A 57,539-nucleotide genomic window follows, 5' to 3' on the forward strand; every position below is an offset into this window, starting at 1 on the left:
AAGCGGACAAGGCAGGCCGCCAACGGCAGGTAACCGCCGGTCAGGGCCTTGGACAGGCAGAGGAAGTCCGGGCGGATGCCGGCCTGTTCGCAGGCGAACATCGTGCCGGTGCGACCGAAGCCGACGGCGATTTCATCGTGGATCAGGTGTACGCCATAACGATCACAGGCGTCGCGCAGCAGCTTGAGGTACACCGGGTGATACATGCGCATGCCGCCGGCGCCCTGAATCAGCGGCTCCAGAATCACGGCGGCCACGGTGTCGTGGTTGTCGGCCAGCGTCTGCTCCATGGCGGCGAACATGTTGCGCGAGTGTTCTTCCCAGCTCATGCCCTCGGGGCGCAGGTAGCAATCGGGGCTCGGCACCTTGATGGTGTCCATCAGCAGGGCTTTGTAGGTTTCGGTGAACAGCGGCACGTCGCCCACCGCCATCGCCGCCATGGTCTCGCCGTGGTAGCCGTTGGTAAGGGTGACGAAGCGCTTCTTGTTCGGCTGGCCGCGGTTGAGCCAGTAATGAAAGCTCATTTTCAGCGCGACTTCGATGCACGATGAACCGTTATCGGCATAGAAGCACCGGGTCAGGCCTTCGGGCGTCATCTTCACCAGACGCTCGGACAGCTCGATCACCGGCTGATGGCTGAAACCGGCGAGGATCACGTGCTCCAGCTGATCGACCTGATCCTTGATGCGCTGGTTGATCCGCGGGTTGGCGTGGCCGAACACGTTGACCCACCAGGAGCTGACGGCGTCGAGGTAGCGTTTGCCTTCGAAGTCTTCCAGCCACACGCCTTCACCGCGCTTGATCGGGATCAGCGGCAGCTGTTCGTGGTCTTTCATCTGGGTGCAGGGATGCCATAACACCGCGAGATCGCGTTCCATCCACTGTTTATTCAGGCCCATTTTCTGTCTCCTCGAGGCTACCCGTGACGTAGGCGGGTAAACAATCGCGCAAGCCTATGCAATGAGCGTCACGGGGACAACCCATTGTGTCGATTGAGCTACTTTGTATAGGACGATAGACGTCGCTGGCGGCGTTTTGATGGCTGACGTATTCTTCGCGGCTCTTTGAGTCGTCTGACTCGTAAAACCACTATTTCCTCGTGTATTTCCGGAGTTCTCTGAATGTCTGCTGGTTGGCTGCGCGCCTGTGCGCTGGTGATGTTGGGGCTGTTCAGCGTTTCGGCGCTGGCCAAGGATAAAACAGCGATCGTAGTCGGCGGCGGGCTTTCGGGCCTCACCGCGGCATACGAACTGCAGAACAAAGGCTGGCAGGTGACCCTGCTGGAAGCCAAACCGGCCCTGGGCGGTCGCTCCGGCATGGCCACCAGTGAGTGGATCGGCAACGACAAGACCCAACCGGTTTTGAACAAGTACATCTCGACGTTCAAGCTGAGCACCACGCCGGCCCCTGAATTCGTGCGGACGCCGGGCTACCTGATCGACGGTGAATACTTCAGCGCCGCCGATCTGGCGACCAAGCAGCCGGCCACCGCCGAAGCGCTGAAACGCTACGAAAAAACCCTGGATGACCTGGCGCGTTCGATCGAAGACCCGCAAAACCCGGCCGCCAACAGCACGCTGTTCGCCCTGGACCAGATCAACGTGGCCAACTGGCTGGATCGCCTGAACCTGCCAGCCACTGCGCGGCAGTTGGTGAATCAGCAAATTCGTACCCGCTATGACGAGCCTTCGCGCCTGTCGCTGCTGTATTTCGCACAACAAAGCCGCGTCTACCGTGGCATTGCCGACCGTGACCTGCGCGCCTCGCGTCTGCCCGGCGGCAGCCCGGTGTTGGCCCAGGCCTTCGTCAAGCAACTGAAAACCATCAAGACCAGCTCCCCGGTTTCGTCCATTACCCAGGACAAGGACGGCGTGAGCGTCAAGGTCGGCAGCGTTGGCTATCAGGCGGACTACGTCGTGCTGGCCGTGCCGTTGCGCGCACTGAACAAAATCCAGATGACTCCGGCGCTGGACGCCCAGCACATGGGCGCCATCAAGGGCACCAACTACGGCTGGCGTGACCAGATCATGCTGAAGTTCAAGACGCCAGTGTGGGAAAGCAAGGCGCGCATGTCTGGCGAGATCTACAGCAACGCCGGTCTGGGCATGTTGTGGATCGAGCCGGCCTTGAAGGGCGGCGCCAACGTGGTGATCAACATTTCAGGCGACAACGCGCGGGTGATGCAGGCCTTCGGCGACAAGCAGATGGCCGATCAGGTGCTGATTCGTCTGCACACCTTTTATCCACAGGCACGCGGTTCGTTCACCGGTTATGAAATCCGCCGCTACAGCACCGACCCGTCGATGGGCGGCGCTTACCTGGCCTTCGGTCCGGGGCAGATCAGCAAATACTGGCGCCTGTGGGAGCGTCCGCTGCAACGTGTAGCCTTTGCCGGCGAACACACTGACACCTTGTACCCAGGCACCCTGGAAGGCGCCTTGCGCACCGGTCAGCGTGCAGCCAGTCAGCTGGAAGACCTGGCGGCGGGCAAATCGTTTGAACCGGCGAAAGTTGTGCCGGCAGCGACCGCTGCGGCGGCAGGCGCGGCAGTGGCGAAGAAAGGCAATTTCTTCAGCAACATGTTCGGTGGTTCGTCCGATAAAGCGGCCGACAAGGCAGAACCGGCCAAGGTTGAAGCGAAAGCTGAAGAGTCCAAGCCTGGCTTCTTCTCGCGGATGTTCGGTGGCGGTTCCGACAAGGCTCCTGCCAAGGCGCCAGAGCCCGTGGCGCCTGTTGCTCCGGCACCCGCTCCAGTAGCTGCGCAGGCCCCGGCACCTGCACCGGTTGAGGCACCGAAGCCAGTGGTGCCGGTGCAGGCCGAGCCCGCCAAGAAAGCACCGGCCAAAGCGCCAGTGAAAAAGCCTGCAGCCAAAACCGAGGCCAAAAAGGCTCCGGCCAAGGCAACGGCGAAAAAGGCTGAGCCGGTGAAGAAACCAGCGGCGAGTACTGCTGCGAAAGCCCCGGTGGCGACTGAAACCAAGACGCAGTAAATCTTGGAATCAAAAAAAGCGCGGCAGTGATGCCGCGCTTTTTTTATGTCTTTGCCCCCTTGTGGAGCCGGTTGATTTTTTGGCGCTAAATTAGATCGATGATATGGACTTCGTCGCTTTGGTAGTCGCTGATATAGGCGCGGTTGTGTTGATCAAGAACCATGTCATACGGTTCGAAAGCACCTGGGATGGGAACCCTGCGCACAATCTCATGGGTATGAGTATTAACTTCCACGACCTCTTTTTCGGTTTGATCAACGGCATAAGCGTTCTTTTCGCCGAACACTATTTTCCCTTCGCAAGCCACAAAATCGAAATGCCGGGTGGTCAATGACCGGGTGTCCAACACGGTCAGTTTTCGAGTGTCCAGACCCACGATATACACTTCTCTACCGTCAGGACTGACAGTAACGGCTGACGGATATTTTTCGGTTTTGATGATATTGATGACTTTGAAGGTCTTGCTGCTGATGACCGTGAGCGCGTCCTCATAAGGGCCGGCTGGGGCGTTGGTACTGGAAATGTAAAGGCGCGAGTCGTCCGGGCTGATATCCACACTTATGGACGGTGAGGGCAGGCCTTGTACTCTGCTCACCGCATACAGGCGGGTATCAATAATTGCCAACCACTCCTTATTCTGTCGAACGGTGACGTAAACATGTTTCCCGTCTCGACTCACGACGACTCCGTTAGGGTGTCTACCCACCGTGATGTTACCCACCGCGTATGTTTCGGTATCAATAACCGAAACCGAACTTGAACCATAGTTGGTCACGTAAGCTCTTTTCCCCTCATGGCCAAGGGCAATGTTTCGGGGGTAACGCTCGACGGCGATGGTGTGGATTACCTTTTTGTTCCGGGTGTCGATGACGGACACATTGTCCGACATGTAATTGCAAACAAATACACGTGATCCATCGTTGCTGATGGCCATCCCTCGCGGTCCTTCCCCTACGGGTATCGAATTGGATTGGTTGCGTGTTATCACGGGGGATGAACTCGAATTGTGACTCATGGTAGAACTCCTGTTCAGACGCTTGGACTCACGTCCAAGTTCAAGTTCATCAATGACCTGCAATGAAAGCCACTGTTAAATGTGACAGTTCTGACGAGTGGTATCGGCTCTCAAAGGAATATAAGGAGGGTACGTGAAGGTTTTTTCCTCCGGTTAACACTCTCTTAACCTCTCGGCCCCAAGGTCTTGATCGTATTTCTCGATATTTCAGAGCGAAATTTTCCGCTTTAAATCGATAGATAACTCGATAGTCTTGGGCGCAGTTCTTACAGGATTTGGGCAATGCAGCTACGTAACTCTTCTTCCCGCTACGGTTGGGTCAGCATCTTTGTGCACTGGGGTGTGGCGTTGGCCGTCTTCGGCCTGTTTGCGTTGGGGTTGTGGATGGTCGGTCTCGACTACTACAGCACCTGGCGTAAAGACGCGCCGGATCTGCACAAGAGTATTGGTCTGGTGTTATTTGCCGTGATGTTGCTGCGGGTAGTGTGGCGCTTCATCAGCCCACCGCCGCCGCTCTTGCCAAGCTATAGCCGCATGACTCGTCTTGGCGCCAAGTTCGGCCATTCCTTCCTTTATCTCAGTCTGTTCGCTGTGATGATTGCCGGTTACCTGATTTCCACCGCAGACGGTGTCGGGATTCCGGTGTTTGGCCTGTTTGAAATTCCTGCACTGGTTTCCGGACTACCGGACCAGGCAGACACCGCGGGTGTGATTCATCTGTACCTGGCCTGGCTGCTGGTAATTTTTTCCAGTTTCCATGCGTTGGCAGCATTGAAACACCACTTTATCGATCGTGATGCGACCCTGACGCGAATGCTGGGGCGCAAAGCCTGATGTTCTACCTCGACTCCAAAGGAATAGAAAGCATGTTGAAAAAGACGTTCGCCGCACTGGCAATCGGTTCTGCTCTGCTGTCCGCTAACGTGATGGCGGCCGACTATGTGGTCGACAAAGAAGGCCAGCACGCCTTCGTTGACTTCAAGATCAGCCACTTGGGCTACAGCTACATCATCGGTACCTTCAAGGATGTCGACGGCAAGTTCAGCTTCGACGCTGCCAAGCCTGAAGACAGCAAGATCGAGTTCAATGTGCGCACCGCCAGCGTGTTCACCAACCACGCCGAACGCGACAAGCACATCGCCAGCGGTGACTTCCTGAACGTGGGCAAATTCGCCGACGCCAAGTTTGTCTCCACCAGCGTCAAACCTACCGGCAAAAACGCCGCTGGCAAAGACACGGCCGACGTGACCGGCAACCTGACCCTGCTGGGCGTGACCAAGCCAATCGTGGTCAAGGCTACGTTCCTGGGCGAAGGCAAAGATCCATGGGGCGGCTACCGTGCCGGCTTCGAAGGCACCACCAGCATCAAGCGTTCCGATTTCGGCAAGCAGAAAGACCTGGGTCCAGCGTCCGACGCGGTCGATCTGTACGTGACGTTTGAAGGTGTCAAAGCGAAATAATCTTCGCGCCTGACATAAAAACGCCCCTGATCTCATGGTCCGGGGCGTTTTTTTATACCTTATATTCGGTCTAACCGTCCGCCACATAATCCTGTAGGAGCCAGGCTTGCCGGCGAAGGCGTCATCAGCTACGCCGCAGAAACCGAGTCGCCCCCTTCGCCGGCAAGCCTGGCTCCTACGGGTTTTTGGTGAAGCATAAAAAATGCCCCGGTCTTTCGATCCGGGGCATTTTTCATGGCTTTGAAAAACTCAGCGGTTACGGGTCAGCAATGCTGGTTTTTCGCCGCGCGGACGGCCTGGCAGTTGATCCAGTTGCTCCGGGGTCGGGAAGCGATCGCTTTTCGACTCCTTGTGAATGATCTTCGGTGCCGGGCCCCGCGGGTTCTGCACGGCCGGTTCCGATCGAGACTGGTCGTCACGGGCCGGGCGGCGGTTGCGGGACTCTTCGCGACGGGCCTGGCCGTCACGTGGAGCGCCGTTGCGTGGGCCGCTGCGCTTGGCCGGTGGGGTGCCGGTGGTTGCGCCGCTGCTGTTGCGCGGACCGTTCTGGCGACCTTGTGGCTGACCGGCGCGCGGAGCACCAGCGCCTTGTGCCGGTGCGCCCGGACGACGGCCACGGCCCTGAGCCGGTTTGGCTTGAGGCACGTAGTCGACGCGGTTACCGAAGTTATCGATATCGTCGTCCAGGAACTCGTCCGGAGCACGGTCGGCGGCAGCGCGAGGAGCCGGGCGCTGTTGCTCGCGGGCCGGAGTGCCTTCGCGTGGCTTGTGTTCACGGGCCGGGCGTTCGCCACGGCCGGCAGCAGGTTTTTCCTTGCCGCCCTTGTCCTTGCCTTTGTCTTTACGACCGCCGCCGCCACCGCTGCCGTTCGGGCCGTCGCCGCGTGGGCCACGTGGGGCGCGTGGGTTACGCACATCCGGACGCTCGCGAACTTCCGGTTTCTCGGCTTCCACGGCGCTGGAATCGAAGCCCATCAGGTCGCCATCGGCGATTTTCTGCTTGGTCATGCGCTCGATGCTTTTCAGCAGTTTTTCTTCGTCCGGAGCGACCAGCGAGATCGCCTCGCCCGAACGACCGGCACGGCCGGTACGACCGATACGGTGCACGTAATCTTCGTCGACGTTTGGCAGTTCGAAGTTGACCACATGGGGCAACTGGTCGATGTCGAGGCCGCGTGCGGCGATGTCGGTGGCGACCAGAATGCGCACTTCACCGGCCTTGAAGTCGGCCAGGGCTTTGGTGCGGGCGTTCTGGCTCTTGTTGCCGTGGATCGCGACGGCGGTGAGGCCGTGTTTGTCCAAGTACTCGGCCAAGCGGTTGGCGCCGTGCTTGGTGCGGGTGAATACCAGCACCTGTTCCCAGGCGCCGGCGGTGATCAGGTGCGCCAGCAACGAACGCTTGTGGCTGGCGGCCAGACGGAATACGCGTTGTTCGATCCGCTCGACCGTGGTGTTCGGTGGCGTGACTTCGATGCGTTCCGGGTTGTGCAGCAGCTTGCCGGCGAGGTCGGTGATGTCTTTGGAGAACGTCGCCGAGAACAACAGGTTCTGCCGTTTGGCCGGGAGGCGGGCGAGGACCTTTTTCACGTCATGGACAAAGCCCATGTCGAGCATGCGGTCGGCTTCATCCAGCACGAGGATTTCCACGTGGGACAAATCGACACTGCCTTGGCCGGCGAGGTCGAGCAGGCGACCGGGGCAGGCCACCAGCACGTCGACACCACGGGACATGGCTTGAACCTGCGGGTTCATGCCGACGCCACCGAAGATGCAGGCGCTGACGAACTTCAGGTCACGGGCATAGACCTTGAAGCTTTCGTGCACCTGGGCTGCGAGTTCGCGGGTTGGGGTCAGGACCAGTACGCGTGGTTGGCGCGGACCGTGACGCTGGGATTTGTCCGGGTGACCGTTGGGAAACAACCGCTCCAGAATCGGAAGGGCGAAGCCACCGGTTTTACCAGTACCTGTCTGAGCCGCAACCATCAGGTCGCGACCTTGCAACACGGCGGGAATGGCCCGCTGTTGCACCGGAGTAGGCTCGGTATAGCCCGCTGCCTCGATGGCGCGGACTAAAGCCTCGGAGAGACCGAGGGAAGCAAAGGACATGAGTAATCCTGTTTTAGTTAGGGCTTGGCCCAATGGGAGTCTTGCCTGGCGCGAATGGCGTTTAAGAGGACGCAATCCCGTCCGGTCCTGCTGGGCCTCGAAGGCTCGTCTGGAGCGCTCGCGCGGGCTGAAAAGCTGCGCTGTAGCGGGATCGAGATGCCTTGAACAAGTCCGAGCGTCCGGGCGTGAGCCTGGCGGGAAGGCCGGAGTATAACAGAGCAATCACTGTGCGCCGCTTTCCTGCTGCTCAACGGTTTTTCCGCCGGTTGCGGTTGCGGTTGCGGCCCGGGCTTCGGTGGCCGGGCCGGCACCATAGCGGGCGCTCAGTTCGGCATAGGCCGGTTCGCGCTTGAAGCGCTTGAGCTCGGCGCCGAAACGCTGCACCAACAAATCCATCCCGGCATTGCGGCGCACCGCCAGATACTGGCTCTGCTGGCTGATGACGGTCGGGTTCTCGGTGATCTTGTCGCGGATGTCCAGTTGATCGAGCAAGTGCTGGCCGACTCGGCGATCGGTGATCAGCAGGTCGATCCGCCCGCGTACCAGTTTGCCGAAGTTGGCTTCATGGGTGGGTGCCGGTTCCCGGGTAAACAGCGTCGATTCGCTGAAGTCCTTGCTGTACAGGTAGCCCGGCGAGGTGCCGATGGTCAGGCCTTTCAGGTCGTCCAGGGTGCGAAATGGAAACGGCCGTTCATTGGCGTAGAACATCACGAATTCGACTTGCGAGAGCGGTTCGCTGGGGTAGAGCAGGGTCGCTTCGCGCTCATCGCTGTGGAAAATATCCAGCACACCGTCCGCCTGGCCTTGCTCAAGCATCGACAGGCAGCGCTTCCACGGCAGGAACTGCCATTCCACGTCAATCCCGAGACGTTTGAAGACGATGGCCGTGGTTTCGTAGTCGAGCCCCCGCGACGTGCCGTTTTCTTCATAAACGTAAGGCGCCCAGGGTTCGGTGACAATACGCAGCTTCTCGCCCCGAGCGGTGAAGCTCAGGCAAGTGAACAGAAGCACGGTCAGTAACTGAGCGATCAGGGGCATGGCTTGAGATTACGACGAGAAATCATAAAGAGCCAGAAACCGGATCCAGAAGCTCTATCTCAGGACATGACTGCACAATAAAGGGGCGCCGAAAAGCAAAAGATCGTAGCCTTCGGCAACTCCTACAGGGCAATACGTCCCTCTGTAGGAGCTGCCGAAGGCTGCGATCTTTTGATCTTGCGTTAACGGCTATTAGCGCGGCAACTTCAGGTTATTCCACACCGCCAGGCTCGGTTCAGCCTGGTTCAGCGTGTAGAAATGCAGCCCCGGTGCGCCACCTTGCAACAGGCGTTCGCACATTTCGGTGATGACTTGCTCACCAAAGCCTTGAATGCTCTGGGTGTCGTCGCCGTAGGCTTCCAGTTGCTTGCGGATCCAGCGCGGGATTTCCGCACCACAAGCGTCGGAGAAGCGCGCCAGCTTGCTGTAGTTGGTGATCGGCATGATCCCCGGCACGATCGGGATGTTCACGCCCTTCGCCCGTACACGCTCGACGAAGTAGAAATAGCTGTCGGCGTTGAAGAAGTACTGGGTGATCGCACTGTTGGCGCCGGCGTTGGCCTTGCGCACGAAGTTGTTGAGATCGTCTTCGAAATTGCGCGCTTGCGGGTGCATTTCCGGGTAAGCGGCGACTTCGATGTGGAAATGATCGCCAGTCTCTTCACGAATGAATTCAACCAGGTCATTGGCGTGACGCAACTCGCCGCTGGCCATGCCCATGCCCGAGGGCAGGTCACCGCGAAGCGCAACGATTCGCTGGATGCCGGCTGCCTTGTACTGGCTCAGCAGGCCGCGCAGGTCGTCCTTGCTATCGCCCACGCAAGACAGATGCGGTGCGGCAGGGACTTTGACTTCACTTTCCAGCTGCAACACGGTGTTGAGGGTGCGATCACGAGTCGAACCGCCAGCGCCGTAGGTGCAGGAGAAGAAGTCGGGATTGTAGGTCGCCAGCTGACGGGCAGTGGCGATCAGTTTTTCATGCCCAGCATCGGTCTTCGTCGGGAAGAATTCGAAGCTGTAGCGACGTTCTTGGGACATGGTCATATCCTTGGAAACACGTAAGCCGGACGCTGGCCCCCGTAGGAGCTGCCGCAGGCTGCGATCTTTTAAGATCAAAAGATCGCAGGCTTCGCCAGCTCCTACGCAGAGCGGTCAATCAGCGTATTAGTAGCGGTAAGCGTGCGGCTTGAACGGGCCTTCGACGGTAACGCCGATGTATTCAGCCTGTTGCTTGGTCAGTTGAGTGACCACGCCGCCGAAACCGCGGACCATTTCCAGGGCCACTTCTTCGTCGAGTTTCTTCGGCAGTACTTCAACGGTCAGGCGCTCGGCTTTCTGGGCTGGCGACAGGTCGGCGTACTTCTGGCCGAACAGGAAGATCTGCGCCAGAACCTGGTTGGCGAACGAACCGTCCATGATGCGGCTTGGGTGGCCAGTGGCGTTACCCAGGTTAACCAGACGGCCTTCGGCCAGCAGGATCAGGTAGTCGTCGTTCTGAGCGTCGAAAGCGCCTGGACCGGTGCGGTGAACCTTGTGAACCTGCGGCTTCACTTCTTCCCATGCCCAGTTCTTGCGCATGAAAGCGGTGTCGATTTCGTTGTCGAAGTGACCGATGTTGCAGACAACAGCGCGTTTCTTCAGGGCTTTGAGCATGTTCGCGTCGCAAACATTGACGTTACCGGTGGTGGTCACGATCAGGTCGATCTTGCCCAGCAGCGCTTTGTCGATGCTCGCTTCGGTACCGTTGTTGATACCGTCGATGAACGGCGAAACCAGCTCGAAACCGTCCATGCAGGCTTGCATGGCGCAGATCGGGTCGACTTCGGAGACTTTAACGATCATGCCTTCCTGACGCAGGGACTGGGCCGAGCCCTTGCCCACGTCACCGTAACCGATGACCAGCGCTTGCTTGCCGGACAGCAGGTGGTCGGTGCCGCGCTTGATCGCGTCGTTCAGGCTGTGACGGCAGCCGTACTTGTTGTCGTTCTTGCTCTTGGTCACCGAGTCGTTGACGTTGATGGCCGGGATTTTCAGCTCGCCCTTGGCCAGCATGTCCAGCAGGCGGTGAACGCCGGTGGTGGTTTCTTCGGTGACGCCGTGAACGCGGTCCAGTACTTGTGGGTACTTCTTGTGCAGCAGTTCGGTCAGGTCGCCGCCATCGTCGAGGATCATGTTGGCATCCCAAGGCTGGCCATCCTTGAGGATGGTTTGCTCCAGGCACCACTCGTACTCTTCTTCAGTCTCGCCCTTCCAGGCGAAAACCGGGATGCCGGCAGCGGCGATGGAAGCGGCGGCCTGATCCTGAGTCGAGAAAATGTTGCAGGACGACCAGCGTACTTCGGCACCCAGGGCAACCAGGGTTTCGATCAGCACGGCAGTCTGAATAGTCATGTGGATGCAGCCGAGAATCTTCGCGCCCTTGAGCGGTTGCTCAACGGAGTACTTGCGGCGCAGACCCATCAGGGCTGGCATTTCGGATTCGGCGATGATGGTTTCGCGACGGCCCCAGGCAGCCAGGGACATGTCGGCGACTTTGTAATCGTTAAAATCTGCAGGCGTGATAACAGCGCTCATGAAGAGCCTCCATTCGTAATGTATGCGAATGGGCGCCGTTGTGCGTTTAGTGTCTGGCCGTGGCCAGTCAACGCCCCATCCGAGCCTGACAGGTTGAACCTGCTGCAGCGCCCCTCGGACAGGTGGCGGGAAAACGGTATCAATCGAAGATGACCGTTTTGAAACGGGGGCGATTATAGCGGGCTATGCTGATCTTCCAAAGCGTTTCTGTTGGTCAATGTCCGAACGGTAATCGAGACCATAGCCGATGCTTAATAGAGCTCTAGTCCGGGCTCTGCCATGATGGCCGGCATCAATCGGCAAGACGGTCAGGAGTGAGTATGAATTTCCACACCCGCAAATGGGTAAAACCCGAAGACCTCAACCCCAACGGCACGCTGTTCGGTGGCAGCCTGCTGCGCTGGATCGACGAAGAAGCGGCGATCTACGCCATCGTCCAGTTGGGTAATCAGCGCGTGGTCACCAAGTACATTTCCGAAATCAACTTCGTCAGCGCCTCGCGTCAGGGCGACATCATCGAGCTGGGCATCACTGCCACCGAGTTCGGTCGCACCTCGATCACCCTGACCTGTGAAGTGCGCAACAAGATCACTCGCAAGAGCATTTTGACCGTGGAGAAGATGGTGTTCGTGAATCTGGGCGAAGACGGGCTGCCGGTGCCGCACGGCCGAACCGAGATCAGGTACGTCAAAGACCAGTTCAAGGATGATGCCCCGGTCGAATGACCTGTGGAACTCTTAGCCGGGGACGTTGGCCGTTACCGTATTGCGACGTTGCAGATAGATAAAGAACAGCGCAGTCAGCACGGTCAAACCGCTGACCAGTGCGCCGGTCCACGGCAAGTCCGCCAGGTTGGCACCGCTGGCCACCACCAATCCGCCGATCCACGCGCCGGCGGCGTTGCCGAGATTGAATGCGCTTTGATTCAACGTCGACCCGAGGTTCGGCGCCTCGTGAGCCTGATCGATGATCAGCAATTGCAGGATCGGGCACAGCGCGAAGGCGAAGATACCCCACAGCACCAGCGTGATCGCCGCCGGTATCACCGAATGGCTGGTCTGGCTGAAGGCAGCCAGCACCACGGCGACGGCTAATGTCATCCCCACCAGCGAAGGCAGCAAACGGCTGTCTGCCAATCGGCCGCCAAGCATGCTGCCCGCGGTCAAGCCGACCCCGAACAACAGCAGCATGATGGTCACACCATGGGGGCTGACGCCGGTGATGTCTTGCAGGATCGGCGCAATGTAAGTGAACACGCTGAACAGACTGGTGGACGCCAGCACGCTCATGCCCAGCGCCAGCAGCACATTGACCTTGCCCAGCACTTTGAATTCGCTGGCCAGGTTGGCCTTGTCCATGGGGATTTCTTTCGGTAGCCAGACCCACTGCGCAACCGCCGCAATCACGCCAATCACCGACACCGCCCAGAAGGTCGAGCGCCAGCCGGCATATTGCCCAAGTGCTGTGCCCAGGGGCACGCCCAGCACGTTGGCCAAGGTCAGGCCGGTGAACATCATGGCAATCGCCTGGGCTCGTTTGTTCGGTGCCACCAGACTGGCAGCGACCACTGAGCCGATGCCGAAAAACGCACCATGGCACAAAGCAGTAATCACCCGTGCAGCCATCAAGGTGGCGTAGTTCGGCGCCAGGGCGCAGAGGATGTTGCCGAGAATGAACATCATCGTCATGCCCAACAGCGTGGCTTTGCGCGGCATGTTGGCGGTACCGACTGCGAGGATCGGCGCACCGAACACCACGCCCAGGGCGTAACCGGTGATGAGCAGGCCAGCGTGAGGAATGCTCACGGCGAGGTCGCGGGCGACATCGGGCAGCAAACCCATGATGACGAACTCAGTGGTGCCGATGCCGAAAGCGGCAACGGCCAGTGCAAGCAAGGCGAGTGGCATGCGCAAGGTCTCTGTCAGTAGTTTTGACGCTTTGATCAGGCATACGCAGGCCGACGACCGTTCTCGATGAGAGCGGGCAGGGGCAGGAATTATTGGAATTAGTCTGTGCGCAACTGAGTGCGGCGTGGTCGCTTGCAGTATAAACAGCTGCGGACATATGGCGAATCAAATCTCTACCCTGCCAACGTAGGGGGAGGGTAGGGATATAAAAGGAGTGTGCCGTGCTTGCGACGATTCTGGTGTTGGTGGCGGCGCTGTTGCACGCGGCGTGGAATACCCTGATCAAATTCAGTGCGGAGCGGCTGTTGGTGGTGGCCTGCATGGACAGCGTGGCGTTGCTGTTTGTCGCGCTGATGCTGACATTCGTGGCGCTGCCGCCACTGGATATGTGGCCGTGGATTCTTGCGTCGGCGGCATTCGAGTTGCTCTATCGCTACCTGTTGATCCAGGCCTATCGGGTCGGCGATCTCGGTCTGGTCTATCCGTTGATGCGTGGCCTGTCACCGTTGGTGGTGCTGGCGCTGACGCTGATCTTCGCCGGAGAAGTGCTGACGGCTCAGCAGATCTTCGGGATTTTGCTCATCCCGTTCGGCATGGTGTGCCTGCTCTGGCAGGGCGGTGGCGGGGTGCGCCTGCCGTGGTCGATGCTGCCGGTGGTGGCGCTGATCGGGTTGTGCATCGGTTGCTACACCTTTATCGATGGCCAGGCCTTGCGGCGCTGGTCCCATCCGCTGGACTACCTGGTTTGGGTGACATTGCTCAGTGCCTGGCCGTTCCCATTGCTGGCGCTGGTGCGCAAACGCCCTGCGTTCATGTTGTTCTGGCGCGAACAGTGGCGGTTGGGGTTGGCGGTCGGGTTCTGCGTGTTGTTCAGCTACGCTCTGGTGCTGTGGGCCATGCAGCTCGGTTCAATTGCCGAGGCGGCGGCGCTGCGCGAGATCAGCGTGATTCTGGTGGTGTTGTTCGGTATGCGCTACCTCAAAGAACCTTTTGGCAGGCCACGGCTCTTAGCCTGTGGACTGGTATTGATCGGCATGTTGGTGATGAAGTTTTAGTCGCCGCTGATGGAATTCGATTCTCTACAACTTGAAGAAGGGACTGCGTTATGACGGTTGCTCTGTGGTGCATTTTGATTGCGATCTGCTTGCCGTATCTGTGCGCAGGCGTCGCCAGGTTCAGCGGTAGCAAGTTCGGGCTGAAACAGAATCACGACCCAAGGGCGTTTCTGGATTCGCTCGAAGGCGTGGCCAGGCGTGCGCATTCGGCGCAGTTGAACAGCTTGGAAGTGACCCCGGCGTTTGCGGCGGCGGTGATCGTCGCGCATCTGGCCGGCAATGCCGAACTGGTGACGATCAATGTGCTGTCGGTGCTGTTTATCACCAGTCGGCTGCTGTACATCATTTGCTATCTGGCGGACTGGGCGATTTTGCGGTCGCTGGTGTGGGCCATTGGCATGGGGTTGATTGTGAGTTTCTTTGTTGTGTCTGTTTGACAGAGCGAGATCAAAAGATCGCAGGCTACGCCAGCTCCTACAGGGTTTATCCGCGACGAACGCGGTCAACGTAGGAGCTGGCGAAGGCTCGGGCCGCGTTCGGACGATCTTTTGCTTTTAAAGTTTGTCAGCCACCTGCGGTACTTGAGGCAACGCCGCCCCTTTAGGCCAGAGCATCCAGATCTGTCCCTGCTGTTTCATGTCGCCGGCCAACTGCCCGGCGGCCTCGCCCGTGCCCCAGAACAGGTCCGCGCGGACCTTGCCGGCAATCGCGCCGCCGGTATCTTGAGCCGCTACCGGGCGTACCAGTGCGCTGCCGTCCGGTCGTGTGGTCGATAACCATAACAGGCTGCCGAGTGGAATTACCTTGCGATCCACTGCCGCGCTATAACCTGCGGTCAATGGCACATTCAGCGAACCGCGCGGCCCTTCGTTGCTGTCCGGGTTACGATTGAAGAACACGTAACTGGGGTTGCTGCCGAGCAGTTCGGGAATGCGCGTCGGATTGGCCTTGGCCCAGTTATCGATGGCGCTCATGGTCACCTCTTCTTTCTTCAGCGCTCCCTGATCCACCAGCCAGCGGCCGATAGGGCGATAGGGGTGGCCGTTCTGGTCGGCATAACCAATGCGCAATTGACGGCCATCATCGAGCTGGATGCGCCCCGAACCCTGGATTTGCAGAAACTGCAGGTTCATCGGGTCGGTCAGCCAGGCAATCACCGGCGCCTTCACGCCTTTGGTTTCAATGGTTGCCGCATCGTCATAAGGTTTGAGCACGCGACCTTCGAGCCGTCCGCGCAGGCGTTTGCCTTTGAGCTCCGGGTAGATACTGTCCAGCGAGACAATGATCATGTCCTCGGGCACGCCGTACACCGGGATGTTCGCTTGCTCGGTCTGGGTCAGGCTGCCGGGATACACCGGTTCGTAGTAGCCGGTGATCAGGCCGTTGGGGTTGTCATTGGCGGCGCGCAAGCCGTAAACATCGAGGTTCTGCTTGAGGAAGCCGCGGATGTCGCTGGCGGTTGGCTGCACGCTGGTGGAAGCGGCGCAGGTGCCACCCCAGACCGGGTCGGCCTTGAGTCGGGTGCAGGCGCTGCGCCACGAGCCAAAACCGGCGACGAGGTCGTTGTCGGACACCGCTGGAAGGGCTTCCCAGGTGGCGCTGGAGTAGGTCGCCAGTGCGTGGGTTTTCGGTTTGCTGCTGTCGCCACCGGTGCAGCCCGCAAGCACGGCCACCATCGGAAGGGTCCAGGCCAGGTTGTGACGCCACGCCTTGAAACGGCTGTTCATGGAGTAATTCCTTTGCCGGTTGCCTGAGTGCTCCATGCGCTCAAACAACCCGTATTGATAATAGGGCTATTGGTCTTTGCCGGTGACGCGAGGATACTGGCTGCCGTTTCCAGTGACCTGTAGCCACCATGACTCTTAAAAGACTTTCTGTTGTATTGCTGGCCTGCCTGACCTTGTCCGCCTGCGGCGGTGTCGACCCGAACTCGCCTCTGGGCCAGCGCAAGGCGATCTTCAAGCAAATGCTCAAGACCGGCGAAGACCTGGGCGGCATGTTGCGTGGGCGTATTCCGTTCGATGGCCCGAAATTCGCCGACGGCGCCGTGAAGCTCGACGCGTTGTCCCATGAACCGTGGAAACATTTCCCGCAGGTGCGCGAAGAAGATCACACCAGCGCCAAGGACGATGTCTGGCAGAAGCAGGCACGCTTCCAGGAAATGGCCCGCACCCTTGAAGGCGCCACCGGTGAACTGGTGATTGCCAGCCAGGTTCAACCCTACAAGGCCGGCAATCTGGGGCCGGCGGTGCAGAAAGTTGAAGACGCCTGTAGTGCCTGCCATAAAGAGTTTCGGGATCATTGAAGCGGCGTATTTAAACTGGATTATTTATCCAGCTCGTCGAGCGCTTCCTGCAATTCCTTGCGCGATTGAGCCAGTTTGTCTTTGCGCTTGTTGATCTTCTCGGCGTCGCCTTTTTTCATCGCCTTGTCGAGGTCGGCCTGACGCCTGCTGACTTCATGCTTGGCGTCGAGCACCTTGTTTTCCCGTTCCTTCTTCAAGGAAGCGTCGGTGCAATGGGCGGTGACTTCGCTCAGGGCGGTTTCCAGGCCAGCCTGTTGATCGGCGTTGCCGTGAGACTTGGCCAGTTCGATCTGGTTGATGATGCCTTGTTTTTTCGCGGCGCAGCCGGTCAGGCCCGGGGCGTCTTCGGCAGCCATTAATGGAGCGGCCATCACGCTGCACAGGGTCAACAAGGCGAGCGGTGAAAGAAGTTTCATAAAAGCTCCAGGTGAAAAATTCGATGTAGCGATGGGCTGTTTGAGCGCATCGGCACCTATGGGTTCCCAGGCTGGCGGGCGTCGCCGGCTGCTAAAAACCGTCAATCCCGGCAACACGTAATGTCTCGCTCAAGGCCAGGACCTGCGGGTCGCGGAAAAATGCGCTCAATTGCGCCGCGCGTCCCGGGCCGATGCCGGCTTCGGCCTGCCATTGTTCGGTGTTTCGTTGTGCCAGCACCTGCCATGAGTCGGCGAGGCGTGCCTGGCCGGTCGGCGGCAAGCCCAGGGCTTTGAGCCAGCGAGCGAACGGGCGTTGCCGGGCACCGTTGAAACTGTTCAAAAGGCGAGCACTGCTGCGCTCGCCGAAGCCGTCAATGTTAGCAAGCTCTTGCTCATCGAGGGTCAACCAATCGAGCAGGCTGCCGAGGCGTTCGGCCTTGAGCAGTTTTTCCCAGGTGCCCGGCCCGACATGAGGCAAGGCCAACCCCTGTTTGCCGCTGAGCCAGGCCAGGCGCGCGAGGAACTGGCTTTCGCATCCGGGCGTCGGCTGCCAGCAACTTAACGGATGAAAATCTGCTGCCAGCGGTACGTTCAATTCAGGGCGTTCGGTGCTGCGCAATACGACACCGTCGAGCCTGGGGATGGTCAGCCCCGCCAGGCTGATGGCGACCTGATCGCCGGGGCGAATGTCCAGCGCTTCCCAGCGCTGCAGGGAACTGACACTGACGCGCTTGATCTGCCGGTCATCGAGCATCACCGGCGCCAGATCCAGCACTGGAGTGATCCGGCCGGTCCGTCCAATCTTGAAGTGGACCTTGCGCACCTCGGCCAGCGCCTGGGCGAAGGGGTACTTCCAGGCGACGCTCCAGTAGGGCGTTTTCGCCTGCCAGCGCTCGGCCGCTGGGCGCTGGCTCTGTCGCAAAACGACGCCATCACTGGCGAAGGGCAGCGGCGAGCGATACCAGTGATCGCGCCAGCGTTCGGCATCGGCAAATGCCTCGACCGGCTGGCTGTAGGGCGCGGTGCTCGGGAACCCCAGCTCATCCAGAGCCGCTATGCGGGCGGGTAGGCTTTTCGGGCCTTGCGGCCAGTCCCAGACAAACAGGCCGATACCGGCGGCCTGCTTAGGGTTCAGCGCCTTGCGCGCCATTAATCCGGCCACTGTGGCGCGGGCATTGAGGCTGCCGGCCTCGGCTTGCACGTGTTCGGTCAGGCGCCAATAGAGTTCGCCTTGCAGCAGCAGGTCCAGCGGTTGCGCAAGTTTTTGAGGGATCGCGGCGATCTGGCGCGCCGAGGCAGTCCAGTCGTGGCCGGTTACCCCGTCACCACGACTGATCGCCTTGTGCAGCCAGCCATTGCGATAGATCAACGTTACCGCCACGCCATCGACCTTGGGCTGAATCCAGACGTCCCCGCGATCTTTTAGCCAGGCTTCGACGGCGTGCTCATCGCGCAGTTTTTCCAGGCCGGTGTGGGCGATGGGGTGAGCAACCGTGCCACTGGCAGTACGCAACGGTTCGGCTGAAGGGCCTGAGTCAAAACACTCGCGCCATTCGCTTAGTTGTATGCGGGATTGATCATAGAGTTCATCGGCGACCAAAGAGCGTCCTTCGCGATGATAGCTGTCGTCCCAGAGGTCGATTCGCTTTTGCAGTGCGTTGATTTCGTCCAGAGCGCGGGCCGGTGGCCAATCAGGACAGTCGGCGGCATTGGCGGTCAGGCAGGTGAGGGTCAGCAGGAAACCGAAAAACAGGCGCAGGTTGGGCAACATCGAGAGCGTCCTTGCTCGTTGGGATGCTTTCAAGGGTAGTCAGGTTTCGGGTGTGGAGTGCAGGGGTGTAATTCTGCGTGTTTCGAGGTGGGATCTTCTTCATGAAAAAGCCCCGCACGGCGAACCGTGCGGGGCTTTTTGTGCAACCGGGGAAGTCTTACAGGCCGGCAGCAGAACGCAGAGCGTCGGCGCGGTCGGTTTTTTCCCAGGTGAACGTGGTGAACGTATCGTCGCCCACGGTTTTGGTTTCCGGGGTGCGACCGAAGTGGCCGTACGCCGCGGTGTCCTGGTACATCGGGTGCAGCAGGTCGAGCATGGTGGTGATCGCGTATGGACGCAGGTCGAACACTTCGCGGACCAGTTTGACGATCTTGTCGTCGCTGATCTTGCCGGTGCCGAAGGTGTTCAACGAGATCGACGTAGGCTGGGCCACACCGATTGCGTAGGAAACCTGAATCTCGCAACGCTCGGCCAGGCCGGCAGCTACGATGTTCTTGGCCACATAACGACCGGCGTAGGCAGCCGAACGGTCAACCTTCGATGGATCTTTGCCGGAGAACGCGCCGCCGCCGTGACGGGCCATGCCGCCGTAGCTATCAACGATGATCTTGCGACCGGTCAGGCCGCAGTCGCCCACCGGGCCACCGATGATGAACTGGCCAGTCGGGTTGATGTGGAACTGGGTGTCCTTGGACAGCAGCTCGGCAGGCAGCACGTGCTTGACGATCAGCTCCATCACGCCTTCGCGCAGGTCTTTGTAGGATACTTCCGGGTTGTGCTGGGTCGACAGTACAACGGCGTCGATACCGACAACCTTGCCGTTTTCGTAGCGGCAGGTCACTTGCGATTTGGCGTCTGGACGCAGCCAAGGCAGCAGGCCGGACTTACGGGCTTCGGCCTGGCGCTGAACCAGTTGGTGCGAGAAGGTGATCGGTGCTGGCATCAGCACGTCGGTTTCGTTGCTGGCGTAGCCGAACATCAGGCCCTGGTCGCCGGCGCCCTGGTCTTCAGGCTTGGCACGATCAACACCCTGGTTGATGTCGGGGGACTGCTTGCCGATGATGTTCATCACGCCGCAGGTTGCGCCGTCGAAGCCGACATTGGAGCTGTTGTAGCCGATGTCGAGAATCACGTTACGGACGATGTCTTCCAGATCGACCCAGGCCGACGTGGTGACTTCACCTGCGATGATTGCCACACCGGTTTTCACCAGAGTCTCGCACGCCACGCGGGCGAACTTGTCTTCAGCAATGATGGCGTCCAGCACCGCATCGGAAATCTGGTCGGCGATTTTGTCCGGATGCCCTTCAGACACGGACTCGGAGGTGAAGAGGGAGTATTCGCTCATCTCGATTTTTTCCTGAATTTACCGATGGTGAGTGTCGCCAGCCGGTCGCTGAAAATGGCGGACCTGAATCTGGAAACCATTACGTAAGCCTACATAGAGGCTTTCCCCGGGAACGAGTCCCGCAGCGGTGGCCCAACGGGCCAGATCGTCCTGTTCAAACCCCAGCCAGAGATCACCGCAGGCCTCCTTGGCCCAACTCTGGTTGTGGCTACATAACTCTGTCACTAACAGGCTACCGCCTGGTTGCAGCAAACCGGCCATGTGCTTGAGCGCTTCGGCCGGCGCGGCAAAATGGTGCAGCACCATGTTCAGTACAACGCAGTCGGCCTGAAGGCTTACACCGTTCAATGCATCGGCCAATTGCAGGCTGACGTTAGCCAGCGTTTCACGTTCGCAGACCTGACGGGCCAGTTCGAGCATCGCGGGGCTGTTGTCCAGCGCCGTGACCTGAGTGAAACGACGCGCCAGCTCCGGCAGAAAAGCGCCATCGCCGGGACCTACTTCGATGGCCGTGGCGCCGGGGCCGAAACTCAGCTTGTCGAGCAGGGCCACCACGCTTTCGCGGTATTGCGGCAGGCCGGCGATCAAGTCTTGCTGGGCGCGAAACTTCTCCGCGACCCGTGAGAAAAAGTCCTGGCTGGCCGCCTCCCGTTGCCCGTGAACCTGACCGATCCGCGCCTGAACGTCAGCCGGCAGAGCCAGGTTGTCCACTTCTTCGAGCAGCGCGGCATGCAGCTTGCCGCCCAGCAGATCGGTGTGGGGCAGGGCACGACGGTAGAAAATCGCATTGCCTTCACGGCGGGTCGCCACCAGGTCGGCCTGGGCCAATACCTTGAGGTGATGACTCATGCCGGACTGACCGATGCCGAAGATCTGCGCCAGCTCCAGTACGCCGAACGAATCGTTGGCCAGCGCGCGCAATACATTCAGCCGCAGAGGATCGCCGCCGGCCTTGCACAGGGCCGCCAGCTCATCGCAATCGTCATGTTGAATGGAAGGCACGCGCAGATTCATAAGGCCAGCAGTCTAGTGACGGTCAGAAAACACCGCAAGGGCAATATCAAAAAGTTTTGATATTGGTCGATAGATGGCACTTCTTAACGTTAGTTTCAGTCCACAAACGAACAGCGGAAAGGTTTCACCAGCCGAATACGTCGTTATCCATTGGAAAAACGCCTTCGGATGACTATCTGTCATTGCCCCGAGGCGGGTCGGTGAGGGAAAATGCTCGCCTTTTTTCCGTTTCGTTTTATTCACTCTCGATTCAATATCCGCAGGAGATCAGCGATGCCCAGCCGTCGTGAGCGCGCCAACGCCATTCGTGCCCTCAGCATGGATGCCGTGCAAAAAGCCAACAGCGGCCATCCCGGTGCCCCTATGGGTATGGCGGATATCGCCGAAGTACTTTGGCGTGACTACCTCAAGCACAACCCGAGCAATCCATCGTTCGCCGACCGTGACCGCTTCGTGCTGTCCAACGGTCACGGCTCGATGTTGATCTACTCGCTGCTGCACCTGACCGGCTACGACCTGTCGATCGATGACCTGAAAAACTTCCGCCAGCTGCACAGCCGCACTCCGGGTCACCCGGAATACGGCTACACCCCGGGCGTGGAAACCACCACCGGTCCACTGGGCCAAGGCCTGGCCAACGCGGTCGGTTTCGCCCTGGCGGAAAAAGTCCTGGCGGCGCAGTTCAACCGTCCTGGCCATAACGTCGTCGATCACCACACCTATGTGTTCCTGGGTGATGGCTGCATGATGGAAGGCATTTCCCACGAAGTCAGTTCCCTGGCCGGTACGCTGGGCCTGGGCAAACTGATCGCCTTCTACGATGACAACGGCATCTCCATCGACGGCGAAGTCGAAGGCTGGTTCACCGACGACACGCCGAAGCGTTTCGAATCCTACAACTGGCAAGTGATCCGCAATGTCGACGGTCACGACCCGGAAGAAATCAGGATCGCCATCGAAACCGCGCGCAAAAGCGCACAACCGACGCTGATCTGCTGCAAGACCACCATCGGCTTCGGTTCGCCGAACAAGCAAGGCAAGGAAGATTGCCACGGCGCCCCGTTGGGTGACGCGGAAATCGCCCTGACCCGTGAAGCGCTGAAGTGGAACCATGGCCCGTTCGAAATCCCGGCCAACATCTACGCCGAGTGGGACGCCAAGGAAGCCGGTCGCGCCGCCGAAGCCGAGTGGGACCAGCGTTTCGCCGCTTACTCTGCTGAATTCCCTGAGCTGGCCAACGAACTGGTTCGTCGCCTGAGCGGCGACCTGCCGACCGATTTCGCCGAGAAGGCCCAAGCCTACATCGCTGAAGTCGCGGCCAAGGGCGAATCCATCGCCAGCCGTAAAGCCAGCCAGAACGCCCTGAACGCGTTCGGCCCGCTGCTGCCGGAACTGCTTGGCGGTTCGGCTGACCTGGCCGGTTCCAACCTGACCCTGTGGAAAGGTTGCAAAGGCGTCACCGCCGAAGACGCCAGCGGCAACTACATGTACTACGGCGTTCGCGAGTTCGGCATGAGCGCGATCATGAACGGTGTGGCCCTGCACGGCGGCCTGGTGCCTTACGGCGCGACCTTCCTGATGTTCATGGAATACGCCCGCAACGCGGTACGCATGTCGGCGCTGATGAAAAAACGCATCGTCTACGTGTTCACCCACGACTCCATCGGTCTGGGCGAAGACGGTCCGACTCACCAGCCGATCGAGCAACTGGCCAGCCTGCGCTGCACGCCGAACCTCGACACCTGGCGTCCGGCCGATGCCGTTGAATCGGCGGTGGCCTGGAAGTTCGCCCTGGAGCGTGACGACGGTCCTTCGGCGCTGATCTTCTCTCGCCAGAACCTGCAGCACCAAACCCGCAATGCGATCCAGATCGAAGAGATCGCCCGTGGCGGTTATGTGTTGAAGGACTGCGCAGGCGAGCCTGAGCTGATCCTGATCGCTACCGGTTCGGAAGTCGGCCTGGCGGTTCAAGCCTTCGACAAACTGACCGAGCAAGGCCGCAAGGTCCGTGTGGTGTCGATGCCATGCACCAGCGTCTTCGAAGCCCAGGACGCCGGCTACAAGCAATCGGTTCTGCCGTTGCAGGTCAGCGCGCGTATCGCCATCGAAGCCGCCCACGCGGACTACTGGTACAAATACGTGGGCCTGGAAGGCCGCGTGATCGGCATGACCACCTACGGCGAGTCGGCGCCTGCGCCTGCCTTGTTCGAAGAGTTCGGCTTTACCCTGGAAAACATCCTGGGTCAGGCTGAAGAGCTGCTGGAAGACTAAGACACGACGCGGTGGTTTTATGGCCACCGCGGTCCCTGTGTAGGAGCTGCCGAGAGAAACGAGGCTGCGATCTTTTGATCTTTTTTAAGGTCAGGATCAAAAGATCGCAGCCTCGTTTCACTCGACAGCTCCTACAGGGATTTGTGTTGTTAGCAAGAATTCGTCTGCCGCGACTATCGAGAACCCCCATGCCTCAACCGCGTCCTTACAAAGTTGCACTCAACGGCTACGGCCGGATTGGTCGTTGCGTCTTGCGTGCGTTGTTTGAGCGAGGCGAGAAGGCCGGGTTTGAAATTGTCGCGATCAACGATCTGGCCGACATGGCCAGCATCGAATACCTGACACGCTTCGACTCCACTCACGGCCGGTTTCCCGGTGAAGTGAGGGTTGAGGGCGATTGTCTGCATATTAATGGCGACTGCGTGAAGGTCCTGCGCAGTGCCACCCCCGAAGGCATCGATTGGGCGTCGCTGGGCGTCGATCTGGTGCTGGAGTGCTCCGGCGCTTATCACACCCGTCAGGATGGCCAGCGTTTTCTCGACGCCGGCGCGCCACGGGTGCTGTTTTCCCAGCCGATGGCCAGCGAGGCGGATGTCGACGCCACCATCGTCTACGGCGTGAACCAGGATTGCCTGACCGGCGACGAGCTGCTGGTGTCCAACGCGTCCTGCACCACCAACTGCGGCGTGCCGCTGTTGCGTCTGCTGGATCAGGCCATTGGTCTGGAATACGTATCGATCACCACCATCCACTCGGCGATGAACGATCAGCCGGTGATCGACGCCTATCACCATGAAGACCTGCGCCGCACCCGTTCGGCGTTCCAGTCGGTGATTCCGGTGTCCACTGGTCTGGCGCGAGGCATTGAACGCCTGCTGCCGGAACTTGCCGGGCGAATTCAGGCCAAAGCCGTGCGGGTGCCGACGGTTAACGTGTCTTGCCTCGATATTACGATGCAGACCGTGAGCGATACCGACGCCACCGAGGTCAACCGGATTCTACGCGAGGCCGCTACCCATGGCCCGCTCAAAGGCCTTCTGGCTTACACCGAGTTGCCTCACGCCAGTTGTGATTTCAACCATGACCCACATTCGGCCATCGTCGATGCCAGTCAGACCCGCGTTTCCGGCCCACGGCTGGTGAACATCCTGGCCTGGTTCGACAACGAATGGGGTTTTGCCAATCGAATGCTGGACGTTGCTACACACTATCTGCAAACAGCTACTTCGCTCTCTGTTTCTCAAAAACCTGCTCTCTAAAACAGCTATCCAGGAAATGCGACCCATGACCGTGTTGAAGATGACCGACCTCGATCTGCAAGGTAAGCGCGTACTGATCCGCGAAGACCTCAACGTCCCAGTCAAGGACGGTGTTGTCACCAGCGATGCGCGAATCCTGGCTTCGCTGCCGACCATCAAGCTGGCCCTGGAAAAAGGCGCGGCCGTGATGGTCTGCTCGCACCTTGGCCGTCCGACAGAAGGCGAGTTCTCGGCCGAGAACAGCCTCAAGCCAGTGGCTGACTACCTGAGCAAGGCTCTGGGCCGCGAAGTACCGCTGGTGTCCGATTACCTGGGCGGCGTCGACGTGAAAGCCGGCGACATCGTGTTGTTCGAAAACGTGCGCTTCAACAAGGGCGAGAAAAAGAACGCCGATGAACTGGCCAAGCAATACGCCGCTCTGTGCGACGTGTTCGTGATGGACGCCTTCGGCACTGCTCACCGCGCCGAGGGTTCGACCCATGGCGTGGCCAAGTTCGCCAAAGTCGCCGCCGCTGGCCCGTTGCTGGCCGCCGAACTGGACGCACTGGGCAAGGCCCTGGGCTCCCCGGCTCAGCCAATGGCTGCCATTGTCGCGGGCTCCAAAGTGTCGACCAAACTCGACGTGCTCAACAGCCTGAGCCAGATCTGCAACCAGCTGATCGTTGGTGGCGGCATCGCCAACACCTTCCTGGCCGCTGCCGGTCACCCGGTTGGCAAGTCCCTGTACGAGCCGGACCTGCTGGACACCGCCCGTGAAATCGCGGCGAAAGTCAGCGTGCCTTTGCCAGTGGACGTGGTAGTCGCCAAGGAATTCGCTGAAAGCGCGACCGCGACTGTCAAACTGATCGCCGACGTGGCTGCAGACGACATGATCCTGGACATCGGCCCACAGACCGCGGCGAATTTCGCCGAGCTGCTGAAGTCGTCCAAGACCATCCTGTGGAACGGCCCGGTGGGCGTGTTCGAATTCGACCAGTTCGGTAACGGCACCAAAGTGCTGGCCCAGGCCATCGCTGAAAGCTCGGCGTTCTCCATTGCCGGCGGTGGCGACACCTTGGCGGCCATCGATAAATATGGCGTTGCCGAGCAAATCTCCTACATTTCTACCGGCGGCGGTGCTTTCCTCGAATTCGTCGAAGGCAAAGTGCTGCCGGCCGTTGAAGTCCTGGAAAGCCGGGCCAAGGCCTGAGGGCGCCCATTTGACCAGGCAAAGGAGTGTTCAGATGGTCCGGACATTAATGCTGTTGATCGCTGCGGGCCTGCTGGCGGCTTGTGGGAGTAACCCGAAAGCCACGTCGGAGCCCGCGCCATCCGCGTCGGATAAGGGCTGCTACCAGGCTGACTGGCAAGCGGAAACCAACCCGGTGATCAACAAGCGTTCCGGGCCCGATGGCCTGGACAAATACGAGACACAGACCCCGGCCAAGGAACATGGCTGCCCTTGACGGGTCTGACTCTTTACTCAGGGCTGGCGGCATGCGCCGTCAGTCGAGGAACATGGATGAAAGGTTTTATCGCCGTTACGGCGCTGGCATTGCTGGCAGGTTGTTCGAATTTCGACCTGTTCAAGCCTGCCGAATCAACGGACAACTGGACCACCTGGATCTGCGACAGTCAGGCCAAAGTGCTCTGGCGCTACACTGACGTCAGCCGCAAGGAAGTCGATGTTCGCCTGGGCGGCGCCGATCAGGTCTACCGTCTGAAGCTTGAACCGGGCGCCGAAGGTTCGCTGTACAGCAACGACATGCTGGCGTTTCACGTAAAAGGTGAGGAAGGCCTGGTGTACTGGGTCGCCACCAATGATTTGATCGGCCGCGGTTGTAAAGCGCAGTAATTGACACACCACGGACCTAATGTCCCACAGTGGTCCTGTGTAGTTCTTGAGATTTTAGTGACACCGAATTCGCAGCCCGGGCCAACCCCCGATCTGCAATAACTTGAATAGCCGCCGCCGCTACGGCAGGCTGGCACGATTAACGACCCTCAACCGGGAGAGACACACACAATGGCACTTATCAGCATGCGCCAGATGCTGGACCACGCAGCCGAGTTCGGCTACGGCGTTCCAGCCTTCAACGTCAACAACCTTGAGCAGATGCGCGCCATCATGGAAGCCGCTGACAAGACTGACTCCCCGGTGATCGTTCAGGCTTCGGCCGGTGCGCGCAAATACGCAGGCGCCCCGTTCCTGCGTCACCTGATCCTGGCGGCCATCGAAGAATTCCCGCACATCCCTGTGTGCATGCACCAGGACCACGGCACCAGCCCTGACGTCTGCCAGCGCTCCATCCAGTTGGGCTTCAGCTCGGTCATGATGGACGGCTCCCTGGGCGAAGACGGCAAGACCCCGACCGACTACGACTACAACGTCCGTGTTACCCAACAAACCGTGGCCATGGCTCACGCCTGCGGCGTTTCGGTAGAAGGCGAGCTGGGCTGCCTGGGTTCGCTGGAAACCGGCATGGCCGGTGAAGAAGACGGCATCGGCGCCGAAGGCGTTCTGGATCACAGCCAAATGCTGACCGACCCGGAAGAAGCCGCGGACTTCGTCAAGAAGACCCAGGTCGACGCCCTGGCCATCGCCATCGGCACCAGCCACGGCGCCTACAAGTTCACCAAGCCGCCTACCGGCGACGTGCTGGCCATCGACCGCATCAAGGAAATCCACAAGCGCATCCCGAACACCCACCTGGTAATGCACGGTTCGTCTTCGGTTCCGCAAGAGTGGCTGGCGATCATCAACCAGTACGGCGGCGACATCAAAGAAACCTACGGCGTACCGGTTGAAGAAATCGTCGAAGGCATCAAGCACGGCGTGCGCAAGGTCAACATCGACACTGACCTGCGTTTGGCCTCCACCGGTGCGATGCGTCGCCTGATGGCCACCAACCCGAGCGAGTTCGATCCGCGTAAGTTCTTCGGCGCGACGGTGACTGCGATGCGTGATGTGTGCATTGCGCGTTATGAGCAGTTTGGTACTGCCGGTAATGCTTCGAAGATCAAGCCGATTTCGTTGGAAGGGATGTATCAGCGTTACCTGAAAGGCGAGTTGAACGCTAAGGTGAACTGAGCCTGAGCGTTAAGCTGCGTTGATAAGAAACCCGCCGAGAGGCGGGTTTTTTATTGGGAGCAAGTTTGCTCGCCTTGCGAGCCGCAATTACTCCTTAGGTTCGACGTGATCCAGCGCCTGGTTCACCGCCAGTTCACCGAGCATGACCACTTGCGCAATACCCAATAGGGTCTTGCGATGTGAGGTCTCCAGCAGCGCCGCGAAATTGTTGAGCATGAGGGTGGCCGAGCCGAGTGTTTCGCTGGCGTTGGCCAGCAGGGCTTCGGTGTTGTACTTCGGATTGGCGAGGTACATGGGTTCGGGTTCGTTGGTGGAGGCCATGATCTGGGCGGCCGGGTTGAGGTAGTGGTCGAGGGCGCGTTCGGCGGCTTCGTGGAATTTTTTTGAATCGGGGGATTCGTAGGGGGAGGCCGGGTCTGTGACCGGCGGGTTTGGAGTTGGTTTGAACATTGGAATGGTATACCTCTCAGTAGAGCCGCAACCAATCTCGCTACTAAACGAATTAGGGTGGCAGCTGTGCGCAAGTTAGTAGACCGGACCACCAATCCAAAATCCGGCGCACCCTAGGGCGCCATGCGCACAGCCACCATCAAGTGCAGGCAAAGGCCCGACTGAATGGCACTTGTGCAGCCATCGAGGAAAGGTAGAGCGGGCTACTAAACCCGATCACTGCGAATCAGTGACACGAATCAAGTTACCGATGGGCCTCAAAGCGCGCAAGCCGGCGGATTCTGGCGTACCTGTAGGCGGTGACGCAAGCCGTTGTAGGCCTCATGAAGTAACGCTGAGTGTCTTTAAACGTTGGCGTTTAAGTGGGGGTTGATGCCGATCAGTGAAGAGATGGAGTTGGACATAAAGAACCTGTGGCGAGGGAGCAATCTTACGAGTTTTGCGGATGCCCGGATCGTTGTTGTGCCCGTAGCAGCTGCCGAGCTTGCGAGGCTGCGTTCGGCTGCGCAGCAGTCGTAAAATCAGGCTCCGCGTTTTTTCAGGTAGAACGTGTGCGCCGGATTACGACCGCTTCGCGGCCGAACGCAGCCTCGCAAGCTCGGCAGCTGCTACGGGGATCGAGTCGCCTCAGGTATCGTGATCGATATCCAGATGGCTGAACGTCACCTGCCCGCCCTCGCTGGTGTACCCGGTGTTGTCCTGCACATAAGCCCCGGCCTTGAAGTACAGCGGCTTATCACGCCACATCGTGCTGATGTCGGTGTCCCACTGGTAGCCCGCCGCGCTGATGCCCAATGCACCGCCCGGACTGAGATGGATGAAGTAGGAGAATTCCTGATCGAGTTTCACGCCGGTGGCGATGGTGATGACCCGGGGAGTGTCGTCGTCGGGGTGCATGCGGACTTTGGCGACGATGTTGCCGGTCGCGCTGGAGGTTTTGTATTGATACTCGACTTTCACCATCGGCTTCTGGCTGTTGTAAGCGTGAATCTGGCCAATGACGATTTTCCCTGAGCTGGGCACCTGGTTGACCGCGAGGGTCGCACGCAGGGAGTTGTCTGCATCGGGGTAATACCAGTTTTTCAGCGTGCCGTTGCTGTAGGTTTCGCGCAGTTCGGTGCGAGGGTAGATCGCATTTTCAGTGCGGGTGCCGGTGACCGGGGCCCAGAAAAACAAGGTGCCGGTGTCGGAGTGGAAGTATTGATCCTTGAAGCCGTCCACCAGCTTGGTGGTTTCGACGGTGTACGGCGGGCTGCCGACAGGAACGCTGAGGTTCCAGGTTGCGAGATCGATCATAATTCAAGCTTCCACATTTTTTACTGCACGTGCGTGCCAGAAGCTCTAGCCCGCGCCTTCGGGGGGGTCTTTATAAGCGTAGAAGAGATCTTTGTTAATGCCCGTTTGGCAAATGGCTGACGTCAACATCCTGTCGAAATGCCATCTTTCCCGGTTTACGGGGGCTGTAGGACTTACCGTTAGTCGGCTTCTGAAGCTTTGTCTAAATGCTGGCCCACTGACAGCTTCTGCTTTCGCGGATCCGGGTCTAGAGTGAAGTCGCAATAGGTGACCGGTTTTAACAACAGGCCGGCCTGACGCCCCGAACAAGAGATGCAGCATGGAATGCGCACAATCTAAGCCAGCTGAAGGCAACTCAATCCTGTTAATTGTTGATGATTACCCTGAAAACCTGATCAGCATGCGCGCGTTGTTACAGCGTCAGGATTGGCAGGTCATGACCGCGGCTTCCGGTTTTGAAGCCCTTGGCCTGTTACTCGAACACGATGTCGACCTGGTGCTGCTGGATGTGCATATGCCGGGTATGGACGGTTTTGAAGTGGCGCGCTTGATGCGTGGCAGCCAGCGAACCCGTCTTACGCCAATCATTTTTCTTACCGCCAACGAACAATCCCAGGACGCCGTGATCAAGGGCTACGCCAGTGGCGCGGTGGATTACCTGTTCAAACCGTTCGACCCGCAAATACTCAAACCCAAAGTCCAGGCGTTACTGGAACACCAGCGTAACCGCCGTGCCTTGCAGCGGCTGAGTCATGATCTGGAAGTCGCCCGGGCCTTCAATGCCTCGGTGCTGGATAACGCCGCCGAAGGCATTCTAGTGGTGGGCGAGGACGGGTTGATTCGCTTTGCCAACCCGGCAATGTCGCGCCTGCTCAATGCCAAGGTGGACGACCTGCAAGGCAAAGAGTTTCTGGATTTCCTGCAAAAACCGCACATTCCAATCTGGGCCGATTCCGAGCTGTTTGCCGGTTACAAACGCGGTGAGACCCTGCGCTTGCACGATGCGCTGCTGCGTACGGCGCCCGGCCAGCAAGTGCCGGTGGCGTTGTCTTGCGCGCCTTTGCCCGCCGAACAACATGCGATGGTGGTGACGGTGCTGGACATGTCGGTGGTGCGCCATCTGCATCAGCAGTTGGAGTTTCAGGCGGTGACCGACCCGCTGACCGGGCTGCTCAATCGCCGAGGGTTTTACCAGACCGTTGAAAACCTGCTGCTGCGTGGCGAACGCTCCGACAGCACTTGGGTGCTGTTGTACCTGGATCTCGACGGCTTCAAGCGGGTCAATGATTCCCTCGGCCACGATGCCGGTGACCGGGTGCTGCGTTGGGTATCCGAGCAGTTGAAGGCTTGCCTTCGGCCTTTCGATATTCTGGCGCGGATGGGCGGCGATGAGTTCACTGCGTTGCTGGATCTTGAGCACCCCGAGCAGGCGGCAAAGATTGCCGAGAAGCTCATCGAGCGGGTGTCGATCTGTCAGCAGATCGAAGGCATGGACATCGCCTTGGGCGCCAGCATCGGCATCGCCACTTATCCCGATTGTGGGTCTAATCTGGACGGGTTAATGCGCGCCTCCGACATTGCCATGTATGAAGCCAAGCGCGCCGGGCGTCAGCAATATCGCTTCTACGATCACGAAATGAACGGCCGGGCACGCTCGCGGCTGATGCTTGAAGAAAGCGTGCGCACGGCCATCGAGAACCGCGATTTCAACCTGGTGTATCAGCCTCAGGTGGCGATTGCCGATGGGCAGATCCGTGGGTTCGAAGCGTTGCTGCGATGGCAGCACCCGAGTGTCGGCGATGTACCGCCTGGGCTGTTTTTGCCGTTGCTGGAAGAGGCGCGGTTGATCAGTCGCCTGGGCAGCTGGATTTACCATCGAGGGGCCAAACAGCGCAAAGCCTGGGAAACCCTGTTTGCCGAAGATCTGGTGATGGGCATCAGCTTGAGCAGCACGCAATTCGGGTTACCCAACCTGGTCACCGAACTGCGTCAGGTGCTGGAGCGCCATGGCCTGAAGCCGCAGCAGCTGGAAGTCGAGGTCACGGAAGAGGCCTTGATGTCTAACCCCGACGAGACCCGCAAACAACTGCGTTTGCTGCGCAATCTGGGGGTGCGGGTGGCGCTGGATGACTTCGGCTCCGGGGCTTGTTCGCTGGCGCATTTGCGCGACCTGGAACTGGACACGCTAAAGCTCGACCGGCATTTGATCGCCCGGTTGCCGGGGTCCGAACGGGATGCGGCGCTGGCACGCAGTGTCATCGATTTGTGCAAACGGTTAGGTCTGCTGGTGATCGCCGAAGGGGTTGAAACGGTGGCGCAATATGAGTGGCTGCAAGCGAACGGTTGCCAGTATGTGCAGGGTTTCCTGGTGGCGCGGCCGTTGATGGCCGAGGACACCGGTTACTTTGTCGAGCCGTTCGACTGGGGCGCGCTGACGAGTTGAATTCGCTACACTGACGACCTTTTCGTGACGCGTGTTGCCGCTCCAATGACTGTGTTGAAATACCTCCAGGCCTATCCCGCCGCGTTGCAGGACCAGGTGCGCCAATTGATCGCCGAAGGTCGGCTGGGCGATTACCTGAGCCAGCGCTATCCGGAAAAACACGGGGTGCAGAGCGACAAGGCGCTGTACGCCTATGCCCTGGACCTCAAGCAGGAATACCTGCGTAACGCCCCGGCCATCGACAAGGTGTTGTTCGACAACCGCCTGGACCTGACCCACCGCGCGCTCGGTCTGCACACCGCGATCTCACGGGTGCAGGGTGGCAAGCTCAAGGCCAAGAAAGAAATTCGCATCGCCTCGCTGTTCAAGGACGCGGCGCCGCAGTTTCTGAAGATGATCGTGGTGCATGAGCTGGCGCACTTCAAAGAGTCGGATCACAACAAGGCGTTCTACAAGCTGTGCGAACACATGTTGCCGGGGTATCACCAGGTGGAGTTCGATTTGCGGGTGTACCTGACGTGGCGGGATATGCACTGACAGACCAAGATCTTCTACAAGGAGTGCATGGATGGACGTGAGCAAGACCAAGAGCAGCTTCTACCGCCGATTGTACGTGGCGTACCTGATCGACAGCGGGCTAGCCAGTAACGTCCCTGCATTGACCGAAGTGACCGGCATGCCCCGGCGCACGGCTCAGGACACCATCGCGGCGTTGGCGGATCTGGATATCGTTTGTGAATTCGAGCAGGAAGAAGGCGCACGCAACCACGCGGGGCGCTATCGGATTCGCGAGTGGGGGGCGATTGATCGGGGGTGGATCGAGCGTAATCTGCGGCAGATCAAAGCGGTGCTGGAGTATCCCTGAACTCCCGACCCCGATCGTTCCCACGCAGAGCGTGGGAACGATCATCACGGACGACGCATCCCGATATGCGGAATGTCATCCTCCAGGTATTCCTCACCCACCGCCACAAACCCGTACCGCCCGTAATACCCCTGCAAATGTGCCTGGGCCGAGAGGTAGATCGGCACTTCAGGCCAGTGCTTGGCGGCCTGTTTCAACGCCTGGCTCATTAACTCATGCCCAAGCCCGGCACCGCGTGCCGCGGGTGCGATGATCACCCGGCCAATCACCACGTCGCCGCCCTGCAGCTGCGGGTCGAGCAATCGCAGGTAGGCCACCAGCCGATCCCCGTCCCAACCCATCAAATGGCAAGTGTCACCTTCCAGGTCCTGGCCATCGATGTCTTGATAAACGCATTTCTGCTCGACGACAAACACTTCGGCGCGCAGCTGCAGAATGGCATATAGCTGCTCTTTGCCCAGATCGCTGTGGTGTTTGCAGACCCAATCGATTGTCATCTTCACATTCCTTGAACAACGTTGCTCCGATACTAAGCGCCCTGACGCGGGATGTCTTTATGGCAGAGGAATCTGTGATGAACGCCAAAATGCCATCATTCATTTCTCGCGAAACTGTCTTCTTTGTGTAATCTGCGATGAAGCGCTGTGCAATGGCCTCAATAAGCTAATGTTAGGACCTGGGTTCGCCGGTAGAGGGGCCTTGGAGTTTTGGCTGAAAAACACGTCGGGCAGCTCGCCCGCTAAGGATTTCTGGCATGCCGCGGTTTCATCGAGCGTTTGCTTTGATCGGATTGCTGTTGCTGACACAGACTGCGGCCGCGGAAAAGCTGCGTCTGGTAGCCGATGCCTGGCCACCCTTTACCGACGCCACGCTGGTTAATGGCGGGGTGGCCACGGACATCGTCAGCACCGCGCTGGCCCGGGCCGGTTATGCCAGTGATTTCGAACAGGTGCCGTGGGCGCGAGCCTTGTTTGGGGTGGGCGAGGGACGTTACGACGTACTGATCAACACCTGGTACACCGACGAGCGCACGAAGCTGGGGCAATTTTCCGGCGAGTACCTGCTCAACCGCGTGCGCTTTCTCAAGCGCAAAGACACGCCAATCGAATACAACAACCTGCAACAACTGCACACCTACCCGATAGCGGTGGTACGCGGTTATGCCTATTCGCACGAATTTGACGACGATGTGTCGTTGCAGAAAGTCCCGGTGCATAACTTCGCCATGGCCGTGCGAATGGTCGCGGCCGATCGGGTCAAGCTGACCCTGGAAGATGAGTTCGTCGCCCGGTATTACCTCGCGCGGGAGTCACCCAAAGTGCGCAATGCCGTGGAGTTCCTGCCAAAGCCGTTGAGCGAGAACAGCCTGCATATTCTGGTGAGCCTGAAGAACCCGGAGCATGAACAGATCGTCGCCGGTTTCGACCGCGAGATTGCGGCGATGAAGGCTGATGGGAGTTATGAGAAGTTGCTCAGGCAGCATGGGATGTGATCGCGGTGTTTGAGCTGACGCCTTCGCGGGCCCGCCCAGTCACTACACAACTCAGGCTTCGCTAGTATCCTTGATCAAATGCGCCGCCAACGTCCGTAACGGCCCCAATTGCCGGCAGATCAACGCCAGTTGCGTCTGCACCAGGCGCTGCCCCTCATCGATTTCATCCGGCATCTGCTCAAGCGCATTGGCCAGCGCTTCTTCCTCATCACTCTGAATCGCAATCGGCTGTTTGCTCGCCAGGCCCTGGGCGATTGCGTCGAGGCTGGTGGCCAGGCTCACGCCAGCACCGTCGATCAATTGCTCTCGCACATCCGACGGTAGTTGGGTTTCACGGTGTGCCCCCAGTCCCGACAAATAGCTGAGCAAGGTGTGCGACAGCACCAGGAAACGGAACCCGACATCCGCTTCCTTACGGAAGTGCCCCGGCTCCATCAGCATGTTGGCCAGCGTCGTCGACAACGCCGCGTCGGCGTTGTGCGCGTTGCGTCGGGCCAGGCGATAAGCCAGGTCATCGCTTTTACCGGCGGCGTATTGCTGCATGATCTGGCGCAGGTAAATGCTGTTGCAGGTCAGGGTATTGGCCAGCACTTTGTTCAGGCGTCGACCCTGCCAGTCCGGCAGGAACAGGAACACCGCCAGCCCGGCGATCAGGCTGCCGAGCAAGGTATCGAGCAGTCGTGGCAGGAACAGCCCGTAACCATCCCCGACCTGGTTGAAGCAGAACAGCACCATCAAGGTGATCGCCGCGGTCGCCAGGGTGTAGCGGGTCGTGCGGTTGGTAAAGAACACCACCCCGGCCACGATCGCGAAACACGACTGCACCAACGGGCTCGGAAACAGATCGAACAACGCCCAGGCCGCAGTCAGGCCGATGGCGGTGCCGATGATCCGCTGGCCAAGTTTGCGGCGGGTCGCGCCGTAGTTCGGCTGACAGACAAACAGCGTGGTGAGGATGATCCAGTAACCTTGCGAGGGGTGGATCAAATGCACCATCGCGTAGCCGATGCTCAATGCCAGGGGCAGGCGCAGGGCGTGGCGGAACAACAAGGACGTCGGCGTCAGCTGTGTGCGCAAGCGAATCCACACATCCTTGAGGCTGCGTGGTGAACGGTCGAGCAGGCTGCTGTCGGTGGCGTCTGCGAGCGCATCGGGGTTGCTGGCATCGCTGAGCAAACGGTCGAGGGTGCCAAGGTTGGCGGCCAATGCCCGCAACGAGCGCAACAGGCCGCGCCAGGCCGGATTGCTCTGGATGCGCAGGTGTTCGAGGGAGGCGTGCAGGTCGCTCAGGGCTTCGGCGAAGCTTGCGTCATAGGTGAACGGCTGGCGCATCTGGATCGATTCGGCCAGTGCGCGGCACGCCTTGCCTTGCTGGCGCAGCAGGCGCTGACAGCGGAACAGCACGTCGCTGTGGAAGAACGCCTCGGCCAGCGCGTTGTAGGGGTAGTGCGAGGAGCTGGCGCGCTCGTGGATGTCCTGGGCGAGGAAGTACAGTTTCAGGTAACGGCTGAGTTTCGCGCCCGGCCGGCCATCGCCGACCCGGTGCAGAATGATTTCCTTGGCGGCGTTCAGGGCCGCCACCACCCGCCCGTTCTGCTGGGCCAGTTCCAGGCGGCGTGCTTCCACGTCCAACTGCCGGATCGGTTCGAACAGCGACGATTTCAGTTTCAGGTAATAACCCAGTTCACGGAACAACCGCGCCAGGCTCTGTTGCACCGGCTGGTTGGAAAACAGCGCCTGCCACAGCACCGAGAGCAAGCCATACCACGCCGCACCGGCCACCAGCAGCACCGGCTCGTGCCAGAAATCAGTGACCGCGCCGCCGCGCTGGTCCACGCCGATCATGGTGTAGACCGACAGAATCAGCGTCGCCGAAGCAATCGCGCCATAACGTTCGCCCAGCGCACCGAGCATGGTCAGGCAGAAGCTGGCCAGGGCAAAGGCGATGATAAAGAGAATGGGGTAGGGGAAAAGCAGTTCGACGGACAGGGCGGCGACCATAAAACACACCAGCGTCACGGCCAGCGCGTTGAGGCGGCCCTGCCAACTGTCGTCGGTTTCGGCCAGGGCGCTGGCGATGATCCCCAGGAACAACGGGATCAGCAGCCCCATTTCATCCTGATACCAACACAGCGCCATGGTGCCGGTCAGGGCGATGAATACCCGAACGCTGTAACTGAATTTATCCAGCGCCCAGAGGCGACGCAGAGACTGCCGAAATGTGGTCGATGACATGAAGTGCGAAGGCCTTCCGAGGCAATGACGCTAAATTGAGCCACTAATGACGCCGACGCAATGGCGCCGATCACATCAGATAGCAAAATCTGTTCCCTATGTATTTTATGTTGCCTGTCAGGACGCCTTCGCGGTCAGACGTACTGCGCTGCCGCGTAACCGGAGGCCCAGGCCCATTGGAAGTTGAAACCACCCAGATGTCCGGTGACGTCGAGCACTTCACCGACGAAATACAGGCCAGGGCTTTTCAGCGATTCCATGGTTTTGGATGACACTTCGCGCGTGTCGACGCCACCCAGGGTCACTTCGGCCGTGCGGTAGCCTTCGGTGCCGGCCGGTACGACTTTCCAGCTCGCCAGTTTTTCGGCGATGTCTGCAATTTCCGCGTGGGTGTACTGCTTCATCGGTTTGGAGGCGAACCAGTTGTCCGCCAGCAGGTTGGCCATCTTCTTGGTGAAGATCTCACCGAGCAGGGTTTTCAACTCGCTGTTCGGGCGCTCGGCTTGCTGCTGTTGCAGCCAACTCGGTACGTCGTGGTCCGGCATCAGGTTGATTTCCACCGTGTCACCGGATTCCCAGAACGAAGAAATCTGCAAAATCGCCGGGCCGCTGAGGCCGCGGTGGGTGAACAGGATGTTCTCGCGGAAACTCTGGTCGTTGCAGCTCACCAGGCAATCCACCGACGTACCGGACAGCTCGGTGCACAGCTCCTTGAGCTGATCGGTGATGGTGAACGGCACGAGGCCGGCGCGGGTCGGCAGCAGGTCGTGACCGAACTGCTTGGCCACCTGATAGCCGAAACCGGTGGCGCCGAGGGTCGGAATCGACAGGCCGCCGGTGGCGATCACCAGGGATTGGCAAGTGATCTGGCCCAGCGTGGTATCCAGCAGATAACCGCTTTCGAGCTTCTCGATGGTCTGGATCGAGGTGTCCAGGTGCAGGCTGACGCCGACCTGATGGCATTCGTCGAGCAGCATGTCGAGGATGTCGCTGGATTTGTTATCGCAGAACAACTGGCCGAGTTTTTTCTCGTGGTACGGCACGCCGTGTTTGGCCACCAGACCGATGAAGTCCCATTGGGTGTAACGTGCCAACGCAGATTTGCAGAAATGTGCGTTCTGCGAGAGGAAATTGCCCGGTTCGGTGTACATGTTGGTGAAATTGCAGCGGCCACCGCCCGACATGAGGATTTTCTTGCCGGCCTTGTTGGCGTGGTCAAGCAACATCACCTTGCGCCCGCGCCCGGCGGCGGTCAGCGCACACATCAACCCTGCGGCGCCAGCGCCAATGATCACGACTTCGGTAGAGCGCAAAACGGTGTCCTCACACAATGATCGTTCCCACGCTCTGCGTGGGAATGCCGCCATGGACGCTCTGCGTCCGCTGTTATGTGACGCGGAGCGTCACGGGATGCATTCCCACGCAGAGCGTGGGAACGATCAGCAATCTCTTACAGGATGCGAACGCGCAGCGAACGGCCTTTGATCTTGCCGTCGTTCAAGCGCTGCAAGGCTTGCTTGGCGATCCCGCGTTCCACGGCCACATACGCCTGGAAGTCGAAAATCGCGATCTTGCCGACCTGGGCGCCAGGAATGCCCGCCTCACCGGTCAGTGCACCGAGAATGTCGCCCGGACGGACTTTGTCTTTGCGGCCCGCACCAATGCACAGCGTGCTCATCACCGGCAACAGCGGCCCGCCGCCCTGGGACGTGAGGTTATCCACCTGATCCCAATTCAACGGCGACTTCTGCAGTTGCTCGATGGCTTGGGCGCGGTGGGCTTCGGACGGTGCAACCAGACTGACCGCAATGCCTTTCTCACCGGCACGACCGGTACGGCCGACACGGTGAATGTGGATTTCCGAGTCACGGGCCAGTTCGACGTTGATCACCATGTCCAGTGCATCGATGTCCAGGCCGCGTGCGGCGACGTCGGTGGCAACCAGTACCGAGGTACTGCGGTTGGCGAACATGGCCAACACCTGGTCGCGATCGCGCTGTTCCAGATCGCCGTGCAGGCCGACGGCGGAGATGCCTTTGGACGTCAAGTGATCGACGGTTTCCTGAACCTGCTGTTTGGTGAAGCAGAACGCCACGCAGGACGCCGGGCGGAAGTGGCCGAGCACCTTGGTCACAGCGCTCATGCGCTCTTCCGGGGAAATCTCGTAGAAACGCTGCTCGATCTGCGTGTCGTCGTGGAACGCCTCGGCCTTCACTTGCTGCGGATTACGCATGAACTTCGACGCCAGCTGCTTGATGCCCACCGGATAGGTGGCGGAGAACAGCAGGGTCTGGCGACGTTCCGGGCACTGGGCGATGATTTCTTCGATGGAATCGTAGAAACCCATGTCGAGCATGCGGTCGGCTTCATCGAGGATCAGCGTGTTCAGGCCGTGAAGCACCAGCGAACCCTTGCGCAGGTGCTGCTGGATGCGCCCCGGAGTGCCGACGATGATGTGCGCGCCGTGCTCCAGCGAGCCGATCTGCGGGCCGAAAGACACACCGCCGCACAGGGTCAGAACCTTGATGTTGTCTTCGGAACGGGCCAGGCGACGGATTTCCTTGGCAACCTGGTCGGCCAGCTCACGGGTCGGGCAGATGACCAGCGCCTGGCAACCGAAGAAGCGCGGATTGATCGGGTTCAACAGGCCGATACCGAAGGCTGCGGTCTTGCCGCTGCCGGTCTTGGCCTGGGCGATCAGGTCCATCCCCTTGAGGATCACCGGCAAGCTTTGCGCCTGGATCGGCGTCATCTGGGCATAACCGAGGGAGTCGAGGTTAGCCAGCATGGCGGCGGACAGCGGCAAAGTATTAAAAGCGGTGGCGATGGTGGTCACGGGACTGGCCTGCAAAACAAAATGTCGCGCAGTGTATCAGTCCTGCGCTCTGCACCTGCAAATTATGGACGAGTAGCAGCTGCCGAGGCACGAGGCTGCGTTGCGTGTCCGCAGGACCGCCCCCCGGGGGGCCGCTTCGCAGCCCAACGCAGCCTCGTGCCTCGGCAGCTGCTACGGGTCAGTGCTCTATATCGTGCTCACGGCTGACCACTCGTCGGCCATCCTTTGGTGAAAGTTGCGAGAAGATGGTTGCAGCCAGCATCGCCATGATTCCGACCGTCACAAACGTCAGCTGGAACGCGCCCAGAACCGTGTCCACGCCGTCATTGCCGATCTCCGCCGTGAAGCCGCCGAGCAACGCACCAGCGCAGGCCACGCCGAGGCTCAGGGACAATTGCGCCACCACCGACAGCAAACTGTTGCCGCTGCTGGCGCTGGCGTCGTCGAGATCGATCAGGGTCACGGTGTTCATCGCGGTGAACTGCAAGGAGTTGATTGCCCCCAGAATCGCCAACTGGGCCAGCAACAGCCAATACGGCGTCTGCTCGCTGACCAGGCCCATGCTCGCCAGCATGATCCCCAGCGCCAGCGTGTTGCCGGTCAGCACGATGCGGTAGCCGAAACGTTCGATCAGCGGCCGCGCCACCGATTTGGCGACCATCGCGGCCGCGGCCAGGGGCAGCATGCTCATCCCGGCCTGTGACGGCGAATAGCCCAGCGCCACTTGCAACAACAACGGCACCAGGAACGGCAATGCGCCGCTGCCCAACCGGGCGAACAGATTGCCGAGGATGCCCACGGCGAAGGTCCGGGTCTTGAACAGCGATGGCGCAAACAGTGGATTGTCGGTGTGCCCGGCCCGCAGCCAATAGGCCGCCAGACACGCCATGCCGGCAAACAACAGCAACATCACCCGCAAGTGCGGCAGATGCAATTCGCCGAGGCCTTCCATGGCGATGGTGATCAGCACCATCGCCGCGCCGAACAGCAAAAAGCCCAGGCTATCGAAGCGGGTGCGTTCACTGCCGCGCAGGTCGGGAATGAATTTCCACACCGCGTAGCAGCCGACGGCACCCACCGGCAGGTTAATCAGAAAGATCCAGTGCCAGGTCAGGTATTGCACCATCCAGCCGCCCATGGTCGGGCCGATCAGCGGGCCGAGCAGGCCGGGAATGGTGATGAACCCCATGATCCGCACCAGATCCGAGCGCGGATACGCGCGCAGCACCACCAATCGCCCGACCGGCAACATCAAGGCGCCGCCCAGGCCCTGGATCACCCGGGCGCCGATCAGCATGCTCAGAGTGCTCGACAAGGCGCAGAGCAATGAGCCGATGCTGAACAACAGGATCGCGCCGAAGAAGATTTTCTTGGTGCCGAAACGGTCGGCGATCCAGCCGGAGGCGGGGATCAGCAAGGCGACAGTGAGCATGTAGGCGATGACCACGCCCTGCATGCGCAGCGGGTCTTCGGCCAGGTCCCGGGCCATGGCGGGGAGGGCGGTGTTGAGGATTGTCCCGTCGAGGGACTGCATGAAGAAGGCAATGGCGACGACCCACGGCAACCAGCGGGCGGTGACAGCGTCGAGAGGTGGGCGGTTGGGCATGGGACCTCTTGGTGTTAGAAATGATCGTTCCCACGCTCTGCGTGGGAATGCAGCCTGGGACGCTCCGCGTCCCTACCGAAGCGGACGCGGAGCGTCCATTGAGGCATTCCCACGCGGAGCGTGGGAACGATCTTTGTCAGAGGGTCAAGGTCAATCGGCTGACGAGCGCTCCCGGCAGCAATGCCGAAGACGTGTTCCGCTGACTGTAGGTGCTGGCCGACAACATCAGCTCGCGCTCCTCGGTCAGCGCTTCCAGCTGCGAACCCAGCAGGCTGTAGGCACTGTCATCAAACCGCATGGTGCTGACCGGTGCCTGAATCTCTCCGTTCTCGACCCAGAAGGTCGCGAACCGTGTCATCCCGGTCAGGCGCGCCGCCGGTTGGTCCGAGTAGTTCAGGTACCACAGGTTGCTGATGTACAAACCGGTGCCCAGTTGCTTGAGAATTTCGGCGTCAGGCAAAGCGCCGGCCGCCATGTTCAACGCACTTGGCGCTTCGCCGCCGCCGGCACCGTTGGCGGTCAGGCCGTATTCGGCGGCGCTGCGTGAACCGACCAGTTGCTCGTCAGCCTTGCCATCAACAATCAGCCTCAGATCGCTGCGCGGATAACCTTCACCCGAAAACGCCGGGCTCAGGGAACCGCTGACTTTTTCATCCAGTGACACCAACGGGCTGAACGAACTGTCGCCACCATAGAGCTTCTGCAATGGACTGCTCTTGCTGGCAATCGACTGCGCCGAGAACCCGCCCCAGCTGAGCATGCCCATGATTTCTTCCAGGGCCGCCGGTGCGAGGTACGCGCGGTACTGACCCGGTGCCAGTGTGCGCAATGGCCGACCCAGAAACGCCAACTGCTCGCGGGCCTGCTGGAAACGCCTGGCAAAGCCTTCGCTGTTCCAGTCGTGCCCGGCATAGCTGGCTTTCACCGCCTGACCGTTTTCATGGAACAGGCTGAAGTCGAAGTTGAAGCTGTTGGCCTGATGCCAGCCGAACGCGCCCGAAGAACTGGCGAAACCGCGACTGATCGGCCCGGCGGCATAGAAGCCGACCAGATCCAGCCCCTCGGCGGCCTGAGTGATTTCCGCGACCACCTGCTCGGTGTCCGGCAGCGGATGATCCTGCACGTTATTGCTTTGCCAGTCGTTGTGGTTGAGCAGCAGGTACGGGTCCTGAGGCAGCAACGGCAGGGTTTCGCGCAATTGTTGCAGGCTCTCGGCCAGACGCTGAAGATCGACTTCTGCATCGCCCGACAGCGTGATGTCGAGGTCGGCGTGGCGGCCATCGTTGATCAGTTTGAAGCCGATGTTTGCCTGCTGCACCTGGCCGGCCTGACGCACCTTGGCGTGGTTGAAGCGCACGAAGGCCGACGATTCGGCGGCGTAGCTGAGGGTGAACTGCTCAGGCGTGCGCAACGCATCGCGCAGCCAGCTGACCAAGGCCTTGAACGAATCGGCCTGGGTTTTTGAAGTGCTCGTGGACGTACTCATCAGGCATCTCCCCCAAACACATCAACGTTGCTGAACACACAGGCCGGCGACGCATGGCCGACGCGGATCACCTGGTTCGGTTCGCCCTTGCCGCAGTTCGGCGTGCCCAGCACCTTGAAGGTGCTGACGTCACCGACGGCGCGCAGGCTCTTCCAGAAATGCGCGGAAATCGCCCGGTAATTCGGGTTCTTCACCACGCCTTTGAGTTCGCCGTTTTCGATCAACTGGCCCCATTCGCAACCGAACTGGAATTTGTTGCGCGCATCGTCGATGGACCACGAACGGTTGGTGCTCATCAAAATGCCGTGTTCGATGTTGCCGATCAGTTGCTCAAGCGGTTGATCGCCAGGCTCGATGTTGAGGTTGGCCATGCGGTCGATCGGCGGGCGGTTCCAGCCGCAGGCGCGGCTGTTGGCCACGCCGTCGAGGCTGGCCCGGAACTGCGAGAGTGCGCCGCCCAATGGTCGCAGCAGTAAACCTTCCTTGATCAGAAATTGCTTGCTGGCGGCAGTGCCTTCGTCGTCATGGCCGTAGCTGGCGAGCTGTTCGGGGATGTCCGGGTCGAATGTCACGTTGAGCAGTTCGGAGCCATATTGCAGGTGGCCGAAGTCTTCTGCCTTGACGAAACTGGTACCGGCGTAATTGCGCTCGTCGCCGAGGATGCGGTCCAGTTCCAGCGGGTGACCGATGGACTCGTGGATCTGCAGCATCATCTGGTCGGGCATCAGCAACAGGTCGCGCGGGCCTTGCGGGGTGTTCGGTGCCAGCAGCAATTGCAGTGCCTGGTCGGCGACTTTCGGGCCGGAGCCGATCAGGCCGCAACGGCTGATCACATCAAAGCCGCCCTGCTGACCAAAATTCTCGCGGCCGAGGGTGCGGGTCTGGCTGTCGCTGCCGTCGTAGGCGGTGACGTCCATGCTCGGGTAGACGAAGCGCTGGGCCTGGCGCAGTTCGGCACCGGCGCTGTTGAGGTAGATCTGCTCGACGTTGGTGATACCGATGCTCGCCTGCCAGTTCACCAGGCGTTCGTCCTTGGGCACGGCAGCGGATTCGGCGCCGAGCAGTTGGTAGCAATCGCTGAGAGACGGGAAGGGCTGGTCGAGGCTTGGCGAGAAATAGTCGGCGCGGTCGCTGGAAACCGCTTGCTCACGCAAGTCGAGGAGCGCGTGGGGCTTGAGTCGACGGGCGTGTTGCTCGGCTTTCTCCAGCGCGGCTTGCAGCCCGGACTGGGACAGGTCGTTGGTCGCGGCATAGGCTTCGACGCCGTTGACCCGAACGGTCAGCATCGCACCTTCGTCCCGGCTCAGGCTCGGCGGTTCGGCGACGTTCTTGCGCACCGACAGGTACTGGCCGGACTCGCGTACATAACGCAGCGAAAAGAATTCAGCGCCCGTGCGCAACGCAGCGAAGCGCTGCTTGAGCTGGGGGTGGAAATCGAACATTCGGGAACCTCCTTGTTATGGAGTGGCGGCGAATCGATGTTGCGAGGGAGGGTGAAACGTTTGCGTGGCGCTAGATTAGGCCTGCGTGGGGGTAGGATCAAGTGAAGAGGGGGTGTAGGGGAATTTACCGCTTGAGTCGGCTGATCGTTCCCACGCTCTGCGTGGGAACGATCACTCTACGGTGTAACGATTATTGAGCGGTAGGGCTCACATCCCGCAAAGGCTTGCCCTTCACTGGTGCATCACCGGCCACGTAGTATTTGGCCTTGCTGCGTGGCAGTGGCTTGCGGCCGCGAATCTTGTCGGCGATTTTCTCGGCCATCATGATCGTTGGTGCGTTCAGGTTGCCGGTGGTGATGATCGGCATGATCGAGGCATCGACCACGCGCAGGGCTTGCATGCCGTGCACACGACCTTCGCCATCGACCACCGCCATCTCGTCGGAGCCCATCTTGCACGAGCAGGACGGGTGGAACGCGGTTTCGGCGTGCTCACGGATGAACTTGTCCAACTGCTCGTCGGTTTGCACGTCGATGCCCGGGCTGATTTCGCGACCACGGAAAGCGTCCAGCGCGGGCTGTTGCATGATTTCACGGGTCAGGCGGATGCCGTCGCGGAATTCCTGCCAGTCCTGCTCGGTGGCCATGTAGTTGAACAGGATGCTCGGGTATTCGCGCGGATCCTTGGACTTGGCCTGGATGCGACCGCGGCTTGGCGAACGCATGGAACCCATGTGCGCCTGGAAGCCGTGCTCTTTCACGCCGTTGCTGCCGTTGTAGTTAATCGCTACCGGCAGGAAGTGGTACTGAATGTTCGGCCATTCGAATTCCGGACGGGTGCGGATGAAACCGCCGGCTTCGAACTGGTTGCTGGCGCCGATGCCGGTGCCGTTGAACAGCCACTCGGCACCGATGGCCGGTTGGTTGTGCAGGAGCAGCGACGGGTACAGCGAGACCGGTTGGGTGCAGGCGTATTGCAGGTACAACTCGAGGTGATCCTGCAGGTTTTCACCGACGCCCGGCAGGTCGTGGACCACCGGAATATCGAGCTTTTTCAGCAGTTCGGCCGGGCCGACACCGGAGCGTTGCAGGATCTGCGGCGACGCGATCGCGCCGGAGCACAGCAGCACTTCCTTGCGGGCACGGACTTCAACGCGCTCTTCAGCCGCGCCGATCAGGTAACGCACGCCGACTGCACGCTTGCCTTCGAACAGGATCTTGTCGGTCAGGGCGTGGGTGACGATCGTCAGGGTCGAACGCTTCTTGGCGACGTCCAGGTAACCGCGAGCGGTACTGGAGCGACGGCCTTTGGGCGTCACGGTGCGGTCCATCGGGCCGAAACCTTCCTGCTGGTAGCCGTTCAGGTCTTCGGTACGCGGGTAACCGGCCTGCACGCCTGCTTCAACCATCGCGCTGAACAGCGGGTTGTTGCCGGCTTTGGGCGTGGTCACGCTGACCGGACCTTCGCCACCGTGGTAGTCGTTCGGGCCGATATCACGGGTTTCCGCCTTGCGGAAATACGGCAGGCAGTCGAGGTAAGTCCAGTCTTCCAGACCGGGCAGTTTCGCCCAGCCGTCGTAGTCCATGGCGTTGCCACGGATGTAGCACATGCCGTTGATCAGCGAAGAACCGCCCAGGCCCTTGCCGCGACCGCATTCCATCCGGCGACCGTCCATGTGTGGCTCTGGATCGGTTTCGTACGCCCAGTTGTAGCGACGACCTTGCAGCGGGAACGCCAAAGCCGCTGGCATTTGTGTGCGGAAATCCAGACGGTAATCCGGGCCGCCTGCTTCGAGCAGCAGGACGGTGACGCCTTCGTCTTCAGTAAGACGGGTCGCCAGGGTGTTACCGGCGGAGCCGGCACCGATGATGATGTAATCGAATACTTGGGACATTGAATGCACCCTCTTTGAAGTGGTCAGGTCGCCCGTAGCAGCTGCCGAGGCACGAGGCTGCGTTGGGCTGCGCAGCGGCCCCCGAGGGCGGCCCTTCGGACCGCAACGCGGCCTCGTACCTCGGCAGCTGCTACAGGTTGTGCGCGGGTGCCTTAGAAAACCGAGGCGTAATCGCCCAGTTCGACCTGTACCGATTTGATGCGTGTGAAGTTGTTCAGCGAGCTGATGCCGTTCTCACGGCCCACGCCCGACTGCTTGTAGCCGCCGACCGGCATCTTGGCGTCGGACTCGCCCCAGGCGTTGATCCAGCAGATACCGGCTTCCAGTTGATGAATCACGCGGTGTGCGCGGTTCAGGTCTTTGGTGACAACACCAGCCGCCAGGCCGAAGTCGGTGTCGTTGGCGCGACGGATCACTTCTTCTTCGGTTTCGTAACTCAGGATGCTCATTACCGGGCCGAAGATTTCTTCGCGAACGATGGTCATCTCGTCGGTGCAGTCGGTGAACACGGTCGGGGCCACGAACGCGCCTTTTGCGAATTCACCGTCGGTCAGACGATCGCCGCCGCACAGCAGGCGAGCGCCTTCTTCCTTACCTTTGGCGATGTAACCGAGCACGCTTTCCATGTGGGCGAAGCTGACCAGTGGGCCGAAGTTGGTGTTTTCGTCTTCCGGATTGCCGACGCGGATGCGCGCAACGCGCTCAACGATCTTGGCTTCGAACGCGGCTTTCAGGTGGCTCGGAACGAACACGCGAGTGCCGTTGGTGCAGACCTGACCGGAGCTGTAGAAGTTGGCCATCATCGCGGTGTCGGCGGCGCGATCGAGGTCGGCGTCGTCGAAAATGATCAGCGGGGATTTGCCGCCCAGTTCCATGGTCACGTCTTTGAGCGTAGAGCCCGAAGCGCTGGCCATGACCTTCTTGCCGGTGTCGGTGCCGCCGGTGAAGGAGACTTTTTCGATGCGTGGGTGCTCGGTCAGCCAGGTGCCGACTTCACGACCGCTGCCGGTCAATACGTTGAACACGCCGGCTGGCAGGCCAGCTTCGGTGTAGATTTCGGCCAGTTTCAGAGTCGTCAGCGAGGTGACTTCGCTTGGCTTGAAGATCATCGCGTTACCGGCCGCCAGGGCTGGAGCGGATTTCCACAGGGCGATCTGGATCGGGTAGTTCCATGCGCCGATACCGGCCACGATGCCCAGTGGCTCGCGACGGGTGTAGACGAAAGAAGTGGTGCGCAGCGGAATCTGCTCGCCTTCGATGGCCGGTACCAGACCTGCGTAGTACTCCAGCACGTCAGCGCCGGTGACGATGTCGACGTAACGGGTTTCGGAGTACGCCTTGCCGGTGTCCAGGGTTTCCAGGGCGGCCAGTTCATCGTTGCGCTCACGCAGGATGTCCACGGCACGACGCAAGATGCGCGAACGCTCCATGGCGGTCATCGCGGCCCAGATTTTCTGGCCCTTTTCGGCACTGACCACTGCACGCTCGACGTCTTCCTTGGTCGCACGCTGTACTTTTGCGAGGACTTCACCGTTAGCCGGGTTGATGGCTTCGAAGGTGGCGTCGCTGCTGGCGTCGGAGTAACCGCCGTCGATGTAGAGTTTTTGCAGTTCGAAACGGGCCATAGTGTCCTCGCAAGTGCATTAAGTGGTTGGCGTTGACCACTGGGCGTGCCGTGTTGCCGGGGCGACGCTGGTCAGTGGCGGTTCAGGGGCTGAGCGGTCTTATGTGTGCTCTAACTCACCTGCTTGGCCAATTGGATATCCATGTATTCGTAAGCAATCCGTTGCGCCTGCTCGGTGTCGAAAGCATCTCCCGACAGCGCGCCGCGCAACCACAAACCGTCAATGAGGGCTGCCAGGCCACGGGCGGCGCTGCGTGCTTGATCAAGCGGCAGCGCACGGCGGAACTGGCAGCACAGGTTGGAATACAGACGGTGATCGTTGATCCGCTGCAACCTGTGCAAAGACGGTTGGTGCATGCTGGTGGCCCAGAAGGCCAACCAGGTTTTCATTGCCGGGCCATTGACCTGGCTGGCGTCGAAGTTGCCTTCGATAATCACCTGCAGATGCGCCCGTGGGCTGTCATCTGCCATCGCCTGACGGCGTGCGGTGACGTTCTCGCTGAGGACGCTCATCAGATACCGCATCGTGGCGGCGATCAGGCCATTCTTGTCCTGAAAATAGTGACTGATGATGCCATTCGAGACACCGGCCAAACGGGCGATCAGCGCAATGCTGGCGTCCCCCATGCCGACCCGATCGACGGCCAGTAGCGTGGCTTCGATCAATTGCTGGCGGCGGATGGGTTGCATACCGACCTTGGGCATCTTGCACATCTCCTTAGGCCTCCCGGTGGACGAAATACGCCTACCGGATTGAGGGCCAGTCTATTTTGTTTTGATTGAACGTTCAATCAACAAAGAATAAGATCTGCGACAATTCGTCGCTGCCTACAGGTTTTTCCTACGTGTAGTGGGCGGAAAAACGACATCTGAAAATGCTCGAAACCCACACGCACTGGCGTTCCATGGGTTTCGGGCTTTTTTCGGGGTGTCTTTATATCACCCGCCGGTCGGCTGCCAACTAATCGATTGGTCGGGTAACGCGTTGCCTTGTGTTCTTCTCTCGCACTGCCCGGAGCATCTGTGCCATGAGTTCTGCCTCTCTAATAAAGACCCCACCCGAGAAGGTGACGGTCAACGGTTGGGTGTTCTACACCTCTACCGCGTTGATTCTGTTGTTGACCGCCATTCTGATCATCGCCCCGCAAGAGGCCGGCAGAATGCTCGGCATTGCCCAGGCCTGGTTGTCCCGCAGCTTCGGCTGGTACTACATGGTGGTGATTGCCGCCTACCTGGTGTTTGTGGTTGGCCTGGCGTTTTCGTCCTACGGCAAGCTCAAGCTGGGCAGCAAGGACGATACACCGGACTTCAGCTACGGCGCCTGGGCGGGGATGCTGTTCTCGTCGGGTATCGGCATCTCGCTGTTGTACTTTGGCGCTTCCGAGCCGCTGGACCACTACTTCAATCCACCGGAAGGCGTGGCCGGCAGCAACCTTGCCGCACGTCAGGCAGTGCAGCTGACGTTCCTGCATTGGGGCCTGCATGGCTGGGCAATCTATGCCTTGGTCGGCTTGGCCGTGGCGTACTTTGCTTATCGTCATAACCAGCCGTTGGCATTGCGTTCGGCGCTGTATCCACTGGTCGGCGAGCGTTGGGTCAAAGGCGCGGCCGGTCATGCGGTGGACGGCTTCGGCATGTTCGTGACCCTGTTGGGGCTGGTGACGAACGTGGGGATCGGTTCGTTGCAAGTGTCGTCGGGCCTGGAAAACCTGTTCGGCATGGAACACAGCAACACCAACCTGCTGATCGTGATCATCGTGATGAGCACCGTGGCGACCATCGCAGCGGTGTCCGGCGTGGAAAACGGCATTCGTCGTTTGTCCAACCTGAACATCGTGCTGTTCAGCGGCCTGCTGATTTTCGTGCTGTTGTTCGGCCCGACCTTGCACCTGCTCAACGGCTTTGTGCAGAACATCGGCGACTACCTCAATGGCGTGGTGCTGAAGACCTTCGACCTCTACGTGTACGAAGGCGACAGTGAGAAGTCCGACCGCTGGTTGGGCCTGTGGACCCTGTTCTACTGGGCCTGGTGGATTTCTTGGGCACCATTTGTCGGCATGTTCATCGCGCGTATTTCCCGTGGTCGCACGGTGCGTGAACTGGTCGCCGGTGTGCTGCTGATTCCGCTGGGTTTCACCCTGGCATGGCTGTCGATCTTCGGTAACTCGGCCCTGGACCTGGTGATGAACCATGGGGCGGTGGAACTCGGGAAGACCGCGCTGGAACAGCCGTCGATGGCGATCTATCAGTTGCTTGAGCATTACCCAGCGTCGAAAGTTGTAATTGGCGTGTCGATTTTTGTTGGCTTCGTGCTGTTCCTGACCCCGGCGGACTCCGGCGCGGTGATGATGGCCAACCTTTCGTGCAAGGGCGGCAACGTCGACGAAGACGCGCCGCACTGGCTGCGGATTTTCTGGTCGGTGGTGATCACCCTGGTGACCATCGGTCTGCTGTTCGCCGGTAACTTCGAAGCCATGCAAACCATGGTGGTGCTGGCGGGGCTGCCGTTCTCGGTGGTGCTGGTGTTCTTCATGTTCGGCTTGCACAAGGCCATGCGCCAGGACGTGCAGATCGAACAGGAGCAAGCGGAGCTGGCAGCACGTGGTCGTCGTGGTTTCAGCGAGCGTCTGACTCAATTGGATCTGCAACCGAATCAGTCGATCGTTCAGCGCTTCATGGACAAGCAAGTCAGTCCGGCGTTGGAAGAGGCGGTGGTTCAACTGCGTGGCAAGGGCCTGGACGTGCAAACGTTGCTGGGTAAAGCCAAGCGTTGCATGGGTCTGCGGATCGAGATGGAAGAGGGCAACCCTTTTGTCTACGAAGTGAGCCTGGACGGTTATCTGGCGGCAGCGAGTGAAACGGTGTCGGCCGAAAGTGCTGATGAACCGCGCGCACGTTACTACCGCGCCGAGGTGTACCTGCACAATGGCAGCCAGGACTACGACCTGATGGGCTTCACCCGGGATCAGATCACCCGTGACGTGCTTGATCAGTTTGAAAGCCATCGGCAGTTGCTTGGCCGGGTTTATAGCTGAGTAGCGATATGATCGTTCCTGCGCTCTGCGTGGGAACGCCAAGGGGCTCAATTGAGCCCCTTTTTTGTGCCTTGTCGATCGTTCCCACGCGGAGCGTGGGAACGATCAACAAAAACGCCGCGATCATCTCGCGGCGTTTTTGTGTCTGCTGTCTTGCTTACCCCAGGTTCTTGCCGAGCAGCGCATGGTACAGCTCGCTGTCGCCCAGGATCCCGACCACTTTGTTGTTGTCGTGCAGCACCAGCTTGTTGCCGGTCTGGTAACGAATCTGCAGCGCGTCGCGCATGCCGATGTTGGAGTCCACCAGCGTTGGTCGACGACCCAGGGCTTCAACCGCTTGCCCCGGTATCCAGTTCTGCAGGTCCAGGCTCGAGCCATTCTGGCGCGCGCCTTTGATGGTGTTGCCTTCGGCCAGGTCCAGCCACGAATCGCCACCCGGGTCCAGGCACACCGAACCGTTGATGCGTTTGCAGTTGTCCAGGGTGCGCATCAGGCTGCGACCGCACAGTACGTTCAGCGGGTTGGTATGAGCGACGAAGGTGCGCACGTAATCGTCCGCAGGGTTCAGGACGATTTCTTCCGGCACGCTGTACTGGATGATCCGGCCGTCTTTCATGATCGCGATACGGCTGCCCAGCTTCAGGGCTTCGTCGAGGTCGTGGCTCACGAAGACAATGGTCTTGCTCAGCTTGTTTTGCAGTTCCAGCAGTTCGTCTTGCAGGCCTTGGCGAATCAGCGGGTCGAGGGCCGAGAACGGTTCGTCCATCAGCAGGATGTCGGCGTCCATCGCCAGCGCACGGGCCAGGCCGACACGCTGTTGCATGCCGCCGGAGAGCTCATTGGGCTTCTTGTTGCGCCACTGGGTCAGGCCCACCAGCTCAAGCTTCTCGTCCACCAGTTTGCGGCGTTCTTTCTCGGGGCGACCCTGCATTTCCAGACCGAAGCTGATGTTCTCGCGCACCGTCAGCCAGGGCATCAGGGCGAACTTCTGGAACACCATCGCGATGCGCTTGGTGCGCATCATTTTCAGTTCCGCCGGGGTGCAGGACGCGATGTCGATCTGCCGGCCTTCGTGTTCGACGAACAACTTGCCACGGCTAACGGTGTTGAGGCCGTTGATGCAGCGCAACAGGCTGGATTTGCCGGAGCCGGACAAACCCATCAACACGCAGATTTCACCTTTCTCGATGTCCAGGCTGGCCTTTTCGACACCGACGATTTGCCCGGTCTTTTTCAGAATCTCGTTGCGGGTCATGCCCTGGTCGAGCAGTTTGAGAGCCGCGCGTGGATCTTTGGAGAAGATCACGTCCACGTCTTCGAAGCGAATAATGCTCATGCGTCACCCCCTACTTTGGCTTCGGGTTGTTTGCAGATACGGTCGAGCATGATCGCCAGCAGTACGATCGCCAGGCCTGCTTCAAAGCCCAGTGCGATATCAGCAGTGTTCAGTGCGTTGACCACGGGTTTGCCCAGGCCGTCGGCGCCCACCAGTGCCGCAATCACCACCATCGACAACGACAGCATGATGCACTGGGTGATACCGGCCGCGATGCTTGGCATGGCGTGGGGCAGTTCGATGCGCGAGAGCAACTGACGGCGGGAGCAGCCAAAGGCTTTGCCGGCGTCCATCAGTTCGTCCGGAACATCGCGGATACCCAGGTAGGTCAGGCGGATGGGCGCGGCAATCGCGAACACCACCGTCGAGATCAGACCCGGGACCACACCCAGACCGAAGAGGGTCAGGGTAGGAATGAGGTACACGAACGTCGGTACGGTCTGCATCAGATCGAGCACCGGCCGCATCATTGTGTAGAACATCGGTTTGTGCGCGGCGACGATGCCCAACGGCACGCCGATCACCACGCAGACCAGGGTGGCGAACAACACCTGGGCGAGGGTTTCCATGGTTTCCTGCCAGTACCCCAGATTGAGGATCAGCAGAAAGGAGGCGATGACGAAAACGGTCAGGCCCCATTTGCGTTGGATGAAATGTGCCAGTAGCGCGATGAGGCCGATCAATGCCAGCGGGTTGAACCAGGTCAGCGCAAAAGTCACGCCGTGGATCATCGTTTCCAGTGACACGGCGATGGCGTCGAAGGTGCTGGCGCCGTGTTGCGTCAACCATTCAACGAAGCTCGCGATGTACTGGCCTAAAGGTATTTTCTGATCAATCAGCATGGTAGTGAACGTCCGCATGCAAGGAAATAAACAGCCCGGGCGGGCGAGCCCGCCCGGCGTAAGCGATTACTGTGCGAGCTTGGCTTTCACGGCCTCCAGGCCAGGTTTACCGTCAATGGTGGTTACGCCAGCCAGCCAGGTATCGAGCACCTGTGGATTCTTTTTCAGCCAGGCCTTGGCGGCCGCTTCAGGCTTCATTTTGTCGTCCAGGATGTTGCCCATCAGAGAGCTTTCCATGTCGACGTTAAATTCCAGGTTTTTCAGCAGTTGGCCGACGTTGCTGCACTCTTGGGTATACCCCTTGCGAGTGTTGGTCGCAACTGTTGCGGCACCGAAGTCCGGGCCGAAGAAATCATCGCCACCGGTCAAGTATTGAATCTTGAAGCGCTTGTTCATCGGGTGCGGTGCCCAGCCGAGGAACACCACGGCGGTGTCGCGTTTTTGCGCACGGTCGACTTGCGACAGCATGCCCGCTTCGCTGGACTCGACGACTTTGAAACCGGCGGTTTTGAGACCGAAGGCGTCTTTGTCGATCATGCTCTGGATCAGACGGTTGCCGTCGTTGCCTGGCTCGATACCGTAGATCTTGCCGTCGAGTTCTTTCTTGAATTTGGCGATGTCGGCAAAGTCATGCAGCCCCTTGTCGTACAGCGCTTGTGGCACGGCGAGGGTGTATTTGGCGCCTTTGAGGTTGGTGCGCACGGTTTCCACGGTGCCGGCATCCCGATAGGCCTTGATGTCGTTTTCCATGGTCGGCATCCAGTTACCCAGGAAGACGTCCATGTTCTTGCCGTCGGCCAGGGACTTGTAGGTCACCGGCACGGAAATCATCGTGGTCTTGGTCTTGTAGCCGAGGGCGTTGAGCACAACGCTGGTGGTCGCGGTGGTCGCGGTAATGTCCGTCCAGCCGACATCGGAGAAGTTTACGGTGCTGCATTGGGCCGGTTCTGCGGCTTGAGCCAGGAACGGCAGACTCAGCATGGCGGCCAACAACAACGACGGGGAACCTTTCATAGGGGCGACTCCTAAGTGTTTTTTTTTGGCAGTGTTCCGACTGGACCACCGCACTTATCTGTTGCGGTTGGATGGCGTTTTGGAGACAGCTCCACCACAGCGCCTTGCAATCGAGTCGATACGATCATGTACCAGTGAAAATCTGACGCCTACAGGGTGCGTCGTAACCAGTACAGGGAGGGTCGCATCCAGTGTCGGTGACGTCGTTTACAGCTTTTTTCAGCCCGATTTGTCCCTCTGGGCCGCAAAAAAACGGCGAAAACATTGCGTAAGAGACCCGCGACGCTAGTGGGCATGAGTGCGTCGGTGTGAGACGTTGAACGACATGGTAAAAGCCTGATGATGCGGCCATCTCGACGGATTGCAGCTTGAGCGTAGCAGCTCCGTCACTGGGCGCTTTTGCGCCTGGAGCAGGCACATCCAGGAGTTCAGCAGTAATGGCTATCAGCGTTTTCGACCTGTTCAAAATCGGCATCGGCCCTTCCAGTTCGCACACCGTGGGGCCTATGCGCGCCGCGGCGCTGTTCGTGCAAGATTTGCGCGAGCGGGGACTTCTGGAGCAGGTGTGTCGCGTCGAAGTTCAGCTTTATGGATCGCTCTCGGCCACCGGCATCGGCCACGGCAGCGACAACGCGGTGATCATGGGGCTGATGGGCGAGTGGCCCGACGCAATCGATCCGTCGCAAATCGGCATCCGTATAGAAGCCATGCGTGAAACCCAAACGCTATTGCTCGACGGCCGCTTGTCGGTCCCGTTCATCTGGGCCCGGGACATGCGTCTGATCGACGAGAACCTGCCGTTCCATCCGAACGCCATGACCCTGGTTGCCGAAGGCGATCACGGCGAGCTGCATCGCGACACCTACTATTCCATCGGTGGCGGTTTTGTTGTCGACGAGGCGCAAGCTTCCAGCGGCGTTGTGGATCTGGACACCACCGTGCTGCCTTATGACTTCTCCAGTGCCGTCGAATTGCTCAGCCTGTGCAAGAAGCACAATCTGCGCGTAGCCGAATTGATGATGGCCAACGAGAAGGTCTGGCGCAGCGAAGAAGAGATCCGCAGCGGCCTGATGAAACTCTGGCGCGCCATGCAGGATTGTGTGGAGCAGGGCCTCAAGCATGAAGGCATCCTGCCCGGCGGCCTCAATGTGCGCCGTCGCGCAGCCAAGTTGCACCGTAGCCTGCAAGAGCTGAACAAGCCCAACGTGATCGGCTCGACGTTGAGCGCGATGGAGTGGGTCAACCTGTTTGCGTTGGCGGTCAATGAAGAAAACGCAGCCGGCGGGCGCATGGTCACGGCACCGACCAACGGTGCAGCGGGGATCATTCCGGCGGTGTTGCACTACTTTATGAAATTCAGCGAGGCAGTGACCGACGCCAACGTGGTCGATTACTTCCTCAGTGCCGCGGCGGTGGGGATTCTGTGCAAGAAGAACGCCTCGATCTCCGGTGCCGAAGTCGGTTGCCAGGGCGAAGTCGGTTCGGCTTGCGCCATGGCGGCGGCCGGGTTGGCGGAGGTTCTCGGTGCCACGCCGGAGCAGCTGTGCAACGCGGCGGAAATCGGCCTGGAACATAACCTTGGCCTGACCTGCGACCCGGTGGGTGGGCTGGTGCAGGTGCCGTGCATCGAGCGCAATGCGATTGCTGCGGTGAAAGCGATCAACGCCGCGCAGATGGCGCTGCGGGGTGACGGCCAGCACTTTATCTCGCTGGACCGGGTGATCCGCACCATGCGTGATACCGGTGCCGACATGCACGACAAATATAAAGAGACATCGCGTGGTGGGTTGGCGGTCAGCGCGGTTGAGTGCTGAGACCGAGTTGACTAGTGGCGAGGGGGCTTGCCCCCGTTCGGCTGCGCAGCAGTCGTAGAGATTTCAGGGCCGCTGCGCGACCCAACGGGGCGGTGCGGCGGTCCGACAAGCCCCCTCGCCACAAAGACCTCATGTGCCAGTCAAAACTGCGCACCAAGTGAACACTCGCATCAAAACGCGCCACCTTTTGGCGCGTCGCAAACAGGTAAGCCTGCCTCCCCGGTCAGGGGGCCAGTTCAAGCCCTGACCGTCCGTCGCCCGTGCCTGCGGTGACACTCTTTGCCGGCCCGTCGCAGACCTGTTCCCACAAGTGCTACCGATTTGCTCACACGCAACGGGGGCACGGGTTTGGGGCCTCTGATGGCACTTGTAACCTCTTATCTCTGCGCGCCATATCTAGACGCATCGCGACGTCGTTTTCAGGAGTTATTGAACGCGTATTCAATTTAGGCATGGCAATTGCTCTGTCATTACAAAGCCCGTCTCCCACGCGAGAACGATGGCAATAAAAAGAGCCTCCGCCTGAGGCCATCACCCGCTTTGTGTGAGGAGATACCGCGATGACGACGTTCAACTCCGGGGCCCAACCCCAGAACCGTGCGCCTCAATCCATCGGCTTTTTGCTGCTGGACAATTTCACGCTGATTTCTCTGGCCTCCGCAGTAGAACCCCTGCGCATGGCCAACCAATTGTCCGGCCGCGAGCTGTACCGCTGGACCACGCTCACCGTCGATGGCGGTCAGGTCTGGGCCAGTGATGGTCTGCAGATCACCCCCGACGCCTCCATGCACAAAGCACCGCCCCTGGACACCGTCATCGTCTGCGGCGGCATCGGCATTCAGCGCACCGTAACCCGTGAGCATGTGTCGTGGCTGCAAAGCCAGGCGCGTCAGTCCCGTCGTCTCGGCGCGGTCTGCACAGGCAGCTGGGCCCTGGCGTGCGCCGGCCTGCTGGACGGTTTCGATTGCAGCGTGCACTGGGAATGTCTGGCGTCGATGCAGGAAGCCTTCCCGCGGGTGGCCATGAGCACCCGGCTGTTCACCCTCGACCGTAACCGCTTCACCAGCTCTGGCGGCACCGCGCCGTTGGACATGATGCTGCACCTGATCAGCCGCGATCATGGCCGTGAACTGTCGGCCGCGATTTCGGAGATGTTCGTCTACGAGCGTATCCGCAACGAGCAGGATCACCAGCGCGTGCCGCTCAAGCACATGCTAGGCACCAACCAGCCGAAGTTGCAGGAAATCGTTGCGCTGATGGAAGCCAATCTCGAAGAGCCGATCGACCTCGACGAACTGGCGGTGTACGTCGCTGTTTCGCGTCGTCAGCTGGAGCGGCTGTTCCAGAAATACCTGCACTGCTCGCCGTCGCGTTACTACCTGAAACTGCGCCTGATCCGTGCTCGGCAATTGCTCAAGCAAACGCCGATGTCGATCATCGAAGTGGCGTCGGTATGTGGGTTCGTGTCCACGCCGCACTTCTCCAAGTGCTACCGCGAATACTTCGGCATTCCGCCGCGTGACGAGCGCGTAGGTTCCAACACCACGCAACAAGTGGCGATGATGCCGCTGCCACAAGCACTGGTGCTGTCGCCGTTGTCCGGGCCGCTGTCGGCGTTGAGCCAGGCGCGCAATGAGTCGACGTTTGCCAGCGTAAGGCTCTAAAGCCGAGGCGCCTTCAGAAAAGATCGCAGCCTGCGACAGCTCCCACAGAGGTTGCGTATGTTCGTGAAATAACGGATATACGCAACTTCTGTAGGAGCTGCCGCAGGCTGCGATCTTTTGATCCTCTATCAGGCGCTACGGCTTTGCTGGTACTCCGCCAGCGCCGGCAACAACTGCTTGTCGATCGCCTGGCGCACCGCCGGCAGGATGGTCGCGCTGCTGGTGTACATCTGCTTGACCATGGTCCGCAGCGTCATCGCCCGTTCATCGTTCAAGCCTCGCACTGCACACTCGCAAGCCTGCTCGGCTGTAGAGCCGCTCGGTACTTGAAAACCCAACGATTTCAGTTGGCCCAACAGGTCTTCCTGGTCAATCAAATCGGCGTGCATCATGACGCAATCCTTCTTCAGGGAACGGTGTCGTGGCTCGATTCTGGTAGGGGCTGTGGGCATCGGCAAGGACGATTTGTCGCAATGGCCGCAATACCTATGAACAGGTCGCTTTCGGCTAACTTGCGAAAGAGGGGAGTAGGCACACTGGACTCAGCTGGCATCACGAAGGTTTGG

49 protein-coding genes and 1 riboswitch are annotated in these 57,539 nt (G+C 59.9%); of the genes, 20 read left to right on the top strand and 29 right to left on the bottom strand.

The annotated features are described in order from the left end of the window. On the bottom strand, positions 1–899 hold an 899-nt coding region (bioA, locus tag PMI21_RS15445), incomplete at its 3' end, for an adenosylmethionine--8-amino-7-oxononanoate transaminase (protein WP_007937891.1). 222 nt (positions 900–1,121) lie between these two features. Here bioA and PMI21_RS15440 point away from each other — a divergent pair. Further along, entirely contained in the window at positions 1,122–2,990 is a 1,869-nt protein-coding gene (locus PMI21_RS15440; protein ID WP_007937892.1) for a flavin monoamine oxidase family protein, read from the top strand. 85 nt (positions 2,991–3,075) lie between these two features. On the opposite strand, the gene PMI21_RS15435 is transcribed toward PMI21_RS15440, so the two are convergent. Next, a complete protein-coding gene (locus PMI21_RS15435; protein WP_007937893.1) occupies positions 3,076–3,924 on the bottom strand; it encodes a YncE family protein in 849 nt (282 codons plus the stop codon). A gap of 363 nt (positions 3,925–4,287) precedes the next feature. Between PMI21_RS15435 and PMI21_RS15430 the strand changes: the two genes are divergently transcribed. Further along, positions 4,288–4,839 carry a cytochrome b gene (locus tag PMI21_RS15430; protein ID WP_007937894.1) on the top strand — a complete coding sequence of 184 codons (552 nt, stop codon included), beginning with the start codon at positions 4,288–4,290 and terminating at the stop codon, positions 4,837–4,839. 32 nt (positions 4,840–4,871) lie between these two features. Next, on the top strand, positions 4,872–5,465 hold the full coding sequence (locus PMI21_RS15425) for a YceI family protein (RefSeq protein WP_033063984.1): 594 nt from the start codon (positions 4,872–4,874) through the stop codon (positions 5,463–5,465). 249 nt (positions 5,466–5,714) lie between these two features. Here PMI21_RS15425 and PMI21_RS15420 read toward each other — a convergent pair whose 3' ends face one another. The 4 genes from PMI21_RS15420 to ahcY form a co-directional block, all read right to left on the bottom strand. Beyond that, entirely contained in the window at positions 5,715–7,571 is a 1,857-nt protein-coding gene (locus PMI21_RS15420) for a DEAD/DEAH box helicase (protein ID WP_007937896.1), read from the bottom strand. Between the two features lie 222 nt (positions 7,572–7,793). Beyond that, the gene (locus PMI21_RS15415; protein ID WP_007937897.1) at positions 7,794–8,609 is read right to left on the bottom strand and encodes a substrate-binding periplasmic protein; all 816 of its coding nucleotides are present in this window, start codon (positions 8,607–8,609) and stop codon (positions 7,794–7,796) included. A gap of 192 nt (positions 8,610–8,801) precedes the next feature. Next, complete coding sequence (gene metF, locus PMI21_RS15410) at positions 8,802–9,647, bottom strand: methylenetetrahydrofolate reductase [NAD(P)H] (RefSeq protein ID WP_007937898.1); 846 nt, start codon at positions 9,645–9,647, stop codon at positions 8,802–8,804. 126 nt (positions 9,648–9,773) lie between these two features. Next, positions 9,774–11,183, bottom strand: a complete 1,410-nt coding sequence (ahcY, locus tag PMI21_RS15405) for an adenosylhomocysteinase (protein ID WP_007937899.1) — start codon at positions 11,181–11,183, stop codon at positions 9,774–9,776. A gap of 23 nt (positions 11,184–11,206) precedes the next feature. After that, a riboswitch (S-adenosyl-L-homocysteine riboswitch) is annotated at positions 11,207–11,305 on the bottom strand. Between the two features lie 198 nt (positions 11,306–11,503). On the opposite strand from ahcY, the gene PMI21_RS15400 reads away from it, so the two are divergent. Next, on the top strand, positions 11,504–11,908 hold the full coding sequence (locus PMI21_RS15400; protein WP_007937900.1) for an acyl-CoA thioesterase: 405 nt from the start codon (positions 11,504–11,506) through the stop codon (positions 11,906–11,908). Between the two features lie 12 nt (positions 11,909–11,920). Here PMI21_RS15400 and PMI21_RS15395 read toward each other — a convergent pair whose 3' ends face one another. Next, positions 11,921–13,090 carry an MFS transporter gene (locus PMI21_RS15395; RefSeq protein WP_007937901.1) on the bottom strand — a complete coding sequence of 390 codons (1,170 nt, stop codon included), beginning with the start codon at positions 13,088–13,090 and terminating at the stop codon, positions 11,921–11,923. 221 nt (positions 13,091–13,311) lie between these two features. On the opposite strand from PMI21_RS15395, the gene PMI21_RS15390 reads away from it, so the two are divergent. Together PMI21_RS15390 and PMI21_RS15385 are read left to right on the top strand one after the other, a co-directional pair. Next, a complete protein-coding gene (locus tag PMI21_RS15390; protein ID WP_007937903.1) occupies positions 13,312–14,145 on the top strand; it encodes an EamA family transporter in 834 nt (277 codons plus the stop codon). A 50-nt stretch (positions 14,146–14,195) separates the two neighbouring features. Next, a complete protein-coding gene (locus tag PMI21_RS15385) occupies positions 14,196–14,582 on the top strand; it encodes an MAPEG family protein (protein ID WP_007937905.1) in 387 nt (128 codons plus the stop codon). Positions 14,583–14,699: 117 nt separating this feature from the next. On the opposite strand, the gene mltA is transcribed toward PMI21_RS15385, so the two are convergent. After that, positions 14,700–15,872 carry a murein transglycosylase A gene (gene mltA / locus PMI21_RS15380; RefSeq protein ID WP_007937907.1) on the bottom strand — a complete coding sequence of 391 codons (1,173 nt, stop codon included), beginning with the start codon at positions 15,870–15,872 and terminating at the stop codon, positions 14,700–14,702. A gap of 128 nt (positions 15,873–16,000) precedes the next feature. On the opposite strand from mltA, the gene PMI21_RS15375 reads away from it, so the two are divergent. Then, complete coding sequence (locus PMI21_RS15375) at positions 16,001–16,450, top strand: c-type cytochrome (protein ID WP_007937909.1); 450 nt, start codon at positions 16,001–16,003, stop codon at positions 16,448–16,450. A 20-nt stretch (positions 16,451–16,470) separates the two neighbouring features. Here the strand turns inward: PMI21_RS15375 and PMI21_RS15370 are convergent, their stop codons facing one another. From PMI21_RS15370 to PMI21_RS29495, 5 genes are all read right to left on the bottom strand, one after another. Next, complete coding sequence (locus PMI21_RS15370) at positions 16,471–16,866, bottom strand: DUF1090 domain-containing protein (RefSeq protein WP_007937910.1); 396 nt, start codon at positions 16,864–16,866, stop codon at positions 16,471–16,473. A 91-nt stretch (positions 16,867–16,957) separates the two neighbouring features. Continuing rightward, the gene (ligB, locus tag PMI21_RS15365; protein WP_007937911.1) at positions 16,958–18,637 is read right to left on the bottom strand and encodes an NAD-dependent DNA ligase LigB; all 1,680 of its coding nucleotides are present in this window, start codon (positions 18,635–18,637) and stop codon (positions 16,958–16,960) included. 157 nt (positions 18,638–18,794) lie between these two features. Then, positions 18,795–19,985 carry a methionine adenosyltransferase gene (gene metK, locus PMI21_RS15360; protein ID WP_007937912.1) on the bottom strand — a complete coding sequence of 397 codons (1,191 nt, stop codon included), beginning with the start codon at positions 19,983–19,985 and terminating at the stop codon, positions 18,795–18,797. Between the two features lie 18 nt (positions 19,986–20,003). Then, complete coding sequence (locus PMI21_RS15355; protein WP_007937914.1) at positions 20,004–20,999, bottom strand: ArsR/SmtB family transcription factor; 996 nt, start codon at positions 20,997–20,999, stop codon at positions 20,004–20,006. Between the two features lie 12 nt (positions 21,000–21,011). Then, positions 21,012–21,242, bottom strand: coding sequence for a hypothetical protein (locus PMI21_RS29495; protein ID WP_157214310.1), 231 nt, complete (start codon positions 21,240–21,242; stop codon positions 21,012–21,014). 30 nt (positions 21,243–21,272) lie between these two features. Between PMI21_RS29495 and tkt the strand changes: the two genes are divergently transcribed. The 6 genes from tkt to fba all read left to right on the top strand — a co-directional run bounded on the left by tkt (position 21,273) and on the right by fba (position 27,599). Then, a complete protein-coding gene (gene tkt, locus PMI21_RS15350; protein WP_007937916.1) occupies positions 21,273–23,270 on the top strand; it encodes a transketolase in 1,998 nt (665 codons plus the stop codon). A 188-nt stretch (positions 23,271–23,458) separates the two neighbouring features. Next, on the top strand, positions 23,459–24,529 hold the full coding sequence (epd, locus tag PMI21_RS15345) for an erythrose-4-phosphate dehydrogenase (RefSeq protein ID WP_007937918.1): 1,071 nt from the start codon (positions 23,459–23,461) through the stop codon (positions 24,527–24,529). A gap of 25 nt (positions 24,530–24,554) precedes the next feature. After that, positions 24,555–25,718, top strand: coding sequence for a phosphoglycerate kinase (locus tag PMI21_RS15340; RefSeq protein WP_007937921.1), 1,164 nt, complete (start codon positions 24,555–24,557; stop codon positions 25,716–25,718). Positions 25,719–25,752: 34 nt separating this feature from the next. Beyond that, positions 25,753–25,974, top strand: a complete 222-nt coding sequence (locus tag PMI21_RS15335) for a hypothetical protein (protein ID WP_007937924.1) — start codon at positions 25,753–25,755, stop codon at positions 25,972–25,974. Between the two features lie 56 nt (positions 25,975–26,030). Beyond that, complete coding sequence (locus PMI21_RS15330; protein ID WP_007937926.1) at positions 26,031–26,363, top strand: MliC family protein; 333 nt, start codon at positions 26,031–26,033, stop codon at positions 26,361–26,363. Positions 26,364–26,534: 171 nt separating this feature from the next. Beyond that, positions 26,535–27,599 (top strand): class II fructose-bisphosphate aldolase, encoded by a 1,065-nt coding sequence (fba, locus tag PMI21_RS15325; RefSeq protein ID WP_007937928.1) that lies wholly within the window; start codon positions 26,535–26,537, stop codon positions 27,597–27,599. A gap of 87 nt (positions 27,600–27,686) precedes the next feature. On the opposite strand, the gene PMI21_RS15320 is transcribed toward fba, so the two are convergent. Then, the gene (locus tag PMI21_RS15320; protein ID WP_007937933.1) at positions 27,687–28,049 is read right to left on the bottom strand and encodes a DUF6124 family protein; all 363 of its coding nucleotides are present in this window, start codon (positions 28,047–28,049) and stop codon (positions 27,687–27,689) included. 627 nt (positions 28,050–28,676) lie between these two features. After that, positions 28,677–29,345: a polysaccharide lyase family 7 protein gene (locus PMI21_RS15315; protein ID WP_007937935.1), complete on the bottom strand. Its 669-nt coding sequence runs from the start codon at positions 29,343–29,345 to the stop codon at positions 28,677–28,679. 319 nt (positions 29,346–29,664) lie between these two features. On the opposite strand from PMI21_RS15315, the gene PMI21_RS15310 reads away from it, so the two are divergent. The 3 genes from PMI21_RS15310 to PMI21_RS15300 are packed head-to-tail and all read left to right on the top strand — an operon-like array spanning position 29,665 to position 32,653. Next, positions 29,665–31,788, top strand: coding sequence for a putative bifunctional diguanylate cyclase/phosphodiesterase (locus PMI21_RS15310; protein ID WP_007937937.1), 2,124 nt, complete (start codon positions 29,665–29,667; stop codon positions 31,786–31,788). Between the two features lie 45 nt (positions 31,789–31,833). Next, the gene (locus PMI21_RS15305; RefSeq protein WP_007937938.1) at positions 31,834–32,325 is read left to right on the top strand and encodes a M48 metallopeptidase family protein; all 492 of its coding nucleotides are present in this window, start codon (positions 31,834–31,836) and stop codon (positions 32,323–32,325) included. Positions 32,326–32,356: 31 nt separating this feature from the next. After that, the gene (locus PMI21_RS15300) at positions 32,357–32,653 is read left to right on the top strand and encodes a winged helix-turn-helix domain-containing protein (protein WP_007937940.1); all 297 of its coding nucleotides are present in this window, start codon (positions 32,357–32,359) and stop codon (positions 32,651–32,653) included. Between the two features lie 44 nt (positions 32,654–32,697). On the opposite strand, the gene PMI21_RS15295 is transcribed toward PMI21_RS15300, so the two are convergent. Beyond that, positions 32,698–33,150 carry a GNAT family N-acetyltransferase gene (locus PMI21_RS15295; protein ID WP_007937941.1) on the bottom strand — a complete coding sequence of 151 codons (453 nt, stop codon included), beginning with the start codon at positions 33,148–33,150 and terminating at the stop codon, positions 32,698–32,700. A 257-nt stretch (positions 33,151–33,407) separates the two neighbouring features. Between PMI21_RS15295 and PMI21_RS15290 the strand changes: the two genes are divergently transcribed. Next, positions 33,408–34,145 carry a substrate-binding periplasmic protein gene (locus PMI21_RS15290; RefSeq protein WP_007937943.1) on the top strand — a complete coding sequence of 246 codons (738 nt, stop codon included), beginning with the start codon at positions 33,408–33,410 and terminating at the stop codon, positions 34,143–34,145. Between the two features lie 51 nt (positions 34,146–34,196). On the opposite strand, the gene yccS is transcribed toward PMI21_RS15290, so the two are convergent. From yccS to betI, 9 genes are all read right to left on the bottom strand, one after another. Beyond that, positions 34,197–36,380, bottom strand: coding sequence for a YccS family putative transporter (yccS, locus tag PMI21_RS15285; protein ID WP_007937944.1), 2,184 nt, complete (start codon positions 36,378–36,380; stop codon positions 34,197–34,199). Between the two features lie 134 nt (positions 36,381–36,514). Then, on the bottom strand, positions 36,515–37,693 hold the full coding sequence (locus PMI21_RS15280) for an NAD(P)/FAD-dependent oxidoreductase (protein WP_033063985.1): 1,179 nt from the start codon (positions 37,691–37,693) through the stop codon (positions 36,515–36,517). Between the two features lie 137 nt (positions 37,694–37,830). After that, positions 37,831–39,168, bottom strand: coding sequence for an ATP-dependent RNA helicase DbpA (gene dbpA, locus PMI21_RS15275; protein WP_238541213.1), 1,338 nt, complete (start codon positions 39,166–39,168; stop codon positions 37,831–37,833). 226 nt (positions 39,169–39,394) lie between these two features. Next, a complete protein-coding gene (mdtD, locus tag PMI21_RS15270; protein WP_007937949.1) occupies positions 39,395–40,822 on the bottom strand; it encodes a multidrug transporter subunit MdtD in 1,428 nt (475 codons plus the stop codon). A gap of 136 nt (positions 40,823–40,958) precedes the next feature. Continuing rightward, positions 40,959–42,308: a TldD/PmbA family protein gene (locus tag PMI21_RS15265; protein WP_007937951.1), complete on the bottom strand. Its 1,350-nt coding sequence runs from the start codon at positions 42,306–42,308 to the stop codon at positions 40,959–40,961. Then, a complete protein-coding gene (locus tag PMI21_RS15260; RefSeq protein ID WP_007937953.1) occupies positions 42,308–43,750 on the bottom strand; it encodes a TldD/PmbA family protein in 1,443 nt (480 codons plus the stop codon). The genes PMI21_RS15265 and PMI21_RS15260 overlap by 1 nt, the downstream gene beginning before the upstream one ends. A 190-nt stretch (positions 43,751–43,940) precedes the next feature. Further along, entirely contained in the window at positions 43,941–45,644 is a 1,704-nt protein-coding gene (gene betA, locus PMI21_RS15255) for a choline dehydrogenase (protein WP_007937955.1), read from the bottom strand. Between the two features lie 152 nt (positions 45,645–45,796). Beyond that, positions 45,797–47,269, bottom strand: a complete 1,473-nt coding sequence (gene betB, locus PMI21_RS15250; RefSeq protein WP_007937957.1) for a betaine-aldehyde dehydrogenase — start codon at positions 47,267–47,269, stop codon at positions 45,797–45,799. Between the two features lie 110 nt (positions 47,270–47,379). Then, a complete protein-coding gene (betI, locus tag PMI21_RS15245; protein WP_007937959.1) occupies positions 47,380–47,973 on the bottom strand; it encodes a transcriptional regulator BetI in 594 nt (197 codons plus the stop codon). A 380-nt stretch (positions 47,974–48,353) separates the two neighbouring features. Between betI and PMI21_RS15240 the strand changes: the two genes are divergently transcribed. Then, entirely contained in the window at positions 48,354–50,303 is a 1,950-nt protein-coding gene (locus PMI21_RS15240; protein ID WP_238541214.1) for a BCCT family transporter, read from the top strand. Between the two features lie 157 nt (positions 50,304–50,460). On the opposite strand, the gene choV is transcribed toward PMI21_RS15240, so the two are convergent. From choV to PMI21_RS15225, 3 genes are all read right to left on the bottom strand, one after another. Further along, entirely contained in the window at positions 50,461–51,639 is a 1,179-nt protein-coding gene (choV, locus tag PMI21_RS15235; RefSeq protein WP_007937962.1) for a choline ABC transporter ATP-binding protein, read from the bottom strand. Further along, positions 51,636–52,481, bottom strand: a complete 846-nt coding sequence (choW, locus tag PMI21_RS15230) for a choline ABC transporter permease subunit (protein WP_007937964.1) — start codon at positions 52,479–52,481, stop codon at positions 51,636–51,638. Before choW ends, choV begins: the two co-directional genes overlap by 4 nt. A 66-nt stretch (positions 52,482–52,547) precedes the next feature. After that, entirely contained in the window at positions 52,548–53,495 is a 948-nt protein-coding gene (locus tag PMI21_RS15225) for a choline ABC transporter substrate-binding protein (RefSeq protein ID WP_007937966.1), read from the bottom strand. Positions 53,496–53,932: 437 nt separating this feature from the next. Between PMI21_RS15225 and PMI21_RS15220 the strand changes: the two genes are divergently transcribed. Together PMI21_RS15220 and PMI21_RS15215 are read left to right on the top strand one after the other, a co-directional pair. Continuing rightward, a complete protein-coding gene (locus PMI21_RS15220) occupies positions 53,933–55,309 on the top strand; it encodes an L-serine ammonia-lyase (RefSeq protein ID WP_007937967.1) in 1,377 nt (458 codons plus the stop codon). Between the two features lie 560 nt (positions 55,310–55,869). Continuing rightward, complete coding sequence (locus PMI21_RS15215) at positions 55,870–56,973, top strand: GlxA family transcriptional regulator (RefSeq protein WP_007937970.1); 1,104 nt, start codon at positions 55,870–55,872, stop codon at positions 56,971–56,973. A gap of 128 nt (positions 56,974–57,101) precedes the next feature. Here the strand turns inward: PMI21_RS15215 and PMI21_RS15210 are convergent, their stop codons facing one another. Next, positions 57,102–57,365 (bottom strand): hypothetical protein, encoded by a 264-nt coding sequence (locus PMI21_RS15210; protein WP_007937979.1) that lies wholly within the window; start codon positions 57,363–57,365, stop codon positions 57,102–57,104. Between the last annotated feature and the right edge of the window lie 174 nt (positions 57,366–57,539).

The organism is Pseudomonas sp. GM18 (assembly GCF_000282195.1).
GTDB lineage: Bacteria > Pseudomonadota > Gammaproteobacteria > Pseudomonadales > Pseudomonadaceae > Aquipseudomonas.

Bases quoted from the DNA above. Each gene is read 5' to 3' on its own strand.
- PMI21_RS15440 (WP_007937892.1), top strand. From the start codon at position 1,122: ATGTCTGCTGGTTGGCTGCGCGCCTGTGCGCTGGTGATGTTGGGGCTG.
- PMI21_RS15435 (WP_007937893.1), bottom strand. From the start codon at position 3,924: ATGGCCATCAGCAACGATGGATCACGTGTATTTGTTTGCAATTACATG.
- PMI21_RS15430 (WP_007937894.1), top strand. From the start codon at position 4,288: ATGCAGCTACGTAACTCTTCTTCCCGCTACGGTTGGGTCAGCATCTTT.
- PMI21_RS15425 (WP_033063984.1), top strand. From the start codon at position 4,872: ATGTTGAAAAAGACGTTCGCCGCACTGGCAATCGGTTCTGCTCTGCTG.
- PMI21_RS15420 (WP_007937896.1), bottom strand. From the start codon at position 7,571: ATGTCCTTTGCTTCCCTCGGTCTCTCCGAGGCTTTAGTCCGCGCCATC.
- PMI21_RS15415 (WP_007937897.1), bottom strand. From the start codon at position 8,609: ATGCCCCTGATCGCTCAGTTACTGACCGTGCTTCTGTTCACTTGCCTG.
- metF (WP_007937898.1), bottom strand. From the start codon at position 9,647: ATGTCCCAAGAACGTCGCTACAGCTTCGAATTCTTCCCGACGAAGACC.
- ahcY (WP_007937899.1), bottom strand. From the start codon at position 11,183: ATGAGCGCTGTTATCACGCCTGCAGATTTTAACGATTACAAAGTCGCC.
- PMI21_RS15400 (WP_007937900.1), top strand. From the start codon at position 11,504: ATGAATTTCCACACCCGCAAATGGGTAAAACCCGAAGACCTCAACCCC.
- PMI21_RS15395 (WP_007937901.1), bottom strand. From the start codon at position 13,090: ATGCCACTCGCCTTGCTTGCACTGGCCGTTGCCGCTTTCGGCATCGGC.
- PMI21_RS15385 (WP_007937905.1), top strand. From the start codon at position 14,196: ATGACGGTTGCTCTGTGGTGCATTTTGATTGCGATCTGCTTGCCGTAT.
- mltA (WP_007937907.1), bottom strand. From the start codon at position 15,872: ATGAACAGCCGTTTCAAGGCGTGGCGTCACAACCTGGCCTGGACCCTT.
- PMI21_RS15375 (WP_007937909.1), top strand. From the start codon at position 16,001: ATGACTCTTAAAAGACTTTCTGTTGTATTGCTGGCCTGCCTGACCTTG.
- PMI21_RS15370 (WP_007937910.1), bottom strand. From the start codon at position 16,866: ATGAAACTTCTTTCACCGCTCGCCTTGTTGACCCTGTGCAGCGTGATG.
- ligB (WP_007937911.1), bottom strand. From the start codon at position 18,637: ATGTTGCCCAACCTGCGCCTGTTTTTCGGTTTCCTGCTGACCCTCACC.
- metK (WP_007937912.1), bottom strand. From the start codon at position 19,985: ATGAGCGAATACTCCCTCTTCACCTCCGAGTCCGTGTCTGAAGGGCAT.
- PMI21_RS15355 (WP_007937914.1), bottom strand. From the start codon at position 20,999: ATGAATCTGCGCGTGCCTTCCATTCAACATGACGATTGCGATGAGCTG.
- tkt (WP_007937916.1), top strand. From the start codon at position 21,273: ATGCCCAGCCGTCGTGAGCGCGCCAACGCCATTCGTGCCCTCAGCATG.
- epd (WP_007937918.1), top strand. From the start codon at position 23,459: ATGCCTCAACCGCGTCCTTACAAAGTTGCACTCAACGGCTACGGCCGG.
- PMI21_RS15340 (WP_007937921.1), top strand. From the start codon at position 24,555: ATGACCGTGTTGAAGATGACCGACCTCGATCTGCAAGGTAAGCGCGTA.
- PMI21_RS15335 (WP_007937924.1), top strand. From the start codon at position 25,753: ATGGTCCGGACATTAATGCTGTTGATCGCTGCGGGCCTGCTGGCGGCT.
- PMI21_RS15330 (WP_007937926.1), top strand. From the start codon at position 26,031: ATGAAAGGTTTTATCGCCGTTACGGCGCTGGCATTGCTGGCAGGTTGT.
- fba (WP_007937928.1), top strand. From the start codon at position 26,535: ATGGCACTTATCAGCATGCGCCAGATGCTGGACCACGCAGCCGAGTTC.
- PMI21_RS15320 (WP_007937933.1), bottom strand. From the start codon at position 28,049: ATGTTCAAACCAACTCCAAACCCGCCGGTCACAGACCCGGCCTCCCCC.
- PMI21_RS15315 (WP_007937935.1), bottom strand. From the start codon at position 29,345: ATGATCGATCTCGCAACCTGGAACCTCAGCGTTCCTGTCGGCAGCCCG.
- PMI21_RS15310 (WP_007937937.1), top strand. From the start codon at position 29,665: ATGGAATGCGCACAATCTAAGCCAGCTGAAGGCAACTCAATCCTGTTA.
- PMI21_RS15305 (WP_007937938.1), top strand. From the start codon at position 31,834: ATGACTGTGTTGAAATACCTCCAGGCCTATCCCGCCGCGTTGCAGGAC.
- PMI21_RS15300 (WP_007937940.1), top strand. From the start codon at position 32,357: ATGGACGTGAGCAAGACCAAGAGCAGCTTCTACCGCCGATTGTACGTG.
- PMI21_RS15295 (WP_007937941.1), bottom strand. From the start codon at position 33,150: ATGACAATCGATTGGGTCTGCAAACACCACAGCGATCTGGGCAAAGAG.
- PMI21_RS15290 (WP_007937943.1), top strand. From the start codon at position 33,408: ATGCCGCGGTTTCATCGAGCGTTTGCTTTGATCGGATTGCTGTTGCTG.
- yccS (WP_007937944.1), bottom strand. From the start codon at position 36,380: ATGTCATCGACCACATTTCGGCAGTCTCTGCGTCGCCTCTGGGCGCTG.
- dbpA (WP_238541213.1), bottom strand. From the start codon at position 39,168: ATGCTGGCTAACCTCGACTCCCTCGGTTATGCCCAGATGACGCCGATC.
- mdtD (WP_007937949.1), bottom strand. From the start codon at position 40,822: ATGCCCAACCGCCCACCTCTCGACGCTGTCACCGCCCGCTGGTTGCCG.
- PMI21_RS15265 (WP_007937951.1), bottom strand. From the start codon at position 42,308: ATGAGTACGTCCACGAGCACTTCAAAAACCCAGGCCGATTCGTTCAAG.
- PMI21_RS15260 (WP_007937953.1), bottom strand. From the start codon at position 43,750: ATGTTCGATTTCCACCCCCAGCTCAAGCAGCGCTTCGCTGCGTTGCGC.
- betA (WP_007937955.1), bottom strand. From the start codon at position 45,644: ATGTCCCAAGTATTCGATTACATCATCATCGGTGCCGGCTCCGCCGGT.
- betB (WP_007937957.1), bottom strand. From the start codon at position 47,269: ATGGCCCGTTTCGAACTGCAAAAACTCTACATCGACGGCGGTTACTCC.
- betI (WP_007937959.1), bottom strand. From the start codon at position 47,973: ATGCCCAAGGTCGGTATGCAACCCATCCGCCGCCAGCAATTGATCGAA.
- choV (WP_007937962.1), bottom strand. From the start codon at position 51,639: ATGAGCATTATTCGCTTCGAAGACGTGGACGTGATCTTCTCCAAAGAT.
- choW (WP_007937964.1), bottom strand. From the start codon at position 52,481: ATGCTGATTGATCAGAAAATACCTTTAGGCCAGTACATCGCGAGCTTC.
- PMI21_RS15225 (WP_007937966.1), bottom strand. From the start codon at position 53,495: ATGAAAGGTTCCCCGTCGTTGTTGTTGGCCGCCATGCTGAGTCTGCCG.
- PMI21_RS15220 (WP_007937967.1), top strand. From the start codon at position 53,933: ATGGCTATCAGCGTTTTCGACCTGTTCAAAATCGGCATCGGCCCTTCC.
- PMI21_RS15215 (WP_007937970.1), top strand. From the start codon at position 55,870: ATGACGACGTTCAACTCCGGGGCCCAACCCCAGAACCGTGCGCCTCAA.
- PMI21_RS15210 (WP_007937979.1), bottom strand. From the start codon at position 57,365: ATGATGCACGCCGATTTGATTGACCAGGAAGACCTGTTGGGCCAACTG.